The organism is Comamonas sp. 4034 (assembly GCF_050434545.1).
Taxonomy (GTDB): Bacteria; Pseudomonadota; Gammaproteobacteria; order Burkholderiales; family Burkholderiaceae_C; genus Comamonas; species Comamonas odontotermitis.
In genome coordinates, this window is sequence record NZ_JBNDIT010000021.1 from 1 (window position 1) to 55642 (window position 55642).

Sequence of the window (55642 nt, forward strand, 5' to 3'; positions counted from 1 at the left end):
ACCGAGCTGGGCACGCCCCAAACGGTGGCCGTGGCATAACTACGTCTGGGGTTTGGGGAGACTCAGTCCCAAACCGATTTATGCAACAAGGCCGTGCATTTGAGGTTAGGATGGCGGCATATGGCCAGAAGCTGTCGGTCGCAAATGTCGGCTTTTCGCACGCCATCGGTAGGGCAGAATCGCTCCATGTTAGGAAAATTCTTCAAACGCGAGTCATCGCCGATCAAAAATAGACCTGCATAAATAACTTTAAGGGAGCATTGCTCATGGCTCGTCGCCTTACTACAAGTGAACAAATTGACCACTACGTTGCGTCTGTCATCGCTGACGCCAATCACCACGCGCTTCAAGTCAAAAGCGTGATTCAGCCGCTTGCGGACGCCGTGCGAGCGAGGCTTGGTACTGGGGATACGATCGAGGTGTACGAGCGCAATGGTGTTGTTGCTCGGACGTGTTGGGTAAGGATCGCAGGCAAGCGCTACTGCTTCTCCTACGACTACACCAATCACTCCATTAATCTTCGAGACCGCAGCCTGCAGGGAAATCTGCGTTTCGCTTTCGACAACGTCACCACGACGGCGCAAATCCGCGCGCAAGTTGCTGCGCTTTAAGGTTTCCATTCCTGCGTTCCTTTGGTATTGAAGACCGCATTGACTGCCAGCATGAAGCGTAGCGGCGAATATAGCGGGAAGGCCGAATGACGGTTTCGGGGTGTTACGTTTTGCTGGACGGCCTTCCGCTTCGGGTCGGTAGCGCCTATTCATGCACTGCGATAGCGGACATCTAGCAGTCGCTTGGAATGCCCTGACGGCCCGCGTCGGCTGCTAACCTGAAATCCGTCACTGGGCCGACTCGAACCTCGGTGCTCGGATGACTGCAATGAGGTTATGACCGAATGCATACGAAGAGGCCGTGGGCGGCAGCAACCGCTGCAAAGCCGAACTAGCCACCAAAGGCTCGCTCCCAGCTGACCTGAGCCGGTTCGCAGACCAATGTTTGAGCAACAGCAATCGCTAAGACCATTCGTTGAACGTGAATCAACCCGGTTTTATATAGTCAACGAGCGACTGCTGGCTCCATGCCAGTACTACGAACGATTGGGGCTGCTGCAGGAGCTGCGAGAAAGCGTATAAGGTGGGTAGCAGCATCGGGGTTTCTCGCCCCTGTCGCAACGCCGGCAGAGAAAAATACACGCTGCTGAACTTCATCGGGCAGAGGCCCTACAAACTCAAGCTCCTTAAAAGGAAGAAGTTCGCTTACCTGCTGAAATCCAATGTCGGCGTCTCCACGCAAGACAACCGCACCCACGCGCTCGCTCAAGATTCTGGTGGCCTTGCCCTTAATCTGCTCGGCAACTCCAAGGCGAGGAAATAACTCATTGGAGAGATAGGTGCCGCTGGCGCTTGCAGAGTAAGCGATGCTTTTGGCGTCCAACAGGGTTTGTTTCAGGGCTTCAACCGTACTGATATCTGGCTTGGGTGTCCCCTTGCGCACGCTCATTCCGATCATGGAACGGGCGAGATCCACGCGAGAGCCTTTCTGGACCTTTCCCTGCGTGATCAACTGCTCCAAGCCAGAGTCCGCCAGGATGACCACATCGAATTGCTCTCCACGCGCAAACCTGCTAGGAATTGAGTCAGGCGCATTGCCAAGAGAGGCGCCACGCGAGGTGATGACCTTGTAGCCGGTGGCTTGCTCGTACAGCGGCACAAGCTGGTCATACGCCGCAGAAAATCCGCCAGAGGTAATCACGCGAATCTCGGTCGGATGGGTGGCTGATGGGGTGGCACACCCCGCCATGAGCCCCAAACTCATCACTCCGCCCAGTACCGCTCCTAGCATGCGACGGCGTAACGTAGAAACGGAATGATTGCGACGATTGAATATAGGCAAGATTTGTCTCCTTGTGTTTATAACCAGTGACCATCAGGTCTGGCTCATCATTCGATGGTGATTTTGCGTTCCCGGATAATGCGCCCCCACTTGGCATATTCCTCGGCGATGAATTTCCCAAGCTCCTCGCGCTTGCCGGGTGCTGCTGTCTGGCCATGTTTGAGCAGGTTGTCACGAACTTCGGGGGTGTTGAGCACCTTGACCAGCTCGATGTTCCAACGATCCAGCAGAGGTTGAGGCGTTTTTGCTGAAGCCAAAAACGCGTACCAATTTGTGGCGTTGAAGCCGGGGTAGCTTTCCGCCACCGTTGGAACATTGGGCAGGTAAGCGGGACGCGTCAGGCCAGTCGTGGCAAGCGGTATCAGCTTGCCTGACTCAATATGCGGCAGAGCTGTCGGCGGAGCCGCATAGAACGAGACCACGCGCTCACCAAGCACGTCTTGCAAGGCAGGCGCTCCTCCCTTGTAGGGCACATGCACGGTATTTATATGTGCCACATCATTGAGTAGTTCGCCTGCCAGGTGGGAAGCTGACCCAGGACCCGTTGAAGCAAAGTCCAGCTTTCCGGGCTCCCGTTTGGCTCTGGCAACATAGTCGCCCAATGTCTTGATTCCGCTGCCAGCTGGAACTACGAGAACATTGGGGAAGACCACTCCCATGGTGATCGGGGCCAGATCCTTGAGAGGGTCGTACCGCAACTTCATCAAATGGGGAGAGATGGTAAGAGGCCCAATGGAGCCAAACAGCAACATCGAACCGTCTGTAGGACCATTCGCAACCTGGGCATGCGCAAGATTTCCTCCGGCTCCAGGTTTGTTATCTACCACCACATTCTGGCCTGTGTTTTCGCTCAGCTTCTTCGCAATGATGCGTGCGGCGATGTCGGCAGAGCCTCCAGCTGCGAAGCCCACAACCATGACGACAGGTTTCTTGGGCGGAAAGTCTTGCGCTTGGCTGACTGACGTAGCGAAGCAAAGGCCAGCGGCGAGGACGCCTGCGACCAGCAAGTTGGGCTGTTTCATGTTGTCTCCAATGTCTGCAGGGAGGAACCCCGGCTTTTTCAATAGACGCGATCCTAGGTACTGAGTGTTATTCTGTAAATTGCAATTTACAGAGGAACTATTGCATGGGGCGCATCAAATTCGATATGGGAGAGTTAGAGGCTTTTGTAATGACGGCTGAGAAAGCAAGCTTTCGCTTGGCTGCAGATGCGCTTTTTCTGTCCCCACCAGCCCTCAGCAGACGGGTGGAGCGCCTTGAGTCGGCACTGGGTGCAAGGCTGCTGGAGCGCACAACACGACATGTGGAGCTCACCCCCGTGGGGCAGGAGTTTTTGCAAGAGGCACGTAGAGCCCTGGCAAGCCTTGAGGAGGCCATTCAGCGGGTAGATGATCAGCAAAAGCTTCGCCGGGGGCGTGTGATAGTTGCGTGTATACCTTCTGTGGCCACAAATTTGCTTGCGCCGGTCTTGAAGGCATTTGCACAGGATCAACCGGAAGTCCAGGTACATGTCATGGACGAAGGTGCGAAGCAGGTTCTAGAAGCTATAAGGCAAGGGGAGGCAGATTTTGGCTTGAGCTTCACTGGCAGTCAGGAGCCGTCGCTCCAGTTTGATGCATTGACCAGCGAACGCTATGTACTGGCCATGCCACGAACCCATCCTTGGGCGAACCGGGAGCAAGTAGATTGGTCAGAATTAGCTGGCCAACGTTTGGTATCGGTCTCACATCAAAGCGAAAATCGCGTGCTCCTTGATCAGGTCATTGCCCAGCTTTCTCACCGGCCTGTTGCTTGGTATGAGTGCAACCACCTCGCAGGCGCATTGGCTTTGGTGGAGGCAGGTTTGGGAATTGCCGCGATACCTCAGCTAGCACTGAGACCAGATCATGCGCAGCTTTGTGGTGTACCGCTAACCGCGCCTCAAGTGTGGCGCACGATTGGCTTGTTGCGGCGGCGTGACCGTACGCTCAGTCCCTCTGCTCAGACGCTGCATATGTGCCTTTTGCAAGCATGCAGTAACGGATCGTGTATTTAATGGGCTCGCTAAAGAACTGCATCTACTCGGTAGCCGCCTCACGAAACCCCACCCTCCCGCACCCCGTAAGCCCCATAGATGGCTTCGATAGTGGCAATTTGCCCGGCGAGGCGCGCTGAGGCACAGGGTTCACTTGTTGGGGCGCTTAAAGGCTAGGGCAGGTTTGTGCAGATGCTATTGGCGTGAGCGTTCGCCAACTCCTTTTGTACCTACGCGTGTGCGCGCGCGAGGCCCTTGATCTTGATGTCGGCGGCGGCCTCTATAGGCTGGTTCGCCTCTGGCACAGACCGATGCGATGATGCGACTCGCTCGAGAAAACTTTCTTCTCCTGTCTGGAGGATATTTGCGACGCCTACCACCGTCGGTCCTTGGTGGAGACGAAAATGAACTGCTTGAAGCACCTAGGCGAGAAGGTGATGGCTAGGCACGGTCGGGTCGCCGCTCTTGCCGCAGGCATTCTCCTCCAGGGGCGGGAAGGTCGGCTCGGATGGCAGATCGTATTTCTGGTGATGCATGGCCTCACGCATGGGCGGGTGGAAGGTCAGTGCTTGTGCAACACTCGAAGGAAGGTCTGAGCTGCAAAACCATGTACCGATGGCTACACAGTGGCTACACGGGGCAGAAAAATAAAAACCTCGCTATCGTTTAAATAGCGAGGTTTTCTTTTCTGTTGTGGTGCCGGAGAGATGAATCGAACACCCGACCTTCTCATTACGAATGAGCTGCTCTACCGACTGAGCTACACCGGCGTTAGAGATAAATTATAGCGTGAATTTTTGGCTCTCGGACCAAATTGCGGAATTTATGCTTCCAGGTGGTAGCGGGTGACGCGATCCACCTCGTTCTTGGAACCCAGGACCACACTGACGCGTTCGTGCAGCTTGGTGGGTTGCAGATCGAGGATGCGTTCGCGGCCATTGGTGGCGGCGCCGCCTGCTTGCTCCACCAGCCAGGCCATGGGGTTGGCTTCGTACATCAGGCGCAGTTTGCCGGGCTTGTTGGGTTCACGCTTGTCCCAGGGGTACATGAAGATGCCGCCGCGCGTGAGGATGCGGTGCACATCCGCCACCATCGAGGCAATCCAGCGCATGTTGAAGTCCTTGTTGCGAGGGCCTTCAACGCCCGCCAGGCATTCGTCGACATAGCGCTTCACGGGGGTGTCCCAGTGGCGCATGTTGCTCATGTTGATGGCGAATTCCTTGGTGTCTTCAGGAATGCGCACGTTTTCCTGGGTCAGGACGAAGCTGCCCATTTCGCGGTCCAGCGTGAACATGGCCACGCCGTCGCCCACGGTCAGCACGAGCGTGGTTTGCGGGCCATAGACGCAGTAGCCAGCAGCGACCTGCTGGGCGCCGGGCTGCAGAAAGTCCTCTTCGGTCACGCCAGGGTGGCCTTCGGGCTTTTTGAGCACGCTGAAAATGGTGCCGATCGACACGTTGACGTCGATGTTGGACGAGCCGTCCAGCGGATCGAACATGAGCAGGTATTCGCCTTGGGGATAGCGGTTGGGCACCAGATAGATGCTGTCCATTTCTTCCGAGGCCATGGCAGCCAGGTGGCCACCCCATTCATTGGCTTCAATCAGCACTTCGTTGGCAATGATGTCGAGCTTTTTCTGCACTTCGCCCTGCACGTTTTCGCTGCCCGCCGTGCCCAGCACACCGCCCAGCGCGCCCTTGTTGACAGACTGGCTGATGCTCTTGCAGGCGCGGGCCACCACTTCAAGCAGCAGGCGCAACTGCGCGGGGATGAGGCCGTCGACGCGCTGCTGCTCAACGAGGTAGCGCGACAGGGAGATACGTTGGTTCATAACCGTTCCTATCAATACAAATCCGGTTTACGCAAATCGGGATCCGGCGAGATATCTCTCCAGCATGAATGCCGGCATTGCATCCCCATCCTTGTTTGTGTAAGTCCTAAAAATTCAAGACCAGCCGCACATGGGCACGGCTGGGGAGGCCTGGCACATCAGTGGTTCATCGCCTGGGTGATGATCTCGCGCACATCATTGCTGAGCTTGGGCTTGGCGGCGACCTTGGCAATGGCTTCACCAGCTGCAGTGCGGTAAGGCTCGGCCAGTTTCTTCCAGCGGTCAAGTGCGCGCGCCAGGCGGGCAGCCACCTGCGGGTTGAAGGCGTCCAGTGCGATCACCTGCTCGGCCCAGAAGGCATAACCTGCGCCATCTGCGCGGTGGAAGCCGCCAGGGTTGCCGCTGCAGTAGCTGAAAATCACGCTGCGGGCACGGTTGGGGTTCTTGATGTTGAAGTCGGGCAGCTTCATCAAGGCGCGCACAGCGGGCAGGGCGCTGCCGTCCACATCGGGCGCACCCGCTTGCAGGGCAAACCATTTGTCCATCACCAGTTCGTCGTTCTTGAACATGGCATGGAAGGACTGGAGTGCATTGGCGGCCAGCTCGCTGCCGCTGACAACCAGTGCGCTCAGCGCGTTGTAGCGGTCCGTCATATTGCCCGCGTCCTTGAAGCGCTGCAGCGTCTTGCCAGGCCAGACTTTGTCGCCAGAGGCGCGGGCTGCCACGCACAGCATCAGGAGGGCGTGACCGGCGAGGGCGCGCTTGCCGCTGCTTGCGGCGTCGGGTACATAGGCGCCCGTGTTGCTGCATTGCTCATAGACCCATGCCCAGTCGGCAGCGAGGTCGGAGGCCAGTTGCTGGCGCATGGCTTCGCGCACCTGGTGCACGATCTGCGGATCAACGCTGTCCAGTTGTTCGGTGATGTAGGCCTCGGATGGCAAGGTCAGTGCCAGGTCCTTGAAGGCGGCATCGAGCAGCGGGTCGCGCAGCACGGCTCGCATGGCTTCGACGAATGGCGCAGGCAAGATGTTTGCATCCAGCGCGCTGTCGGCGCTTGCAGTACCTACGCGTGCTGCTATGTTTTGCAGAGCAATTCGCAAGCCCAGGCGCTGGCTGGCTTCCCAGCGGTTGAAGGCGTCTTCGTCGTGTGCCAGCAGGTGGCGAAGCTGGTAATCGCTGTAATCCATCTCCAGCACCACAGGAGCACTGAAGTTGCGCAACAGCGATGGTGTGGGCTCCTGGGCCACGCCTTCGAATACGATGGTCTGTGTTGGCTGCGTCAGCACCACGGTGTGGCTGGTGGCGCTGTTGGAGAAAGCCGAAAGGTCCTCTGCCGCACGGATGGTCACAGGCAACTGGCTGCCGTCGGTGCCCACCAGGCCTAGCGTGACCGGGATCACAAAGGGTTCTTTGCTGGGTTGCCCGGCCGTAGCAGGGCAGTGTTGCGACAGGGTGAGCGTGTAGGTCTGGGCCGAGGCATCGTAGGTGCCGCTGGCAACGACACGTGGCGTGCCCGACTGGCTGTACCAGCGCTTGAATTGTGCAAGGTGCTGGGCGAGCGGAGAGCCGGGATTGGCATCTGCCATGGCCTGGGCGAAGTCGTCGCAGGTCACGGCCTGGCCGTCATGGCGCTCGAAATACAGCTTCATGCCCTTGGCAAAGCCTTCGCGGCCCACCAGCTCGGACTGCATGCGCACCACTTCGGCGCCTTTTTCATAGACGGTGACCGTGTAGAAGTTGTTGATTTCTACATAGCTGTCAGGGCGCACGGGGTGGGCCATGGGGCCAGCGTCTTCGGGGAACTGTACGGTGCGCAGCACGCGCACATCGTCAATGCGCTTGACGGCGCGGGCCGATGGCGAGCCCGCCATGTCCATGCTGAATTCCTGATCGCGGAAAACCGTGAGGCCTTCCTTGAGCGAAAGCTGGAACCAGTCGCGGCAGGTGACGCGGTCACCCGTCCAGTTGTGGAAGTACTCGTGGCCCACCACCGATTCGATGTTGGCGTAATCGGCATCGGTGGCCGTGGCCTGGCTCGCCAACACGTACTTGGTGTTGAAGATGTTCAGGCCCTTGTTCTCCATCGCGCCCATGTTGAAGTCGCTGGTGGCAACGATCATGAAGCGTTCCAGGTCCAGGCTGAGGCCAAAGCGGGCTTCGTCCCAGGCGATGGATGCCATCAGCGAGTTCATGGCGTGTTCGGTCTTTTCCAGATCGCCGGGGCGCACGTAGACCTGCAGCAGGTGTTCGTTGCCGGCGCGGCTCTTGATCTTCTGCTCACGCGCCACCAGGTTGCCCGCCACCAGGGCAAACAGGTAGCTGGGCTTTTTGTGCGGGTCCACCCATTTGGCAAAGTGGCGCCCCTCGGGCAATTCGCCTTGCTCTACCAGGTTGCCATTGGACAGCAGCACCGGGAAGAGGGCCTTGCTGGCGCGCAGGGTGACGGTGTACATGGCCATCACATCGGGGCGGTCCAGGAAGTAGGTGATGCGGCGGAACCCTTCTGCTTCGCATTGCGTGAAGAACGAGCCGTTGCTGGTGTACAGGCCCATCAGCTTGGTGTTCTTCTCGGGCACGCAGGTGGTGAAGATTTCCAGATCCACCGGATCGCTGCCTTCAGGCAGGTTTTCCAGCACCAGGTCGGAGCCTTCCATCTTGAACGAGGTGCCCGCACCATTGACCAGCACGCGGGCCAGGTTCAATTCGTCGCCATTGAGGTGCAGGGGCTGCGCGGGCACCTCGGGGTTGCGGCGCACGCGCATCTTGTTCAGGACGCGGGTTTTGGCCGGATCCAGGTCGAAAGTCAGATCGACCGTTTCAATCCACCATGCAGGGGCCTGGTAATCGGCACGGTACACGGTGTGTGCTTGTCCTTCACGCATCATGGAGTCTCTCCAGAAATTGCTTGTTCAGCAGGGTCGAGAAATCGGGCGCCCATGCCAGTACATGGGGGCCACCAAGGTCTTGTTCGTTGTGAGTGGTGCCGATGCCTACAGCGCGCATGCCAGCGCGGCGCGCGGCTTCAATACCGTGGGGCGCATCTTCAAACACCACGCAGGCAGCCGGATCAACGTTCAGTCGCTCGGCTGCCTTGAGGAAAATATCGGGGTGGGGCTTGCCGGGCAGGCCCTCGTCACCACGGGCAATGGCGTGCGCCGGAGGCTGCATCTGCAGGTTGCCCAGCACGAAATTCACATTGTCCTGGTCGCCCGCGGTGCCAATGGCCACCTTCAGTCCCATTTCATGGGCCTGGGCCGCAAAGCGCTCAAAGCCACCCACCGCGCTGAAGTTGGCTGCAAACAGTTCGCGGTAAATGCCTTCCTTTTCAGCCGTGATGCGTTCGGATTCTTCTGCGCTCACGGTGCGGCCCATCAGGGCGCAGGCGCACTCGAAGGCATTCTTGCCGGTGGTCTGCACCATGAAGGCGGGCACGTTCAGATCCATGCCATGGCGGCGCGCGTATTCAACCCAGGCCTGGGCATGCCAGGGCATGGAATCCACCATGGTTCCGTCCATGTCAAAAATCAGCGCTTGGATGGGAGGCATTGCTGGCAAAGGCTTTCCAGTGGCAGTGCATGGCTGGGGGGCGCGGCCATGCAGGATGAATCAAAAATCTAAAGCGGAGCAGCGTGTGACACGCTGCTCCGAGGGGTTACACACCCTGTTTCAGGGATGCCTCGATGAACACATCCAGATCTCCGTCCAGCACTTTCTGGGTGGCCGAGACTTCGACGTTGGTGCGCAGGTCCTTGATACGGCTGTTGTCCAGCACATAGCTGCGGATCTGGTGGCCCCAGCCCACATCGGTCTTGGTGTCTTCGAGCTTCTGCTGCTCTTCCATGCGCTTGCGCATTTCAAAGTCATAGAGCTTGGAGCGCAGGCGCTGCCAGGCAACATCGCGGTTGCTGTGCTGGCTGCGGCCATCCTGGCATTGCACCACGATCCCGGTGGGGATGTGCGTCAGGCGCACGGCTGAATCGGTCTTGTTGATGTGCTGGCCGCCCGCACCGCTGGCGCGGTAGGTGTCGGTACGCACATCGGCCGGATTGATCTGGATTTCGATCGAATCATCGATCTCCGGGTAGACAAACAGCGACGAGAAGCTGGTGTGGCGGCCGCCAGACGAGTCAAACGGGCTCTTGCGCACCAAGCGATGCACGCCGGTTTCGGTGCGCAGCAGGCCATAGGCGTACTCGCCCTCGACCTTGATGGTTGCGCTCTTGATTCCGGCCACGTCGCCAGGCGTCTCTTCTTCGACGGTGGCCTTGAAACCCTTGCGCTCGGCGTACTTCAGGTACTGGCGCAGCAGCATGCTGGCCCAGTCGCAGGCTTCGGTACCACCGGCGCCGGCCTGGATGTCGATGAAGCAGTTGAGCGGATCAGCCTCCTGGCTGAACATGCGGCGGAATTCCAGCTCTTCGATCAGCGGGCGCAGTTTGTCGGCTTCGGCCTCGATGGTTTCCAGCCCGGCGTCGTCGCCTTCTTCCTTGCTCATCTCGAAGAGTTCGGAATTGTCGGCCAATTCACCTGTCAGCTTCTGCAGGGTCAGCACGACGGAATCGAGCGCCTTCTTTTCCTTGCCCAGCTCCTGGGCCTTTTTCGGGTCGTTCCAGACGGCTGGGTCTTCGAGCGAAGCGTTTACCGTGCGCAGGCGTTCGTACTTTGCATCGTAGTCAAAGATACCTCCGAAGCTCTTCTGTCCGGGTGGACAGGTCTTCGAGGGCGTTGCCAATCTGGTTGATGCGTTCTGCTTCCATGTTCTGTGTGTCCTGTTCTTGCAATCAAGCCCATTATTGTCGCATGGCGGCGGTACCGGTCCAGCCATGGTGGCTTTACATACAAGATTGATCAAAATCACCTCTTGCGCTTGACAGACGTGCGCAGGTAGCTATGGTTTTGATACCAAAGCTGCTGGCGGCTACTAACGCCACGCGAACGGAGGCTGGTCAAAATGCGCGACCCGCGTGGTGCGCCTGCACAGGCAGACTTCGCGAAACTGGTACAGAAAAGCCGCCGTGGGTGCTGCAATCCAGCTGTTGCCAATCGGCATGCGCAGAACGGGGTGTGGCGAATGGGCGCTGGCATCGAGCATGGGCGAATCGCGGCGCAGCAATTCGGTCAGCGCAATGCGGTGGATGCTGGCCACCTCGTCCGGATTGGGCTGCAGCTGCGCCACTGTGCCCGCCCAGACCACGACCGGTGTGATGGCAAAGCCGGAGCGGGTGGCATAGTCGTCGAGGCGGCCCAGTATCTGGGTGGGGGCAAGGCGCAAGCCAATCTCTTCCTGCACCTCGCGCAGCGCAGCCTGCTCGGGCGATTCGCCGGCTTCGATCCGCCCGCCCGGCAGCGCCCATTGCCCGGCGTGGTTGCGCAGATGCAGGGCGCGGCGGGTCAGCAGCAGGGCGGCTTCATGGCTCCAGTGCCTGGGCTCGACCAGGTCTGGCGGGGTGACCTGGGTGGGAAGCTGGGCTCCCGCGCCTTCGTCGCTGATGACCAGCGCGACCGCCGCGCGCGCGTGGCCGCCGCCATCCTGGCTTTGCACGGCAAAGTGCTGCAGTGCGGAGTGGATGCGGGTGCGAAGGGCGGCGGATAGTTCCATGGATTGATGAAGATCAATTTCCCAGAAAGTCCTCGATCAGGGTCGCCAGTGCATGTGGCTGGTCGTGGTGCAGCATGTGGCCGGCTTCCGTAAGGCTGGCAACCCGCACATCGGGCACCAACGCGAGGCGTTGCAAAAACTCAGTCTGCGTGAACCTGCCCTGCCAGAAGGCGGCCATGGTGTCGGGCTCGGCTTTGACCATCAGTGTGGGGCAGGTGATGGCCGCGTAGCTGGCCAGCATTTCATCGGCGCGAAACAGCTGTGCGCTGACGACCTTGTGCGCGTCGTCGCCCGCAATGCGCCACTGGCCATCTGCCCCCTCGGTGGCCCAATGGTGGGCCAGCCACAGCGCCTTGTCGGCGGACAGGTGGGGATTGTTCTTCTGCAGGCGAGCGGAGACTTCGGCAGCGTCGGCGTAGGGCCGGGTTCCAATCTTGCCGTGGCGCAGGTCGCGGATTTCGTCCAGCCAGCGGGCGGTACGCTGCGGAGCCTGTGCGGGCTGCGAGGCAGGCAGGCCAAAGCCTTCCAGGTTGATGAGCCGACGCACCCGGGCTGGGCGCGCGGCGGCATACAGCATCGCCACATTGCCGCCCATGCTGTGGCCCAGCAGGTCGACCGGCATATGCGGGCTGATCTCGTCGATGAGTGCATCCAGATCACCCAGGTAGTCCACAAAAGGAAAGTGGTCGGGTGCGCTGGAGTTGCGGCTTTGGCCAAAGCCGCGCCAGTCGGGCGCGATGATCGTGCGGCTCTCCGTAAATGCATCGCTGAACTGGTCAACCACAAACTGGAAGGATGCGCCCACATCCATCCAACCGTGGCACAGCACCAGCGGAGGCCGGGTTTGGCTGCCACCCCATTGCAGCAGATGGTAGGGGTGGTTGCGGATGACCAATTGGCGACTGGCGGCATGGCGCTGGGGTTGGTACATGACAGGCGGGTGAGAGGGCGGGTGATCCGGCATTGTCTCGCGCGGCCGGCGCAGGTGGGTGCACCTGGGCGACTGGCCCGTTGGGACAAAAGGGCTGCATATCGTTTTATAGTGCATGCATTGCGCCGCAGCCGCGTTGCGGCGTGTTTTTAGACTTTTAGATTTTGCAAATCATCGACAACCATGCAAGACATCCAACTCGGCCGCAGTGATTTGAAGGTATCGCCCATCTGCCTGGGCACCATGACGTTTGGCGAGCAGGTGAACGAAGCCGACGCCCATGCCATGCTCAGCCGCGCGCTGGAGCGCGGCGTGTATTTCTGGGACACGGCCGAGATGTACTCGGTGCCAGCCCGTGCCGAGACCTTTGGCGCCACCGAAACCATCATCGGCAACTGGTTCAGGGCCAATCCTGGCAAGCGTGATCAGGTGGTGCTGGCCAGCAAGGTGGCAGGTCCCTCGCGCGGCATGCCCTGGGTGCGCGAAGGCAAGGGCATGACAGCCGCCGACATCGTGGCGTCGTGCGACGCCAGCCTGCGCCGTCTGCAGACGGATGTGATCGATCTCTACCAGATTCACTGGCCGGAGCGCCATGTGCCGGCCTTTGGCAATCTGTACTACGACCCGAAGAAGGAAACCAGCGAAACCACGATCCGCGAGCAGTTGGAAGCGCTGGCAGGCCTGGCGAAGGCGGGCAAGATTCGCCATGTCGGCCTGTCGAACGAGACGCCCTATGGGGTGCACGAGTTTGTGCGCCTTGCCGAGCAGCATGGCCTGCCGCGCGTGGCCAGCGTCCAGAATGCCTACTGCCTCATCAACCGCAGCTGGGAAAACGGCCTGGATGAAACCTGCGACCGCCTGGGCGTTTCGCTGCTGGCCTATTCCCCGCTGGCCTTCGGCCTGCTCACCGGCAAGTATGACGAAAGCGGCATCACCGGCCCGAATGCGCCCAAGGAGGCACGCATTGCAGGCTACGAATCGGTGCGCAAGCAGCGCTGGGGCAGGCCGGAATCCTTGGTGGGTGCCAAGCGCTACAACCAGCTGGCGCGTGACCATGGCATGACGCCCGCCGCCCTGGCATTGGCCTTTTGCTACACGAAATGGCAGGTGGCCAGCACCATCATCGGCGTGCGCACCATGGCGCAACTGGAAGAAGACTTGAACGTATGGGGCACGCATCTCTCCGAAGACCTGCTCCGCGAAATCGACGCAATCCGCTGGGAGCTGCGCGATCCGGCGCAGTAATGCGGCGCTTGAGGAAAACAGCTTCGAGAGAGCGGCTGCACACTGCCAGCCGCTCCTTGCCCCTGGGTCAACAGCAATGGCAAAAAAAGACAAGAACGCGCATGTGAGCGAAACCCCCGCCACCCAGATGCTCAAGGCGCACAAGGTGGCGTTCACCGAGCATCCCTATGAATACGTGGAGCATGGAGGCACCAGCGAATCCGCACGCCAGCTGGGGCTGGATGAACATGCAGTGGTCAAGACCCTGGTGATGCAGGACCAGGACGCCAAGCCGCTCATCGTGCTGATGCACGGTGACTGCAAGGTCTCCACCAAGAACCTGGCGCGCCAGATCGGTGCCAAGAGCGTGGAGCCATGCAAACCGGAGGTGGCCAACCGGCACAGTGGCTATCTGGTGGGCGGTACCTCGCCCTTCGGAACGCGCAAGGACATGCCGGTCTATATCGAAGAAAGCATTCTGGCGCTGCCGCGCATTGCCATCAATGGCGGGCGGCGTGGTTTTTTGGTGCAGATCGACCCGCAGGCCTGCGTTCAGGTGCTGGGAGCCAGGCCCGTGCAGTGCGCGCTGGCAGAATAGCGACTTGATTCTGTCATATACATACATCCGGGTGCGCAAACCATGGGCGCGCGGGCAAGGGGAAGCGTTTTGAGCATTGTCTATTCCATCCTGGTGGCCGTTGCGGCCTATTTTGTAGGCTCGCTGTCGTTTGCCGTCATCGTCAGCCGCGTGATGGGGCTGAACGACCCGCGCACCTATGGCAGCAAGAACCCCGGGGCCACCAATGTGCTGCGCTCAGGCAGCAAGGCGGCCGCCATCGTGACCCTGCTGCTCGACGCTGCCAAGGGTTGGTTGCCGGTGGCCCTGGTTGCATGCTTTGGCAAACCCTATGGGCTGGAAGAGGGCGCGATGGCGCTGGCGGGCCTGGGAGCCTTTCTGGGGCACCTCTGGCCGGTTTTCTTCAAGTTCGAAGGCGGCAAGGGCGTGGCCACGGCGTTGGGTGTGCTTGTAGGCTTCAGCGGGTGGCTGGGTCTGCTGGTTCTGGCCTGCTGGGTGGTAGTGGCTGCCGTCTGGCGCTATTCGTCGTTGTCCTCGCTGGTCGCGGCGGTGATGGCGCCGGTGCTGTACATCCTCTTGGGTGGTGATCTGTGGGAATTCAACAAATGGATTTTGCTGGCCATCCTGGCGATGTCGGCCCTGCTGGTGTACCGCCACAAGCTCAATATCCAGCGCCTGCTCGAAGGCAAGGAATCGAAACTGGGTCAGAAAAAAAGCAAGTAGTGCTCAGGCGCTGTAGCGGCGCAGACCATCGATGTCCTTGAGGCGCACGCTGCGGTAGCCTACTTCCAGAAATTGCTGTTTTTCCAGCGTCAGCAGGGCTTCGTTCAGGCGGGCGCGGGAAACCTGGCAGAAATCGGCCAGTTCGCTCTGCGTGATGTTGAGCAGGCCCGCATCCGGAAACGGAAAGTTCATCGGTGTGATGAGGGAGCCCAGGCACTGGGCCACGCGGCTGGTGACTCCGGTGCATTGCTGGGCTGTCAGAAGGCGCATGAGCTGGTGCGTGCGCTCGGCCGCCAGTTCCAGCAAAAACTGGCTGAACGCCGCAGATGTCTGGCGCAAGGCATGGAAGGCATCTGTGGGGAGGGTGATCATCGTCAGGTCATGCAGGGCGATGGCATCGCAATCCATGACTGCTCCCTGGCGCAGCAGGTAGGTCTCGCCAAACCAGCTGCCCGCATAGCCACACAGCGTGATCGAGCGGCCGCTCTCGGTGGACACGCATATCTTGGCTGCCCCGCGCGACACGCCGATCCAGCCCTGGGGCGCATCGCCGGTGTGCCACAAATGCTGGCCCGCACGCACATGGCGCACCCGCAGATGGGGGTGAACCAGCTCGGCAGCCTGTTCCGGGCTCAGTGTATGGGCCCACATGCAATGGCTCCAATGGGCCAGCACCTGCTCCTTTTTGAGAAAAGCCGTCTTTGAATGCATCTGTATTGAGAATTGTTCTCAAAAGAAAAGAGTTTGCATTCTCTTCGATATACGCTTCACCTTTGTAGTTGTGAGCGAATAAGAAGGTGACTTTCATGGGCGATCAGGGGCAGAAGAAAACAGGTCTGGATGCAGCAGTCTGGGCGGATAGGCATGCAGGGGGCATCAAGGCTTACCGTCTGACGCCTGTGGCGTTGGCCATGGCGCTGCTGGCGTGCCAGGCGCAAGCCCAGGTTCAAGGCAATCCGATGCCGCAGGACACCTCGGCATCGGTCTCCACCGGGCAGGACAATGCGCAGGCAGAGACCGAGCTGGCAGTCCAGCGCGTGGTGGCAAGCGCCGCACCCGGCATCCGCAGCGAACTGGCGCAAACCACGCAGATCATTGAAAGCGATGCGCTGCTGCAGCAGGTCAATGCCGGCAAAAGCCTGGGCGAGGCGCTGGGCCAACTGGTGCCTGGCGTTGACCTGGGCGGCCAATCGCGCAGCAACTTCGGGCAGAACCTGCGCGGCCGCACCATGCTGGTGATGCTCGATGGCGTGTCGCTCAACAGCTCGCGCGGCACGGCGCGGCAACTCGATTCGATCGACCCGTTCAACATCGAGCGCATCGAGGTGCTCTCGGGGGCCAGCGCGCTGTATGGTGGCGGTGCCACAGGCGGCATCGTGAACATCATCACCAAGAAGGGCAGCGCAGCCGGCATGCAACTGGGCAGCGAGGTCGGGGTGACCTCGGGCTTTCAGGGCTCGCGCGACCATCAGTACCGTCTGGCGCAATCGATTGCCGGAGGCAACGACCGGGTGCAGGCGCGGCTGGGCATTGCCCTGCAGAACAACGGCAGCTTTTACGACGGCAAGGGAGCGCCGGTACGCACCGATATCGCCCAGACGGACACGCAGAACACCAAGGGGGTGGATGTGCTGGGCAATATGCAGATCAAGATCAGCCCGCAGCAGACGCTGGGGCTGACGGGCCAGTACTACCGCAACCGGTTTGATGGATCGTCGTACCTGTACGGCGGCCCCAATCTGGCAGGCATCATGGGCGGAAAACCGGAGCTGCTCGAGCAGCGCGGCGGTTTCGTGAGCGATGTGATGCCCAAGACCGAGCGCGCCCTATTCAATGCCGACTACCACGCGGCACAGGTATTTGGCGGGCAGGATCTGTATGTGCAGGGCTTCTGGCGGCAGGAAAAGCTGGATTTCGCGCCATTTCCAAGCTCGGTGGTGACGGCATCGCGCCAGAATACCGACACCTGGGGGCTGAAGGCGGCCCTCTCCAAGACCTGGGGCGACATCAATCTGCGCTACGGCGTCGATTGGGACCGCGAGAGCTTTGATGGAGAAGGCGCCGTTTTCGACACGGCGCAGTCCCTTGCATCCGGGGGCATGGTCAACCGCCAGATCGGCACCGTGGGGCGCTATGCCGGCTACCGGGTGAACACGGCTGCTGCCTTTGCACAGGCGGAATGGAAGCTCGACCCGCAGTGGACGCTCAACGGTGGCCTGCGCTACCAGAAGACCGACCTCACGGTCGATGACTTCGTGGGTTACACCCAGCAGCTGTCCATGCTGCTGGGCCGGGGCACCAGTGCAGATGCCATCCCGGGCGGCAAGAACAGCTACAACGTCAGCCTGTTCAACCTGGGCGCGCGCTACAAGATCGATGCTGCGCGCAGCACCTGGCTGAACTATGCGGAAGGCTTCGAGCTGCCCGACCCTGCCAAGTACTACGGCCAGGGCAGCTATGTGGCCAAGGGTGCGCACTGGCAGCTGGTGTCTGCCATCGACCCGGAAAGCTCTCCGCTCAAGGGTATCAAGACGCGCCAGCTGGAGTGGGGCTTCAAACAGGCCAGCGGTGCGCTGCGGGCACAGACGGCGCTGTTCTATGCATGGTCGGACCAGACGCTGCAGCTCAACAACAGCAACAACAACGTGACCATCAATGTGGCCGATGAAAAACGCCGCAACTACGGATGGGAAGGCACCATCGATTACACCGTCGCCCGTGGCTGGGATGTGGGTGGCAATGCATTGTGGATCCGTTCGGAGACGCGGCAAAACGGCAACTGGGCCAAGCAGAGCATCATGACGGCAAGCCCGTCCAAGCTGTCTGCCTATGTGCAGTGGAGCCCCAACCCCGTGACGCTGCGCCTGCAGGCAACGCATATGTTTGCGCTCAAGGACGCAAGCGCGCTCAAGATCGACGGCTTCACCACGGTTGATCTGATGGGCGGCGTCAAGCTGCCGGTAGGGCGCCTGAACTTCGGCATTCAGAACCTGCTGGACAAGCAATACCTGACCACCTGGTCGCAGCGCGCCATGGCCCTGTACGGCACGGGCGCGGTCTCGCCGCAGGCTTTTGCCTTCTATGGGCGCGGCCGCACCTTTGCCCTCAACTATGCCGTGGAGTACTGATGCATGGCTGCGGTGACGCAAGGGGCTGACGTGGGCGCAACGCACACGGCGCCCACAGTGCCCGCGAAGCGGCCATGGCACTTCTGGGCAGTGCTGGTGGCGCTGTATGTGGCGCAGGGCGTGCCCTCGTACCTGATGATCATGACCGTGCCTGCAGCCCTGCGTGCGGCGGGCATGCCCTTGCAGCAGGTCGGCATGCTGTCGATTCTGATGCTGCCGCTGGTGCTCAAGTTCATCTGGGCGCCCTGGGTGGACCGGTTGCGCCCCCTGCGCTGGGGGCACCGCCGGGGCTGGATCGTCTGCACCCAGCTGGCCACCGTGGCCAGCGTTGCGGCACTGGCCTGGGCGGGGCCGCAGGCGCCCATCGGGCTGATAGTCGGCATCGGCATGTGCATGGCGCTCAGCATTGCCACGCAAGACATCGCCACCGATGGCTATGCCACGCAGCAGTTGCGCAGCGATGAGCTGGGGCGTGGCAACGCGATCCAGGCAGCATCGGTGGCGGGTGGCGTGCTGGTGGGTGGGAGCCTTGCCATGTTTCTGGTGGAGCATTGGGGCTGGTATCCCACCATGGGCCTGATGGCACTGCTGTGCCTGCTTCCGCTGCTGGCCCTGCCGTGGATGAAGGAGACCGGGCAAGATGCCGATGGGCTCGCCAGCGGCGAGGGTGAGCAGCCACACCGGGCCAGCATTCGCCGGTTCTTTGCCCGGCCGGGGGTATGGACCGTGCTCGGGCTGGCCGTGGTATACCGGCTGAGCGAGGGCATGCTGCGCTCGATGGAGAGCAGCTACCTGCTGCACAGCGGGTTGAGCCTGAGCCAGGTAGGGCTGATTGCCGGCAGCGGCGCAGCCATTGCCGGGCTGGCAGGCAGCTATCTGGCCGCGCGCTGGCTGCAGCGCAGCAGTCGTACGCAGGTGCTGCTGGGCCTGAGTACCTTGCGTGTGCTGGCATTTGTGTTGTTTTTGCTGCATTCGCTGCAGTGGTTGGGCGGGGCGGTACCACTCGCGGTGCTGGCGGTCGGCCTGAGCGTGCAGCGCTATATGGAAATGGTGGCGCTGTATGCACTGTTCATGTCCACCGCAAGCCGCAGGCAGCCGGGTACCGACTTTTCAATCCTGGTCTGCGCAGAACTGACCAGCTACATGCTCAGTTCCATGGCGGGCGGCTTTATCGCCAAACAGTTTCAATTTACCGGCCTCTTTGCCACTGCCAGCGTGATTGCCGTGGGTTGCTGGTTGGCTACCTACTGGCTGCTGCAGCGTCAGACGGCACAAACCGAAGATGTGCAGGCAGAAGCACCGATGGCGGTGGGGAGAGCGGACACATGAGTGCAACAGAGATAGATACCGAGATTGAGTCGCAGGCGCTTGCGGCGCGCATCACCCTGCCGCGCGCTGCAGCCTATGTGCAATGGCTGGTGCGCCACTGGCGCGACGAGGGGGTGGATGTGGAGGAGCCTGTGCCGGGCCAGGTGCGGTTGTCGCTCACCGATGTCGGTGTGGTGGAGCTGAACGTGGTGGCCACGCGGCAGCTCGACTGCAGGCTGGCGCCTGCCACCGCACGCATGGGCGAGCTGATGCAGCTGTCACTGACCGAACATCTGGCCGAGTTTGCCGACGAAATGGCGTGGCCCGATGGCAGCTGGGATGTGGCGTGGAGTGGGCAGGCCCCGCGCAGCCCCGGGCAGCTGCAGGTGTTGCAGGTAGGCAGCAACCGGGCGTTGACCCCGCTGATGCGCCGCCTGCGCCTGCAAGGCGATGGCGTGCGCGCTTTTGCCGACGGCCTGCATGTGCGCATGCTGCTGCCCACACCCGGCCAGACGCCTGCCTGGCCCGAGGTGCAGCAGGATGGCCGCCTGCAGTGGCCCATGGGAAAACCGCGCATGCCGCGCCGTACCTATACGATCCGTGCTATCCATTTGGAAGAGCAGTGGATGGATGTGGATGTGCTGCTGCACCCGGATGCGAAACCAGGCGTACAAGTTGATGGGCCAACAGTGGCGGGCGCATCGCCCGGCGCAGGCTGGGCTTTGCAGGCCGCACCGGGCAGCACTGTCGGCGTGCTGAGCCCTGCAGGCGGCCTGGCGCCGCGCGCTGCGCGGCGTGTGCTGGTGGCCGATGCCTGTGCGCTGCCGGCTGCGGCGCGGTTGGTGCAGGCCGCACCCGATACGCCGCCTTCAGGCCTGCTGCTGTGGGTGGCGAATCCGCAGGAGTGCGCTGCCTGGGATGTGGAGACTGCATCAGGCGTCGATCCCACCTGGATATGCAGTGGCGCGCCTGGCGCCTCACCGGCAGAGATTGACCAGGTGCTGCGCTGGCTGGCGTTGCAGGATTGGAGCGGCGCAGATACAGTCCTGTGGGTAGCTGGCGGCCTGCCGTTGACGCAGGCGGTGCGCAGTTGGGTGGCGGGCCAGTCGCATCTGGCGCGCGTGCGGTGCATGATCCATACCTATTGGCGTTGATGAATACAGAGATTTCTGCGGCAACCACGGGGCCGCGAGCCATTCCCAAAAGCGTATGGGCCCTGGGCTTCGTGTCGATGTTCATGGACATTTCCTCCGAAATCGTCCATGCGCTGCTGCCGGTGTACATGGCCACCGTGCTGGGCGCCACGGCGCTGCAGGTCGGGCTGATCGAGGGCATTGCCGAGGCGACAGCATCCATTACCAAGGTGTTCTCAGGCGCCATCAGCGACCGTTTTGGCAAGCGCAAGCTGCTGGCGGGCATCGGCTATGGCCTGGGGGCGCTTACCAAACCGGTGTTTCCGCTGGCAACCGGGCTGGAATGGCTGGTGGGCGCGCGTTTTATCGACCGCATCGGCAAGGGCATACGGGGCGCGCCACGCGATGCGCTGGTGGCCGATGTCACGCCCGCCGAGCTGCGGGGCGCCGCCTACGGCCTGCGCCAGACGCTCGATACGATTGGTGCCTTTACCGGCCCGTTGCTGGCCATGCTGCTGATGTGGTGGACGGCCAACAACTACCAGTTGGTCTTCTGGCTGGCGGTGCTGCCAGCATTCATTGCAGTCGCCATTTTGGTGATCTTTGTCAAGGAGCCCGCGCATGCGTCGCCCGTCCAGGCGCGGCGCATGCCGCTCAGCCGGGCCCAGATGCAGCGCCTGGGCCGCAGCTACTGGTGGGTGGTTGCCATTGGGGTGGTGATGACGCTGGCGCGGTTCAGCGAGGCTTTTCTGGTGTTGCGTGCGGTCGATGCGGGCTTGCCAGCCATGCTGGCGCCGCTGGTACTGGTGGTCATGGGTGTGGCCTATTCGCTCTCGGCCTATCCGGCAGGCGTGCTGTCTGACCGCCTGCCGCGCCACCAGGTGCTGGCAGCGGGCATGGTGCTGCTCGTGCTGGCCGATCTGGCGCTCGCGCTGCTGCCCGGGCTGTGGGGGCTGGCGCTGGGTGCGGCGCTTTGGGGGCTGCACATGGGGTGCACGCAGGGCTTGCTCAATGCCATGGTGGCCGACACCGTGCCCGCAGACCTGCGCGGCACCGCCTTTGGGGTGTTTCACCTGCTGGCAGGCGTGGCGCTTCTGCTCGCCAGCGTGATTGCCGGGGCCCTGTGGGACCGCCTGGGCCATGAAGGCACCTTTATCGCCGGGGCGGTGTTTGCGACGGTGGCGATGCTGGGGTTTGTCGCCAGGCGGCAAAGGGCCTGAGAAACCTGCCCTAGGAGCCTGTTCAAAGTACACGGCCATCGCCTGCGCGCGCTGCAGAAGCGCCAAATGCGCAGTTTTATTTCGCCCGGTCCAGCGTCAGCTGCGGGCCGATGCGCGTCATGTGAAAACTGTTGAGAAAGCTGTTGCCCAGCAGCACATAAGGCATCTCACCCGCGCCAATCACGGCGTCCACGTTGCGCAGCTCCACATCGGAGATGCGCACGCTGGCCAGTTGAACGTACCAGCCTTGCGCCACGCCATTGGCCGTGCCCATGCGTACCGCGCGGCCCTTGGTGTAGTCGATGCCCAGCTTGCGCGCCTCGCTCATGCCCATGCTCACGGTCGTCGCTCCGGTATCCACGAGAAAGCGCGTGCTTTTGCCATTGATCATGCCGGGCGTCAGAAAGTGGCCCTGCGGGTTGGCCATCAGCACAATGCGGCCTGTGTTGCTGGAGGGCAGCGTGCTACCCGTCACGCTGACGGGTGATTCGCCCAGGCGCAGGGTGAGGGGCTGGCCGCCAATGCGCACCTGGGCTTCGCCATCCTTCACGCTGACGACCTGCACCTTTTGGTAGCTGCTGCCAGCTTCCACCGCCTTGGGGGCGCCGCCATCCACCACGAGCAGGGCCTTGTTGCCCAGAATGCCGGTCAGTGCAACGGATTTGGGGGCTTCATCCGCCTCCTGCGCACTGGCGGCACCGCCCGCGCAGGCCAGCGCCAACAGTGCCTGGCAAAAGGCGGCACGGGTGGCTCGGGCAAAGCGGTGCGGAGGGCTCATGATGAAATAGCTGCTGGCGCTTATCTATAGAGCGCTTGTTGCTATGAAATATATAGTGAAAATATCAAGAAAAAGGCAGGCACCTATGCCAGCTGCCTGCCTTTGCCTTGGCCAAAGGCTGTGGCTCAGTCACGGAAGTTGTTGAAGGACAGCGGCACGTCGGTCACTTCCTTCTTCAACAATGCCATGGCCGCCTGCAGATCGTCACGTTTGGCGCCGGTCACACGCACGGCGTCGCCCTGGATGGCAGCCTGCACCTTCATCTTGCTTTCCTTGATGGCTTTCTGGATTTTCTTGGCCAGTTCCTGCTCGATGCCGTTGCGCACCTTGATGACCTGCTTGACCTTGTCGCCGCCCACCTTCTGGACATTACCCTTGTCGAGGAAGCGCACGTCCACATTGCGCTTGGTCAATTTGTTGCGCAGGATGTCTTCAACCTGCACGAGCTGGAAGTCGGCGTCGCCGAACAGGGTGATTTCCTTGTCCTTGAGCTCGATGGCAGCCGATGTGCCCTTGAAGTCAAAACGGGTGCCGATTTCCTTGGCCGAATTCTCGACAGCGTTCTTCACCTCGACGAAGTCGGCTTCGCAAACCGTGTCAAACGATGGCATACATACTCTCCTTGCAGATCAGGCAAGCTTGCCTGCGTGGGTCGCTACAAGTGCGACAATCTACCGATGTTAGTCGAGAAAAATGCCCCGCTGCAGCAATACAACACCTTTGGCATCATGGCCCGCGCCATGAATCTGGTGCGCGTGCAGTCCGAACAGGATATCCGTGAGTTTCTGGCTGGCCCACCCCTGGGCGCGAGCCGCCAGGTGGTGGTGCTGGGGGGGGGGAGCAACATCGTCATCACCGGCGATGTGGAGCCGACCGTATTCAAGATGGAGATCATGGGCAAGCGCCTGGTTGCCGAGACGGACAGGCACTACATCATCGAGGTCGGGGCGGGCGAGGTCTGGCACGACGTGGTGGCCTGGAGCCTGGAGCAGGGCTACCCCGGGCTGGAGAATCTAGCGCTGATCCCGGGCACCGCAGGTGCGGCGCCCGTGCAGAACATTGGTGCCTACGGCATCGAGCTGCAGGACCGCTTCGATTCGCTGGACGCCGTGGACCTTACCAATGGCGAGAGCTTCAGCCTGAACGCCGCCCAATGTGCTTTCGGCTACCGTGACTCGGTTTTCAAGCACGCACCAGCTGAAACGATGCCCCTGACCATGATTGCTCGTGCCACCGGCTCCACGGCACCGCGCGGCATGGGCCTTGCGGGCAGGGCGGTGATCACCCGCGTGCGCCTGCGCCTCGCCAAGGACTGGAAGCCTGAGTTGAGCTACCTGGACCTGACACGCAAACAGGCGGAAAAAGGTGTTGAGAACCCCACGGCGCAGGATATTTTCAGCTGGGTGGTCGAGATCCGCCGCGCCAAGCTGCCCGATCCGGCAACCATCGGCAATGCAGGCAGCTTTTTCAAGAATCCGCAGGTGAGCAGCGAGGTGTGCGAAGACATCATTGCGCGCGAACCCAAAATCGTGCATTACCCGATGCTGGATGGCAGCGTCAAGCTCGCCGCTGGCTGGATGATCGATGCCTGTGGCTGGCGCGGCAAGAGCATCGGCAAGGCGGGCGTGTACGACCGGCAGGCGCTGGTGCTGGTCAACCTGGGGCAGGGCGACAACAGCGTGACGGGAGGCGAGGTGGTCACCCTGGCGCAGGCCATCCAGGCCAGCGTGTATGAGCGCTTTGGCATCCGGCTGGAGCCGGAACCCATCGTCTGGTAAGGCCTGCCCGGGAGCACGACATGACCCGCAATGAATTCCTCATGGTATTTGCGTGGTTGTATGTGCTGCCGTTTGTCGTTGCTTGTCTGGCCTTGTTGGCATATGGCAGGTATGCCTGCAGGCAATTGACCTGGAAGCGTTATGCGCAGGCTGCAGGGCTCATGGCCTTGCTGGCCGTCCCCGTAGGCACGGGCATGGTACTGGCTGTGCCGTATTGGCTGCTGGTGAGAGACTGGCCTGTCATGTGGGCGCCGTGGATGTTCATGACGCTGGGTTGCGTGCTGCCGTTCGCCTGCAGGTGGCTGATGCGGTGACGGCAGGTATTCCGAGGCAATCAGATGAAACAGACCCCTGGCGCTTAAGGGTAGGGCGCTGGTAGCTACTGTATTCATAGCAATCCATGGCATCCGCGTGACTGCCGTGATCCGTATCCTCCGCAACAATGGAGGCACAGCGATCACAGAGACGGAGCGGCTTTTCCATGAACGGCGCAAAAAGTTTGGTCAAGACCTTGTTGGCCGCAGGTATCGACACCTGTTTTGCCAACCCGGGGACGAGCGAGATGCATTTTGTGGCGGCGCTGGACCAGGTGCCCGGCATGCAATGCGTGTTGGGCCTGCAGGAGAACATCGTCACCGGCATGGCGGATGGCTACTACCGCATGGCGCGCAAACCCGCCTGCACTCTGCTGCATTGCGGGCCCGGTCTTGCCAACGGGCTGGCCAACCTCCACAACGCGCGTCGCGCGCGCAGCGGAATCGTCAATATCGTGGGCGACCAGGCCACCTACCACCGACCGCTCGATGCACCATTGACTGCCGACACCGAGGCGTTGGCGCGTACGGTGTCGGCCTGGGTGCATACGGCTGGCACGCCCGCAGATGTGGGACGCGATGCCGCGCTGGCCGTGCGCGCGGCCCGCACGTTTCCTGGCCAGATTGCCAGCCTCATCCTTCCGGCCGATACCAGTTGGGGCGAGGGCGGCGAAGTTGCTGGCGCACTGCCCGAGCCGCAGCCCGCACCGCTCGATCCCCATGCCGTGGAAGGTGTTGCCCGGGCCTTGCGCAGCGGTCAACATGCATTGCTGCTGCTGGCCGGAGATGCCGCCTTTGAAGAAGGTCAGCAGCAGGCCTGGCGCGTGGCCAGTGCCACGCGCGCGGCCCTCATGCTCGACTACGTCTGCGCCCACGTACAGCGTGGAAGAGGGCGTTTGCAGATCGAACGCGTGCCTTACGGCATGGAAGCGGCCATCCAGGCGCTGGCGCGGTTCGAGCACATCATTCTGGTGGGCGCCAAGCCGCCGGTGGGCTTTTTTGCCTACCCGGGCCTGCCATCCACCCAGTACCCGGCCACGGCGCAATTGCACACCCTGGCCCGGCCGGAGCAAAGCGCCACCGAGGCATTGCGCGCTCTGGCCGATGCGCTGGGCGCGCCTGCGGTGGCGATTCCCGATCCCGGCCCGCGCCCCGAGGCAGCCCGTGGCGCCCCCACGCCCGAAGGCCTGGCCCAGACTGTGGCGGCGCTGATGCCCGAGGGCACCATTGTGTCGGACGAATCCATCTCGTATGGCCGGGGCTTTTATCCGCATACCTTTGCTGCACCTGCGCACGACTGGCTGCACCTGGGCGGCGGTGCCATTGGTGACGGCATGCCGGTGGCCACTGGCGCTGCGCTGGGGGCACGCAAAGAGCGGCGAGTCATCAACCTGCAGGCAGACGGCTCGGCCATGTACAGCCTGCAGGCGCTGTGGACGCAGGCGCGCGAAGGCCTGCCGGTCACCACCATCCTCCTCAACAACAGCAAGTACAACATCCTGATTGGTGAGTACAGGAACGTGGGCGCCACCCCAGGGCCCACGGCCATGGGCATGCTGGATCTGGGTAACCCGGGCATCAATTGGGTGGCGCTTGCCAATGGCATGGGTGTGGAGGCCGCCCGCGCCACCACCATGGAGGCCTGCAGCGACCTGCTGCGTGCCAGCTTTGGCAAGTCTGGTCCCTTCCTGATCGAACTGATGGTGTAGATGGTGTAGGCCTGGTTCGATCCGGTCCGATAGCCATTGCGCGGCTGCGAACGCCGCTTTGGCGCCAAGGGCGCGAGCGCGGAAAGGCAGGAGGCCGCAGGATGCTGCCGCTCTGTGGCATTGCCGCGCTCGCCTTTTTGGGGGGCGTGCAGTCCGATGGCGCGGCTGCCCCGAGCGCATCTTGTGCAAGGCCTCCAGGAAAGCCCTTTTCCCCCCGGCATTGCGGCCACACCCTCTAGCTGCCGTAGCAGCATGCCCATGGGTAAGGCGGGCGATGCCTGCCTTCATTTTTGCGCATGTTTTTCGCTATGGCTGCGAGATCAAGCCATTCAACAGGCAATCGTCTATGGCGAAGAGACTCCGTGACAGCGGAGGGAGACACACCGTGCCCTGTCAATCAATAAGCAAAAATTGTATGTTTTGTGAGTAAATGCTTATCTTCTATACCTTGTTGAGCAATGAATAATTATTCATTCATGCAGATTCATCAATGAAGAAGATTCAATTTTTTTCAAAATTAACAAAATCTATTTTATTGAAATATTCATAAACTAAGGTCAATTAGCCGACATACGTAATTACTTTTATAAAAACTATCAGTACCATTGAGTGATTCAATTTTTCCTTATTGGAGATCGCCCGATGGTTCGCTCTTCCCGTGCTTGCACGCAGGCCTTTTTTGCCGCATTGGCGGCCCTCATGCTGTGTATTGGCACGGGTGCTGCACAGGCGCAAAGCGTGCAGGCGCGTGTGCAGCCTGCGGATATGGCCAAGCAGGCCACTGTGCAAAGGCACCAAGCCTTGGCCCCGGTGCCTGCAGTGGTCGATCTGGGTGCCTGGGCGGCTCCCAAGACAGCAGCGGCGCGCAGCGATGTGGTACAGATCGGTGCCCGCCGAGCAGTCACTCTGACTGGGACGACCCAGGCCACTGGCGCCTTGCTCCAGTGGCAGGCGTCGGGAGAAGGGGGCCTCGTGGCGGCTGTGAGCTTTGTCTCCGATGATGCGTTCGGTCTGCGCGCAGGCCTGCAGATCGGCTCTTTGCCAGGCAATGCCACTGTCCGTGTCTATGCCCCTGATGACCGTGACGGGGCATTCGAAATATCCGGCCGAGGCATTGCACAGATACTGCAGAACAACAACCAGGCGGGAGAGGTGCCAGCGGCGGCAAACACCTGGTGGACGCCTGCGGTGGATGGCAACGAGCTGACGGTGGAAATCCAGCTGCCTGCTGGCGCAGCGGCCAGCGACGTGAAAGTGTCCATCCCAAGCCTCGTGCACATCTATGAAAACATCTTCGCCCTGATCAACGACGGCACGCAATTCCAGGCCAAGCTCAACAACGCCGCCAGTTGCACGCTGGACTCCACCTGCTACGACGCCTATGCCCGCCAGCGCGATGCCGTGGCCCGCATGCTCTATGTGAATGCCGACGGCGCTTTCCTGTGCACCGGCACGTTGCTCAATGACCGCACAGGCAGCGGCACGCCATACTTCATGACGGCCAACCATTGCATCAGCTCACAGGCCGCCGCGTCGAGCTTGCAGACCTTCTGGTTCTACCGCACGCCCAGTTGCAACAGCCGCCTGTTGTCTTCGGCCAGCAAAACCCTCAAGGGCGGGGCCAAGCTGCTGTATACATCGGCTACCCCCGATGCCACCTTGCTGGTATTGAACGACACCCCACCTGCCGGTGCCGTGTTCGCAGGATGGGATGCCAATGCCGTGGCCAAGGGCGCTGCCGTGGTGGGCGTGCACCACCCACGTGGCGACCTGCAGAAAATCAGTTTCGGCAATGTGGTGGGCAGCACCGATTGCAAGCCGGGCAAGGGCGTCTTCACCTGTTACGCCAGCGATGCCATGGGCGAGAACTACTACCGCGTGCAGTGGAGCCAGGGCATGACTGAAGGCGGCAGCAGCGGCTCGGCCCTGTTTGTCAACGGCGTGCTCACCGGCATGCTCTCCAATGGCTCGGCTTCGTGCACCAATGTCGGCGGCTTCAACAACTATGCGCGCTTTGACCGGGTGTTCCCCGCCATCCAGCAATGGCTCTTTGCCGAAGTGGCCGCGTTTGCCGCCGACAGCCATGGCCGCAGCGCCGTCTTCCGCTTCTACAACGCCGAGACCGGCGCTCACTTCTATACAGCCAGTGTGGAGCAGCGCGACGCAGTGATCGCCGTATTCCCGGCCTTCCAGTATGAAGGTGTGGCCTTTTATGCGTATAGCCAACAGGCGGGCGCAGGCCTCGTACCGGTCTACCGCTTCTACAACCAGCAGAACGCATCACACGTCTACACCGTGAGCACCTCCGAGCGCGACGCCATGCGGGCCAACCCCGCCGTGTTCAGCGACGAGGGCGTGGCCTGGTGGGCGCAAGCGGGCGAAAGCTCCGCAACCCAGGCGGTGTTTCGCTTCCTGAACCAGCAGACGGGTCGTTATTTCTACACTGCCAGTGCCCAGGAGCGCGATCAGGTCATCGCAACCTACCCCCAGTTCCAGTACCAGGGTGTGGCTTACAGCGTGTGGGTTGGGCAGTAAACAAGCCCAGTGTTGCGGCCTCTTGTCGAGAGACATTGACAGCTTCGGGCCTGGCACAAACAGGCTATCGCCGCCCGGCAATCCACCCATACCCGCTCACCAGCATCACCCCGGCAAGCGCAATCAATGCTCCGATCACAAAGCCGGGTTCGATGGGTTCGTGCAGGAGCCAGGCGCCGAGGATGACGCCAAAGATCGGGGTTAGAAAGGTGAGCACGCCCAGTTGTGATGCCAGGTAGGTGCGCAGCAGCCAGAACCAGGTCAGCAGGCTGGCAAAGGCCATGGGCAAGGCGTTGAAGGCCATGCTGGCCCAGAAGGCGGGTGTGGGGTTGATGCGGCCCTGCCCACTGCCGATTGCAACGGCAACCAGCACCACGCAGCCCACCACCAACTGGTAGAGCAAGGTCTGCGCCGCAGGCAAGGCAGACAGCCGCGTGGTGCGGATGGCGACCGTGGTGGCGCCCCATGCCATGCCCGCCAGCAGAGCGAGCAGATCGCCCCAGAGCATGGTGCCCACGCTGCCGCCCTGGCTTGCGCCAGTTGCACCGTTGCGCCACAGAAAGGCGACCGCAATGCCGGCAAAGGCGAGCGCGATGCCGAGCCACTGCAGCGGTGCCAGCCTTTCCTGGGGCAGCTTGATGTGCAGGCCCAGCGCGGCCCAGATAGGGGCGGTGTAGAGCAGTACCACCATGTGGGCCGCCGATGTGTGGCGCAGGCCTTCGCCCACCAGCACAAATTCCAGCGCAAACAGCGCGCCGACCCACAGGCCCGGGCGCCAGCTTCCATCGCCCCATTGGATGTGCTCGCCACGCCAGCGCATCCACAGCCACACCAGAATGGCGGCAATGCCCGAGCGCAGGCCGATCTGCATCATCGGGGCCGCATCGTGCGCGGTGGCCTTGAGTACGATCTGCTGGCCGCTCCAGATGAGGCACAGCACGAGCATCAGGCCGATGGCGCGGGTATCGAGGGCTTGGCGGGTGTCCATGGGGCGGGGGCTTGTTTGGGCGGAGCAGGCATTGTCGGCGCAGGTCGGCGCCGGAGCTGTCGCTACCGTTTTCTACAACTGGCCAAATTCGGCCAGTACGGCCCGAACGGCGTCCACAGCCGGGTTGGGTGTGCTCAACTGCCGGTGCGCCACGGCCATCGGACGGATCAGCGGCGGGTACAGGTGGCGGATCTGCACTTCCGGGGCATGCCGCTGGTCTTCCACCTCTTCCAGCGGCAAGAGGGCTGCACTCTGGCAGGCTGCGGCGAGGCTCTTGAGGGCGCCGGGATAGCTGAGCGCCAGAAAAGGGCGAGGCCGGTAGCCCGCCTGCCCAAACCATGAGGCAATCAGGCCATGCATCTGCGTAGGGGCCGAAAACGATGCCCAGCGCCGCTCTGACAGCCATTGCGCCGTGACCTGCTCGGGGGCATCCCACGCGGCGGGCAGCAGGGCCACCATGGGGTCGGCGCGCCAGGGCGTGAGCACGATTTCGGCCATTGCAGGCTGCGGGCTGGCGACGATGGCAATGTCAAGCGAGCCCAATTGCAGGCGCTGCATCGATTGTGCAGAGCCGACGGCTTCCAGCCGTACCTCGACGCCCGGGTTCCGTTCGCTCAGGGCCTGCAGCACCAGCGGCAGCAGCCGGGTGCTCACCCCGGCAGACACGCCCACCCGCACCAGGCCTTCCCGCCCGCTGGCACGGCGCTGTACCAGTTCGACCAAGTCTTCGCTCGCGGCCAGCAGCTTGCGGGCTCCATCGACCAGGGCGTGGCCTGCCGGGGTCAGCGCTGCCTGCCGTCGCCCGCGCACAACCAGCGTGGCTTCCAGCCGGGCCTCCAACTCCTTGATGTGCAGGCTGACGGTGGGCGGCGCCAGATGCAAGGCCTGCGAGGCCGCCGCGAACGTGCCCAGATCGGCGATGGCCACGAGGGTTTGCAGTTGGTCAAGGTTGAGGTTGCGCATGGGAGTGACATCAGAATTTATGAATTGACTGGTCAGTTAATTCAACTTTACATATGTTAGTCCAGGCCCGAGCATCGGGCAACCATGAACCATTCTTCTCTTCTTTCAGACAAGGACGCCGGGCCGGGCCGGTGCGATGGCAATGCGCCTGACGAGGCCGACCCGCAAAGTGATTTGCGGACTGATCCGCGGGGCGATTCGGTGGGTGACGTGCAGGACGAGGTGCGTTGTGGCTTGCCGCCGCGCGTTGGCACCGGATGGCTGCATAGGCTGGCCCGGGCATTGGAGCGCGCCGAGCAGCGCATCACTGAGAACTTTCGTGTGCCGCCCGGGGGCGGCTGAGCCAGGGTGAGTGAAATTTCATGCCAAAAATGGCAGCAGGCGCTTTGCTGTCAAGCGCCAGATGCTATGGAAAGTATAGAAAATTCAGCCTCGCTCAACCACCTGCCGCGCGGGTCAGGGGCTTTTGCCGCCAGGCCAGCACGGCGCCGAGCAGCAAGAATGCGGCCGATACCAGCAAGCCGCGCTGCAGGCCGCCCGCTCCATCGGCCACCCAGCCAACCACGGATGGCCCCACGATCTGGCCCAGCGCAAAAATGGTGGTGAAGGCACTGATGCCAGCGGGCCACGCCGCTTGCGGCAGGTTGTGGCGCACCAGTGCGGTGGTCGATGCCACGACTGAGAGGAACACCGCGCCAAACACCATGCCGGACAAAAAGACCACGGGCGTCGCACTGGTGAGTGCCGGCAGCACCGTCACCACGGCGAGCACCAGGCACAGAATGGCCAGTGATTCGCCGCCCTTGAAGCGGTCCAGCATGCGTGCCCAGATGCGTGAACTGGCCAGCACCGCCAGGCCCAGCGCGGTGTAGAAACCTGTGATCTGAGGCCCGGACATGCCTTGCTGGCGTAGCAGCGCGACGATGAATGTCATGTAGCCGATGTAGCCAGCGCCAAACATGAAGTAGCCAGAGAGTCCAAAGCCGAAATCCCGCAGCGCAAAGCCCTGGCCGGTTCCTGGAGCCGCGGTTGGCAGGCCATCGGCAACGCGGCGCGCGGGCACGGCCATCACGGTTGCGGCCAGCATGCATGCGAGGCCCAGGCTGATCCAGGGCCACTGCCAGCTGTGCGGTGCAGCGTGGTTGGCGGCGGCTTGCAGCGCTGCCGGTACCAGCAGCGCCGACAGCGAGATGCCGATTCCGGTGCCGCCGTAGTACAGGCCAATCAGAAAGCCCGCGCGCTTTGGAAACAGCGAACCCAGCCGCGCCGCAAGCACCCCGCCCGCAATGAACACCCAGGCGCTGGCCGCACCTGCCAGCACGCGCTGCAGCATCAATGCTGTTGTGCCCGTGGCCCAGCCAGACACCAGCATGAATATGGCCGCCAGCAGCGACCCGGCCATCAGCACCCGCCATGCGCCAATGCGCCGCATCAGGAGCGGCGTCATCAGCGCCCCCGCAAAATAGCCCACGGCGTTGCCGGTGTTCATGGCGCCCGCCAGAAAGTACGACCAGCCCAGGTCTTCACGCATGGGTGGCAGCAGCAGGCCGTACGAGAACCGCGATATGCCCAGCGCAATCGCGGCGCCCAGCGACAGGGCGAGTGCGATGGCAATGGGATGACGCAGGGAGCCGCCCGGGGTGGAAGTGGCAATGGAGGTCATGGTTGGTGATGCCGCAGACGTTTTCATTTCCGGGATGCTACTGATTTGTCTAAAATGATCAATAAGAATCTAAATTAGACGAGTAATGGCCCATTTCATCATCCTAGTGGCAGATGGCACCTTGGCCGGTAGCGTAGGTGCCAGTTTGGACATTCTGGCCTTTGCCCGGCGCTGCGGTGCGCCGGCGGAGCGCGTGGCATGGCAGGTTGCCAGCGCCCGGCCGCAGGTCGCGCTTTCAGGCGGCATGGCCCTGGCGGCGACTCCTGTGGAGCATTTGAAGATGGCTCCCGATGCGGTGTTGGTGATTCCTGGCATCGGGCTCGATGCATCAGCACCGCACGGCACCGACGGTGGTTTGACCGGGGGCGCCACGATCAATGAGCGCTATGCCGAATCGCATTTGCTCTGGCGTATGCAGGCGTCGGATGCGCAGGCGTATGCCGGATTGGCTGCCGCCCATCACGCGGCAGGCGGTGTGGTTGCCGCGTCATGCTCGGGGGTGTTGCTGCTGGGTATGGCCGGGTTACTGGATGGAAGGCGCGCTACCACGCATTGGCGCTTGGGAGATTTTGTACGTCGCCACTTTGGCAAGGCCTTGTTCGATGAAAACCGGATGCTTGTCGAGGACCATCGTGTCATCAGCGCCGGTGCCGCCATGGCGCAGGTGGATCTGATGCTGCATCTGGTGCAGCAGGCGGTGGGCGGCGCCGCTGGCGAGGCCGTGGTGCAGCATGTCATGCGTTACCTGCTGGTGGACAGCCGCAGCTCGCAGGCGCGCTATCGCGTATGGGAGCATCTGCATGCCAGCGAAGACGACACTGCGATGCGCTTTGAGGCTCTGATCGAAGCGCGGCTGCCCCATGTCCCGACGATTGCCGATGCCGCCGAAACCTTGGGCATGACCAGCCGCACGCTCTCGCGCCGCATCGCAGCCAGCACGGGGGCTGCTCCGCTTCAACTGGTCAATACGGTGCGCATGCGCCATGCGCAGCGCTTGCTGGCGCAAGGCGATCTGTCCGTGGACGCCGTCGCCCGGCGCGTGGGGTATGCCAACGGCACGGCTTTGCGCAAGCTCACCCTGAAGATGGCGCAACAGCCGCCCGGTGTTCTGCGGCACGGAATGGAGAGCCCGCAATAGCGGTGCGTGACAGTTGTATCCCCGGCGGTGGCGAGCGCGGGAGAACGTGGCACCTATACTGTTCCCTGATTAAAACAACAGAGGAGACACAGTCACCATGGCAGCCCTTACTTCTACTTTGCGTTCCATCTTGCTGGTGTCTTGTGTGGCATTGCCGTGCGCGCCCACATGGGCGGCGCGCAACTTCACGCCGCAATCGGGAACCTGGGTTGTGAGCAGCGAAGTCGATGGCAAACCCGGACGGGGTCTGGCGATCGATGTGCAAGGCAATACCTTTTTCATGCAGGTGTTCGGGTACGAGAAAAACGGTGATGCCACGTTCCACATGGCAACCGGGCAGCTGGATGGCGACACCATTACCGCTCCGCTGATACGCTACACAGGTGGACGCAGCTTTGGCAGCGCGGCCCGGGATGCGGCGGCAGAGCAATCGGTGGGTGATGTGACCGTGAGCTTTCGCAATGGCCTCAAAGGGACCGTACAGTTTCCTGGCGAGCCTGCAGTGGCAATCGAGCGGTTTCTGATCGACAGCAACGAGGTCAGCTTGGTCAATCCGCTCGCGCAACTGGGTTATAGAACGTCGCGGGTGCTGGCCATGGATGAGGGCGGTGCGGTGGCGTATGACTGGGCCATCACGATGACGCGCCGAGAAGATGGTGTGGCAATGGCAAGGCTGTCGCAGGCTTACCCCATGAGCACCTACCTGAGCTACAAGCCTTTTCAGGATTTTGAATGCTATCGCATCCGATCATCGGCGCAGCTCGATTGCAAGGCCATCCCCACGAAGGTGGATGAGTGGCCCGACGTGAAAACACCGCAGGTCGATGCCCTGCGCCTTTGGTTTGCTGCAGAGGAGGTGCTGGGGTCTGCGCGTGTGGGGGGCGATCAGCCCGCCAACGTATCGCTGATGGGGCGGACGCGCGGCGCCTACTACTGGACCTCCGCCGGTTTGGGGGGGCCTAATGGACGCTATCGCCTGAGGGATTCGTTCGAGCAGAGCTTTCACGGAGCAAGCGCTCCGTTTGAGTCGTGCATGATCTCCTGCGAGATAACGATGGTCTACAGCACGCTCATGCCCTACAACGGCACCTGGATGGTGGAAGATGAGATCACCGGCAAGCCCGGGCGTGGTCTGGCACTGGATATTCAGGGCGAGACCGCCATTCTGCAGGTGTTCAACTACCGGGCAGATGGGCAGCCTACCTTCCATATGGGCAGTGCCGGATACGGCACCAGGGGAGCGGACTCTCGCGCTTCGCTGGCCGTCATTCCGTTACGTGAATACGCGGGCGGAAAAAGCTTGGGAGGCCCCACCCAGCCCGCACGGGTCAAGGCCGAAGCAGGAGATGCGCAGATTGAATTCAGCGCTGCGCCTCCTGCAACCGAAACCAGTTGGTGGGATGACGGCAAGATCAAGCTGCCAGGGGAGGCCCCGGTGCGCATCCGTCGCCTGCAAATGGATGCGCCAGCCAGCTTTGCCGAGCGAATGCTGGGTGAATGGTATCTGCCGTTCATTGGCAAGACGCTGAAACTGGTCAGGGTCGATGGTGATGCGGTGACGACCGCCAATGGCAAGGAGCGCTGCACACTGAGCCAGGGAAGCCAGGGAACGGATTTGAGCTGTGGACAGCCGCAAGGCAACGCCTGGGTGTGGTTTCAGCGTTTGAAAATACCCACCTCGTTCAGAGACGACGATTCCATGATCCGCTTGCGTGATCGTTTTGGAAATGCTGCGGGTCTGGGAAAGATGGAGTGATATCCGGAGGAACATCCACAAGAGCCGGTAGCCCCTATGGCCTTGGTATCCGGCGCCCGGGCACCCTGCAGCCAGGTATTTTCAGGGCCTGGTCGGCGAGCCTGCAACAGCTGCACACCGAGTGGCGTGCATGACAGGCGCACCACCACCGAGGCGCAGGGCTGTTATTTGAGGTTGCCCGACAGAAAGCGAGCCAGGCGCTCGCTCTTGGGGTTGGCCAGCACTTCGCGCGGGTTGCCTTGCTCTTCGATCACGCCCTTGTGCAGGAAGACGACGTGGTTCGACACCTCGCGGGCAAACCCCATTTCGTGCGTCACGACGAGCATGGTGCGGCCTTCCTGGGCCAGCACCTGCATCACGCGCAGTACTTCGCCGACCAGTTCGGGATCAAGCGCGGAGGTGGGCTCGTCAAACAGCATCACCTCAGGCTCCACCGCCAGGGCGCGGGCAATGGCCACGCGCTGCTGCTGGCCACCGCTCATGTGGCCGGGGTAGGTGTCTTCGCGGCCTTCGAGGCCGACGAGCTGCAGGTACTTGCGCGCGCGCGCCACGGCTTCGTCCTTGCTGAGCCCCAGCACATGGACGGGCACTTCAATGATGTTCTGCAGCACCGTCATGTGCGCCCACAGGTTGAAGTGCTGGAACACCATGGCCAGCTTGGTGCGCAGGCGCTGCAGCTGCTTGGCGTCCGCCGCGTCCAGGTCGCCGTTGCGGGCGGGCTGCAGTTTCAGCTCTTCACCCGCCACGATGATGCGGCCCTGCTGCGGGTGCTCGAGCAGGTTGATACAGCGCAGGAACGTGGATTTGCCGGAGCCGGAGCTGCCGATGATGCTGATCACGTCGCCGGGGCAGGCGTTGATCGAGACGCCCTTGAGCACGGCGTTGCTGCCATAGCTCTTGTGAATGTCCAGCGCCTGCAGTTTGTAGTTGGATGCGTTCATAACAATGCTCGAATTCTATTTTCTTCTGCAAGCCCGCCTCAGGCCTTGCGCGGGGCCAGATAGCCAAGGAAATGGCGCTCCGCAAGGCGGAAGAGACCAATCAGGATGAAGGTGATGCACAGGTACACCACGGCTGCGGCGATATAGGCCTCAAACGGCAGGTAATAGTCGGAGTACACGCGGCTGGCGGCGCCGGTCAGGTCGACCAGCGAAGGCACGGTCGATGCGAGGCTGGTTGAGTGCAGCATCATCACCACCTCGTTGCTGTAGGCGGGCAGGGTGCGGCGAATGGCGCTGGGCATGACGACTCGGCGCATCAACTGCCAGCGGCTCATGCCCATGGCGCGGGCGGCTTCCACTTCGCCCTTGCTGGTCTCGCGGATGGAGCCGGCCAGCATTTCCGCCGTGTAGGCGGCAGTGTTCAGTGTGAAGGCGAGGAACGCGCAGAAGAACGGCTCCTTGAAGTAGGTCCAGGGCCAGACTGCATCCCAGCGCGCCTGCACCCATTCAAGCTGCGAAAAACCGTAGTAGATGAGGTACACCTGAATGAGCAGTGGCGTGCCGCGCATGAAGTAGGTGAAGGCACCCACGGTCTTGCGCAGTATCCAGGAGCGGCTCACCAGGGCCAGTGCGCCCAGCAGCGCAAGGACAGCGCCGATCGCCAGGCTGGCAATCAGCAGCTTGAGTGTGGTGATGAGGCCCTCGCCGTACAGGGCCAGGGTGTCCGGCTGAAAGATGACTTCCCAATTCATAACTGCACCTTTTCCGTTCCGAGGCTGTAGCGCGCATTGAGGCGGCGCAGCGCCCACAAAGAGGCCGAGGTGTAGATCAGGTACAAAGCGGCGGTAAACAGGAAGAAGATGAACGGCTGGCGCGCGGCAGCGCTGGCCTGCTTGGCGAGATAGGTCATGTCCTGCAGGCCGATCAGGCTGACCAGTGCGGTCGCCTTGATGAGCACCAGCCAGTTGTTGGTGAAGCCGGGCAGGGCGTAGCGCACCATCTGCGGCAGGGTGATGCGGATGAAGGTCTTGAGCGGGCTCATGCCAAAAGCCCAGGCTGCTTCCATCTGGCCCTTGGGAATGGCCAGGATCGCACCCCGGAAGGTTTCAGTCATGTAGGCGCCGTAGATGAAGCCGATGGTCAGCGAACCGGCGATGAAGGGGTTCAGGTCGACGCTCTGGTCGCTGCCCATCTTCTCCAGCAAGGTGTTGAGGCCGATGGCGCCGCCGTAGAAGATCAGCAGCATCATCACCAGCTCGGGGATGCCGCGCACGATGGAGGTATAGAGCGTGGCCAGCCATACGAGGGGCCGCTTGCCCGAGAGCTTGGCACTAGCGCCCAGCAGCCCCAGGATGGTGGCGGTAAACACCGATGCCAGCGATACGGCCACTGTGAGCAGCGAGCCCATCAGGATCGATTGGAAATATTCACTCATAGTTTCTAGCCTTCAGCACGGGCGCAGCGCAAACGCGCTGGTGGGCCATGTGCCGGGTCGTCAAAGGGAAAGCGGCGCGTCCCAGTTTCGACCCGCTAACACCACCCTTGATACATCGTTGCTTCGCCTTGTCGTACGTTTGTACTGCCTGCGGCTCCGCGCCTCGTCTCAATCGCAAATCTGTGATTTGCTGGATGGCGTTAGCGGCTCTTAGTGGTCTGGGAAATCCGCGCCGCATGGTGTTACCCCTGACAGGAGCCGCCGCAGCGCGCTAAGTGCTGCAGGGCCTGGCGGTGATCAGTTGCCGTAGGGATCGAAGTCGAAGTACTTCTTGGCAATGGTGTTGTAGGTGCCATTGCTGCGGATGGTCTTGATCGCTTCGTTGATCTGCTTTTTCAGGTCGCCCTGGCCCTTGCGCAGTGCAATGCCGATGCCGTCGCCGTAGTACTTGGTCTCGTACTGGTCAGGGCCCTTGTAGCCATAGTCGGCACCTTCGGGCTTGCGCAGGAAGCCGCCATTGACCTCGACCTTGTCGGCCACGGTGCCATCGAGGCGGCCGGACTTGATGTCCAGATAGACCTGGTCCTGGGCTTCGTAAGGAATGATCGAGGCACCTGCGGGCTTGAGCTCGCCCATGGCCCACTTTTCTTGCGTGGAACCCTTGAGCACGCCAATCTTCAGGCCCTTGGTGGATGCGGGGCCGGTGTATTCAGCCGATTTCTTCAGCACCACGGCGCTGGGGGTCTTGTAGTAACGGTCGCTGAAATCAACGACACGGCGGCGCTCGTCGGTCATCGACATCGACGAAACGATCACGTCGTACTTCTTGGCCTGCAGGCCGGGGATCATGCTGTCCCACACCTGCTCCACAAACACGCACTTGCGCTTGATCTGTTCGCACACCGCCTTGGCGATGTCCACATCAAAGCCGGTCACTTCACCCTTGGGGGTCTTGTAGGTGAACGGTTCATAGGTTGGGTCTACCGCGACTTTCAGGTCGGCAGCAAAGGCGGGGGCTGCAACGGCGGCCACAGCCAGGGCGATCAAGGTCTTGCGCATGTGAATCCTCGGATCCTAAAGGTTGATAAGGTGGCTAGCATGCTAGCGGCACCAGCAGGCGCTTTGCAATCAGGAGCATGGGTTTAACGGCCGCTTGTGGCAGCGCGATGACAGCCCTTGCCTTTTTGCCTGCAAAGCGGCGAGAGTGTACGCATTATTGGCAGCCAAAATGGCCAAGTGGTACGAAAATCAACGCGAAAGCGTCGATTTTTACGCACCACAGGGGAAATTACCGATAGGTATTTGGTTATACCGTCAGATTGCCTGCGCGATATGACCAAATGATGCTGCAAACGTCTTGATACGCTCCTCGCAGTGCCCTTTGCGAGCACTGCGGTGCAGGCAAGGGCCTGCACCTTGAACGCATCCCGATGCGGATGCCTTACTTTTTCCAGTAGCCAGGGCGGATCAGCAGGCTGTGGATACGGTAGGGAGCCTTGTCTTCCACGGCGATCTCCATCGGCACAAAGGCCTTGTCGCACTGCAGCAGGTAGCTGCCGGCGTAGGAGATGGGGCTGCGCACCTGGCCAGCAATGCGGCAGGCACCCACACTCTGGTGCAACTGCTGCAATACCTGCTTGACCTGGTCGGTGTTCACTTCCTTGTTGAAGTCTTCGGTGAAGTTCTTCGCATCGGGGACGGCTGCCTTGCCTTCGAATGCGGCATACATGGATTGGAAGCGTTGGGCCAGTGCCTTTTCTGCCGTCGGATTCGGGGGAGGCAGTGCAGGCGCGGCAGGCTGCTTTGCATCGGCAGGTGCCGAGGTGCTGGCAGCGGGCGCTGCCGCTTCTGGCGCGGGGGACGGCGTGGCGGCAGGCGTATCGTCTGCCGCGTAGGCTGCCGTCCAGGTGGCAGCGGTCAGCAGAGTGCACAGCAGCATCTGGCGGCTGGTGGACGAGGGCTGGCGGATCATGTTTTTTTCCTTGGTGTCTTTGTAAAGGCACCACTCTAGTGGCTGTGCCACAGGGGAGGGGTAACACTTCGTTTTTTGTAGCTACTTGCGTATGCTGTGTATACCAAGGAGCGGTTTTATCCTACAAATTCCAACAAGATAAATGCCGGGCTGAGCATCTCTCATCGGTGGGTGATTGGTGCGCTGCGTCAAAGACATGCATTCGCCTTGCCTTACCTTGCCAATGCCAGCAACTGCCAGGAAGCGCCAAGCCTCTCAGGAGTTGCCATGAGCACCTATGGCTTGGTCTCGATTGCTGGATCTGAAATAAAGAAAGCCGCTGCGGCTGCAGCGGCTTTGAGGGGCGGAAGGCGGCGGCTGCCGATTACCGATTACTTCTTGTCGCCACCCAGCTGGGGCAGGGCATGGCCGCTGCCTGCGGTCAGCAAGCCGGTCTGGGTGTAGATGGCCAGCTTGTCGCGGGTATCCATCAGGTCCAGGTTGCGCATGGTCAACTGGCCGATGCGGTCTGCCGGGCTGAACGGCGCATCTTCCACCTTTTCCATCGACAGGCGCTCGGGCGCGTAGGTCAGGTTGGGCGATTCGGTGTTCAGCAGCGAGTAGTCATTGCCGCGGCGCAGCTCCAGCGTCACGGTGCCGGTGATGGCACGGGCCACCCAGCGCTGGGCGGTTTCGCGCAGCATGATGGCCTGCGGGTCGAACCAGCGGCCCTGGTACAGCAGGCGGCCGAGCTTGAGGCCGTTCACGCGGTACTGCTCGATGGTGTCTTCGTTGTGGATGCCGGTGACCAGGCGCTCGTAGGCAATGTGCAGCAGTGCCATGCCGGGGGCTTCGTAGATGCCGCGGCTCTTGGCTTCGATGATGCGGTTTTCGATCTGGTCGCTCATGCCCAGGCCGTGGCGGCCGCCAATGCGGTTGGCTTCCAGGAACAATTCCACCAGGTCTTCAATGCGCTTGCCGTTCAGGGCAACGGGGCGACCTTCTTCAAAGGTGACCGACACTTCTTCGGCCTTGACTTCGACTTCGGGCTTCCAGAATGCGACGCCCATGATGGGGTTGACGATGCGGATGCCGCTGGCGAGCTGCTCCAGATCCTTGGCTTCGTGCGTGGCGCCCAGCATGTTGCTGTCGGTGGAGTAGGCCTTTTCGACCGACATCTTGTAGCCAAAGCCTTCCTTGATCAGGAATTCCGACATCTCGGTGCGGCCACCGAGTTCGTCAATGAACTGCTGGTCCAGCCAGGGCTTGTAGATCTTGAGCTGCGGGTTGGTGAGCAGGCCATAGCGGTAGAAGCGCTCGATGTCGTTGCCCTTGAAGGTGGAGCCATCGCCCCAGATGTTGACGTCGTCTTCCTTCATGGCGGCCACCAGCATGGTGCCGGTCACGGCGCGGCCCAACGGCGTGGTGTTGAAATAGGTGATGCCGCCGGTGCTGATGTGGAAGGCGCCAGCCTGGATGGCGGCGATGCCTTCGCCCGCCAACTGCGCGCGGCAGTCGATCAGGCGGGCCTTTTCTGCGCCGTACTCCATGGCCTTGCGGGGGATGGCGTCGTAGTCCTCTTCGTCAGGCTGGCCCAGGTTGGCGGTATAGGCATAGGGCAGGGCGCCCTTGTTCTTCATCCAGCGCAGTGCGGCCGAAGTGTCGAGGCCGCCGGAGAATGCGATGCCGACCTTCTGGCCGACGGGGACGTGTTGCAGGATGGTTTCCATGGTGCTGTTCTCTATAAAAACGATAGCTGTCAGCGCTTTCTAGCTATGCGCTGGCGGCCAAAAAACCTGTTGCTGGCGCTGCGGCTCAGGCGTAATGGCAGATGTAGTGGTACGACTCGGTCACGCGGATGTCGAACTTGCTGTTGGCAGGCACGCTGAATTTTTCGCCCGGGCTGGATTTCTTCCACTCGTCGCTGCCGTCGAGCCTGTACTCACACGAACCTGCCACGCACTCCATGATCTCGGCGGCAGCCGTGCCAAACGTCAAGGTGGCGGGCAGCACCACGCCCACCGATTGCTTGGTTCCGTCGGCCAGTTGGTAGCTGTGGCTGACGCACTTGCCGTCAAAATAAACATTGGCCTTGGTCGTCAACGTGACGCCAGCGATGCTTGCAGTGGTCATGGAGATTGCGCAAAAAGGAGGAAAACCCCCATTGTAGGGCAGTGCGGCGGGCCCGTGCCTGCTCTCCCCATGCGGGTGGGTCGGTACAGCTGCGCGGGAGACATGGGCAGGCAAGGCTTTCCTGCCCATACAAGGCCAAAGGAAACTGCGCTGACACACTGGGGGCGTGTAGCGCAGTGGCTGGCCGGGGCCGTGCCCCGTTTGATAACAGATTTAGGCGTTCAGCGCCAATGGCGGTGTCCGCCGCCCCAGTAACCTCCGATGCCCAGCTGGATCACCGGTTGCACGGCGATCGGTGCCGCGTAGTAGGCAGGGGCCGGGGCCATGTAGACAGGAGCGGGCGCAGGCATCATGCCGGAGCCGACCACCACGCCAGGCTCGGGCATCGCGCGGTTGGGCCCGGTATTGGCGTAAGGCTGGGGGGCATAGTTGTCGTAGGTGGCGGCTGGTTGAATCGACAGGGGAATCCATTCGCCCGGCTGCGTATCGGTGCGCGTGCTGTAGCGGCGGCCTGCGTATTCGTAGTCAACGGTGTAGCCGTCGGGCTGGTCCTGCGTCACATACTGCGTGCCGCACTGGCGCACCGTCTGGTAACTGGGGTAGCCGCCTTCGAGCTGGTTGCCGATGGCCGAGCCTGCAACCACGCCTACGCCGGTCGCCGCAGCCCGGCCAAAACCGTGGCCCACGCCATTGCCCAGCACGCCGCCAATCACCGCGCCGGCAATGGCGCCCACGCCCGAATTGCGCTGACCGGCATAAACCTGCTGGTCATTGCAAACCTGTTGTGGCACGTTGACCTGGCGGTAATTGGGTCGCACGGAGACGACCTTGCCATAGGGCTGCTCGCCAGCAGGCAGCGGAGGCTGGGCGTTGGACACGGGCTGATCGAGAAACGGATCGGGCTGAGCGGAGGGTTGCGGCTGGTAGCCGTCGTACCTGTCATACACGCCAGAGTTCTGGCTTTGCGCCCAGGCACCTGCACATGCCGTGGCAAACACCAGGGCAGAGAGTGGAGGAATCAATCGGTTGGACAGGAATCGTGGCATACACGCCTCCAAAATGGTTACGAACTTGTGCGGGCTTGGGCGATTAACGCCCCACCAGGATGCCGCGACGACAAGCTTTACAAGCCTTTTCCAGGCCTTGGTACGCAGTGTTGCAAGCCCTATGGATTGGTATGCTACGGCGGCAGCGTTTCCCGCGGTTCGCGCGCAGGTAAAACACAGGTAAAAGAGCCATCAACCATTGCGATGAAAGCCAAACCGGCTGCCTGCGCTGGATTGAAGTGCGCTGGCACTTTAATTTTGATAGCAAGCACCTGCTGCCTTGCCCTTTGCAAAAGGCCCAATCCATCAGGTGCCAGGCGTTCAGGAGGTCTTTTTGCTCCAGGCGGCCTCGTCAAACCCAACGGTGACCGAGCCATCTGCCCATTCGACGACCGGGCGCTTGATGACGCTGGGGTTGTCCAGCATCAGTTGCGTGGCGCTGGCGGCATCGGTGACGCTCTGCTGAACAGCCGCATCAAGCTTGCGCCAGGTCGTGCCCTGGCGGTTGACGAGCTTTTCCCAGGTGGCCTGGGCAATCCAGGTGGGCACATGGCTCTGTGGCACGCCGGCCTTTTTGAAGTCGTGAAACTGGTAGGCAACGCCTTGCTCGTCCAGCCAGGTACGGGCCTTTTTGACGGTGCTGCAATTGGGGATGCCGTAGACGGTGATGGTGTGGTTACTCATAGGTGCAAATGATGACACAGCCCTAATTACGCGACAATCTGGCCCCATGCAAACCCGATTCGACACCCTGGATCAGTGGCTGGCCCACTGCGAGCAGATTCATCCTTCCACCATCGATATGGGCTTGACGCGTGTCAAGGCTGTGGCGGAGCGGCTGGCGCTGCGTTTTGACTGCCCGGTGATCACCGTGGCGGGCACCAATGGCAAGGGCTCGACCTGTGCCATGGCAGAGGCGATAGCCCTGGAGTCGGGCTATCGCCCGGGAGTGTTCACCTCGCCGCATCTCGTGCATTTTGAGGAGCGCTGCCGCGTGCGTGGCGAGATCGTGTCTGCTGCAGATCTGATTGCGCATTTTGAGGCAGTGGAGGCGGCACGGCTGCAGCCGCCCGAAATCTCGTTGACCTATTTCGAGTTCACGACGCTGGCGATACTGCGCCTCTTGAGCCTGGCCAAGCTGGATGTCGCGATTCTGGAAGTCGGTCTCGGTGGGCGGCTCGATGCCACCAACATCATCGACACCGACTGCGCCATCATCACCAGTGTCGATCTCGACCACATGGATCTGCTCGGGCCGGATCGTGAGTCGATTGGTCGCGAGAAAGCCGGCATCATGCGCCCTGGCAAGCCTGCCGTGGTGAGCGACCCCATGCCACCGCAAAGCGTGATCGACCATGCCGAGGCGATTGGTGCCGATCTGTGGCGCTTTGGTCGCGATTTCAACTATGAAGGCGACAAGCAGCAGTGGAGCTGGGCCGGGCGCGGTCGCCGTTATTCGGGCATGGCCTACCCAGCGCTTCGCGGCGCCAACCAGCTGGTCAATGCGTCGGGCGTGCTGGCCGCTTATGAAGCATTGCGTAACAAATTACCGGTCACAGCCCAGGCGGTGCGCAATGGCCTGGCGATGGTCGAGTTGCCAGGGCGCTTCCAGATCGTGCCGGGCCAGCCCACGCTGGTGCTGGACGTGGGGCACAACCCGCACGCCATTGCAGCGCTCACCGCCAATCTGGACGCCATGGGTTATTTCCCGGTCACGCATGCCATCTTCGGGGCCATGCACGACAAGGACCTGACCCCCATGCTGCGCAAGATCGGGCCGCTGATTGATCGCTGGTACTTCACCGATCTGCCCACGCCGCGCGCCGAGAAAGCTGCCGATCTGCAGTCCAAATGGAATGCGGTGCAGCTGCTGTCGGACAAACGCCACGATGTAACAACCAGCTGCCATCCAGACCCCATGGCGGCTTTGCGTGCTGCTATCGAAGCTGCAGAGCCCGCTGATAGAATTGTGGTTTTCGGCTCGTTCTATACGGTGGGTGGGGTGTTGAAGGATGGTGTTCCCCGGCTGGATGCCAAGCACCTGAACTAAGTGCCGCCTGACGGTGGTACGGCCCGACGCTCAACTCCAAATCGTCCATGGCAATTTTCAATCTTCGATGGCCCGGCAAAAAACAGCAGGACGCTGAAAACCAGCGCGTGATCCGTGCGCCCCGCAGCAACCCTGCCGAAAGCGCAGACGCCATGCGGCGCCGCGCGCGCCACCGCCTGATCGGCGCGACTGTACTGGTGCTGCTGGCCATCATCGGCTTTCCGATGCTGTTCGACACCCAGCCGCGTCCGCTGCCGGTGAATGCTTCCATCGAGATTCCGGACCGCGAAAGGGTGGCTGCGCTGAGCGTGCCCCCTGCCGCCTCGGTGGGGCCGGCCCGTACCGACAACGGTCTGGTGGCTGGAGAAGAAATTGTCTCGGGCAGCGGCGCAGGTGGCCACGCATCAGGCACCGCCCAGAATGCAGCAACCGCTGCGGCGGCTGCAAGCGCGGCTGCAGCGGCCGCCGCTTCGGCAAAGCCTGCAGACAAGCCTGCTGTCAGCAAGCCAGAGACCAAGCCCGAAGCCAAACCGGAGCACAAGTCTGAAGCCAAGCCCAAGGAAGAGCCCAAGCCAGCGCCCAAGCCTGAAACCAAACCGGAGTCCAAGCCAGAGGCCAAGCCGCAGTCCAAGCCAGAAACAAAGCCTGAGGCCAAGCCCAAGGAAGAGCCCAAGAAGGAAGAAAAGCCCAAGGAGCAGCCCAAGCCCAAGCGAGATGACGAGGCAGACCGCGTCCGCGCCATGATGGAGGGCCGCAGCAATGCCGCTGCTGCGCCTGCTGCCAAGCCCGAAGCTGCTGCAGCGTCGTCGCGCTACATCATTCAGGTAGGCGCGTTTGCCGAGGCGGAGAAGGCTTCCGAGGTGCGCGCCAAACTGCAGATGGCAGGGGTTTCAGCCTTCACGCAGAATGTGAAGACCTCGGCGGGCAACCGTATCCGTGTGCGTGTGGGCCCCTTCAACAGCAAGGAAGAGGCTGAACGTGCTGCAGCGAAGGTCAAGGCCCAGGGCCTGCCCGCTGCGCTGGTGCCCATGTAGGCACGGGCAGTGGTGCTTGTGATGCAGTGTCATGCCCCCATCTGCTGGCCATACGCCTGGTGCGCTGGCCCGCTTGCCTGAGGCATTCTGTGGCCGCGCTTGACTGGGTGTTGCTGGTGGTGTTGCTGGGCTCGGTGCTGATTGGCGCCTGGCGTGGCCTGGTGTTCGAAGTGCTGTCCCTGGCCAGCTGGGTGCTGGCTTTCATTGCCGCGCGGCTGTGGGGCGAGACGGTTGGTACCTGGCTACCCATGCAGGATGTGGACGAAGGCCTGCGCACAGGGGCGGGCTTCGTGATTGCCTTCATCGCCGCCTTGTTTGCATTGGGCGTCGTGATCTGGCTGATTGGCAAACTGGTCACCATGGTGGGCCTGCGGCCCTTTGACCGTGCCCTGGGTGCCTTGTTCGGGGCTGTGCGTGGCCTGTTACTACTTGTATTGATCGCTCTGGTTTTTCTGCTGACACCGATGCGGGAATCGCAAATCTGGAACACTTCCGTATTGGCACCGTACCTGGTGTCAGCAGTGTCGGTATTGCGGCCATGGATGCCGCAGGAAATGGGAAGACATTGGTCTTCGCTGGTGGACCAGCTCACCGAGGCTGGTTCGCGCATCGCGGCAGAGCCGCGTTAACGTTTTTGGAACGCTCAATATGTGTGGAATCGTCGGAGTCGTCAGTAGCACGCCGGTCAATCAATTGATCTATGACGCGCTGTTGCTGTTGCAACACCGTGGACAGGATGCAGCCGGCATCGCAACGCAACAGGGACGCAAGTTCTTCATGCACAAGGCCAAGGGCATGGTCAAGGATGTGTTCCGCACACGTAACATGCGCGCCTTGCCGGGGAATGTGGGCCTGGGCCAGGTGCGTTACCCCACGGCCGGCAACGCGTACAGCGAAGAAGAGGCGCAGCCTTTCTACGTGAATGCGCCTTTTGGCATCGTGCTGGTGCACAACGGCAACCTGACCAACGCGGTCGAGTTGCGCAAGGAGCTGTTTTCGACGGACCATCGTCACACCAATACCGATAGCGATTCGGAAGTGCTGCTCAATGTGTTTGCGCATGAGCTGGAGCGCGCCACGCGTGGTGTTCCGCTGCAGAAGGCCGACGTGTTCAACGCCGTGCGCGCGGTGCACAAGCGTATCAAGGGATCGTATGCGGTAATCGCGCTGATTGCCGGCCACGGCGTTGTGGCTTTTCGTGACCCCAATGGCATCCGCCCGCTGTGCATTGGCAAGGGGGCGGACGGCACGGTCATGGTGGCGAGCGAATCCGTGGCGCTGGAAGGCACGATGCAGCAGCTCGACCGCGACATCGCGCCTGGTGAAGCCGTGTTCATCGACGATGACGGCACCACCACCTTCGAGCAGTGTGCCGACAACTCCACCCTGCATCCCTGCATCTTTGAATTTGTGTACCTGGCGCGCCCCGATTCGGTGCTCGATGGCATGTCGGTCTACCAGGCCCGCCTGAACCTGGGCGAGACCCTGGCCAAGCGTGTGGTCTCCATGGTGCCGCCCAATGAGATCGATGCCGTGATCCCCATCCCCGAGTCGAGCCGCCCCAGCGCCATGCAATTGGCGCAGTTGCTGGGCAAGCCGTACCGCGAAGGCTTCGTCAAGAACCGCTATGTGGGCCGTACCTTCATCATGCCGGGCCAGGGCACGCGCAAGAAATCGGTGCGCCAGAAGCTCAATGCCATCAGCAGCGAATTCAAGGGCCGCAATGTGCTGCTGGTGGATGACTCCATCGTCCGTGGCACCACATCGAAGGAGATCGTGCAGATGGCGCGTGATGCAGGCGCCAACAAGGTGTACCTGGCCAGTGCTGCGCCGCCGGTGCGTTTCCCCAATGTCTACGGCATCGACATGCCCACCGCCAAGGAGTTGGTGGCGCATGACCGCAGCCTGGAAGAAATTCGCCAGTACATTGGCTGCGATGCATTGATCTACCAGGATGTGGACGGTATGAAGATGGCCGTGGGCAAGCTCAATACCGATGTGCATGGCTTCGAGGCCTCCTGCTTTGACGGCGTCTACGTCACAGGCATCACCGCAGAGGGCATCTCACGCGTCAATGAGGGCCGCGTTGCCACCGAAGAAGACGATGTAGATACCTCGCGCCTGTCGCTGCGCAATGCCGCCGATGTGGCCTGAACACGGCACTCTGGCCGTACTGGAATCTGAATGACAAATAAAGCATTGCCGCAGGGTCTGCATCCAGACACCTTGGCGGTTCGTGAGGCGGTGGACCGCAGCCAGTGGGGCGAGCACAGCGAGGCGCTGTACCTGGCCAGCAGCTTTGTGCAGCCCAGCGCCGAGACGGCAGCACGCCGGTTTGCCGCGCAGGAAGAGGGCTATACCTACACGCGCACCAGCAACCCCACAGTGACGAGCTTCGAGCGCAGGCTGGCCGCGATGGAGGGCACCGAATGTGCGGTGGCTACATCCACGGGCATGTCTGCGATTCTGCTGGTGGCGCTTACTGCACTGAAGACGGGCGATCACGTCATCTGCTCGCAGTCCATGTTTGGCTCCACCATCAAGCTACTGGGCACCGAGATGGCGCGTTTCGGGGTGGAGACCACCTTCGTGTCGCAAACCGATACTGCCGCCTGGAAGGCCGCCATCAGGCCGAACACGCGCATGCTGTTTGCCGAAACGCCGACCAACCCGCTCACCGACCTGTGCGATATCGCCGCGCTGGCCGACATTGCCCATGCACACGGCGCCTTGCTGGCCGTGGACAACAGCTTTGCCACGCCCGTGCTGCAGCAGCCGGTCAAGCTTGGGGCTGATCTCGTGGTGCACTCGGGCACCAAGTTCCTCGACGGCCAGGGCCGCGTCATGGCGGGAGCCGTCTGCGGTACGGTGGCACTGGTGGACAAGGTGATGGGCACCTTCCTGCGCAGCGGTGGCCTGAACCTCTCGCCTTTCAACGCCTGGGTGGTGATGAAGGGGCTGGAGACCCTGTCGCTGCGCGTCAAGGCAGAAAGCGCTGCTGCGCTGGAGCTGGCCGCCTGGCTGGAAGCGCACCCCAAGGTGGCGCGGGTCTACTACCCGGGCCTCAAGAGCCATCCGCAGCACGAGCTGGCCATGCGCCAGCAAAACGGCCTGGGCGGCGCTGTGCTGTCGTTCGATGTGCGTGGCCACAATGCCGAACAATTGCGTGCCAATGCCTTCCATGTGATCGACAGCACCTTGCTGTGCAGCATCACCGCCAACCTGGGCGATGTGAAAACCACCATCACCCACCCGGCCAGCACCTCGCACGGCCGCCTGACGGAAGAGCAGCGCCAGGCCGCTGGCGTGGGTCAGGGCCTGATTCGCATTTCCGTGGGGCTGGAGCATCTGGATGACCTGAAAGCCGATCTCTCCCGCGGACTGGATACCCTCAAATGACACAAAAAGTACGTACCCGATTCGCACCTTCGCCGACCGGCTTCATCCACCTGGGCAACATCCGCTCGGCCCTGTATCCCTGGGCCTTTGCGCGCGCCAACGAGGGTGATTTCATCCTGCGTATCGAAGACACCGACCTGGAGCGCTCGACGCAGGCATCGGTCGATGTCATTCTGGAAGGCATGGCCTGGTTGCAACTGACCCCTGATGAAGGCCCGTTCTACCAGATGCAGCGCATGGACCGCTACAAGGAAGTGCTGGCCACCTTGCAGGAAAAGGGGGCAGTCTACCCCTGCTACATGAGCATGGAAGAGCTGGACGCGCTGCGCGAAAAGCAGATGGCCAACAAGGAAAAGCCGCGCTATGACGGTACCTGGCGGCCAGAGCCAGGCAAAGTGCTGCCTCCGGTGCCGGAAGGCGTCAAGCCCGTGCTGCGCTTCAAGACGCCGTTGACCGGCGTGGTCGGCTGGGACGACAAGTGCAAGGGCCATATCGAGTTCCAGAACTCGGAGCTGGATGACCTCGTGATCGCGCGCCCCGATGGCACACCCACCTACAACTTCTGCGTCTGTGTGGACGACATGGACATGAACATCACCCACGTGATCCGCGGGGATGACCATGTCAACAACACGCCGCGCCAGATTCACATCTTTGAGGCGCTGGGTGCGACCGTGCCCGTGTTTGCCCATCTGCCCACCGTGCTCAACGAGCTGGGCGAGAAGATGAGCAAGCGCAATGGCGCCAAGGCTGTCACCCAGTACCGTGATGAGGGCTACCTGCCTGATGCCATGGTGAACTACCTGGCGCGCCTGGGCTGGAGCCACGGCGATGATGAAATCTTCTCCCGCCAGCAGTTCCTGGAGTGGTTCAATCTGGATCACCTGGGCCGCAGCGCGGGTCAGTTTGACGAGGCCAAGCTGCGCTGGGTGAATGCACAGCACATGAAGATGACGCCTGACGATGAGCTGGCTGCCATGGTGATGCCCTTCCTGCAGAAGCTGGGGCTCGACTCCAGAGAGTTGTCTGATGGTCGTCTGCCACGCATCTGCGGCCTCTTCAAGGATCGCTGCGACACCCTGGTTGACCTGGCCAACTGGGCCCAGGTGTTCTACCGCGATCCGCAGCCGAGTGCGGAAGACCTGGCTCAGCATGTCACGGCAGAGATCACGCCGGTGATCGATGAACTGCTGCAGGTGCTGGAGCAGGGCGACTGGAGCAAGGAATCGATCAGCGCCGGTTTCAAGCAGGTGCTCAAGACCCATGGCATCAAGATGCCCCAACTGGCAATGCCAGTGCGGGTTTTGGCTGTGGGCACGGCCCACACCCCATCGGTGGATGCGGTGCTTGCATTGCTGGGACGTGAAAAAATTACCGAAAGACTCCAAAAGCGATAAAATTCACCCTATAATTCAAGTCTTTGGTGAGCAGCACTTAATAACTGAGGGTTGTTTGCCAGGATTTTGGGGGTATAGCTCAGCTGGGAGAGCGCTTGCATGGCATGCAAGAGGTCATCGGTTCGATCCCGTTTACCTCCACCAAGATTTGTCGGAAACGATGCGTTTTTAATGAATCGGTTCTTAGGTTTTGACCCTATCGTCTAGAGGCCTAGGACATCACCCTTTCACGGTGAGTACCGGGGTTCGAATCCCCGTAGGGTCGCCAAGTTTGAAGCACTTTATGCTATATAATAGCTAGCAACGCTTCACTGCCAGGAGTGGTAGTTCAGTTGGTTAGAATACCGGCCTGTCACGCCGGGGGTCGCGGGTTCGAGTCCCGTCCACTCCGCCATTTGGTCAGTCGCTTGATGCAAAAAGCGCCTTTGTATGAAGAGGGCGCTTTTTTAATCGGTTACTGAAAAGTAGTTCCAGGTTTTGACCCTATCGTCTAGAGGCCTAGGACATCACCCTTTCACGGTGAGTACCGGGGTTCGAATCCCCGTAGGGTCGCCAAGTTTGAAGCGCTTGATGCTATATAATAGCTAGCAAAGCTTCCTGCCAGGAGTGGTAGTTCAGTTGGTTAGAATACCGGCCTGTCACGCCGGGGGTCGCGGGTTCGAGTCCCGTCCACTCCGCCACAGTTTTTGAATGTTTTTAGATCGATCCAAGACGCGAAGGGATCGCGAAGCTTTACTGAAGTACAGCGAGTGATCCCGACAAAGTATTGGGTTGATATAAAAATATTGGGGGTATAGCTCAGCTGGGAGAGCGCTTGCATGGCATGCAAGAGGTCATCGGTTCGATCCCGTTTACCTCCACCAAATAAAACACGCTGGCTGGAAACAGCCAGAAGTTCTAGGATTGACCCTATCGTCTAGAGGCCTAGGACATCACCCTTTCACGGTGAGTACCGGGGTTCGAATCCCCGTAGGGTCGCCAAGTTTGAAGCGCTTGATGCTATACAATAGCTAGCAAAGCTTCCTGCCAGGAGTGGTAGTTCAGTTGGTTAGAATACCGGCCTGTCACGCCGGGGGTCGCGGGTTCGAGTCCCGTCCACTCCGCCACAGTTTTTGAATGTTTTTAGATCGATCCAAGACGCGAAGGGATCGCGAAGCTGTACTGAAGTACAGCGAGTGATCCCGACAAAGTATTGGGTTGATATAAAAATATTGGGGGGTATAGCTCAGCTGGGAGAGCGCTTGCATGGCATGCAAGAGGTCATCGGTTCGATCCCGTTTACCTCCACCAAACAAAACATGCTGGTTGGAAACAGCCAGAAGTTCTAGGATTGACCCTATCGTCTAGAGGCCTAGGACATCACCCTTTCACGGTGAGTACCGGGGTTCGAATCCCCGTAGGGTCGCCAAGTTTGAAGCGCTTGATGCTATACAATAGCTAGCAAAGCTTCCTGCCAGGAGTGGTAGTTCAGTTGGTTAGAATACCGGCCTGTCACGCCGGGGGTCGCGGGTTCGAGTCCCGTCCACTCCGCCAGATTCCAAGCCCTCTTGCTTTGCGCAAGAGGGCTTTTTGTTTGCGCTCTTATTTCTCTTCTGAACCATTGGCGAAACGCGCATGCACATAGAAAAATGCCTTCCCATACCGGGAAGGCATTTTGTTGTGGGTATGGCGATTTACTTGGGGGCCAGGCGAATCGCGCCGTCCAGGCGGATCACTTCGCCATTGAGCATGTCGTTTTCGATGATCTGCTTGACGAGTTTGGCATAGTCTTCCGGCTTGCCCAGGCGGCTGGGGAAGGGCACGCCAGCTGCCAGCGCGTCCTGCACTTCCTGGGGCATCCCAAACAGCATGGGCGTGCCGAAGATGCCGGGTGCAATTGTCATGTTGCGGATGCCGTTGCGGGCCAGGTCGCGGGCAATCGGCAGTGTCATGCCCACCACGCCGCCTTTGGACGCAGCATACGCTGCCTGGCCAATCTGGCCGTCATAGGCGGCCACGCTGGCCGTGGAGATCAGTACGCCGCGCTCACCGGTGGCTTCAGGCTCGTTTTTGCTCATGGCGGTGGCAGCCAGGCGGATCATGTTGAAGCTGCCGATGAGGTTGACGGTGATCGTCTTGCTGAAGACGTCGAGCGAATGCGCACCGTTCTTGCCCACCGTCTTTTCAGCCGGAGCAATGCCTGCGCAATTGACGAGGCCGAACAGCTTGCCCAGCAAAACGGCCTTGTCGACCACAGCCTGCGCCTGCTCGGCATTGGAGACATCGCATTTGACGAAAGCGCCGCCCAGCTCCTTGGCGATGGCTTCACCTTTGTCTGCATTCATGTCGGCGATGACGACGGTCGCGCCTTCCTTGGCCAGCATGCGTGCCGTGCCTTCGCCCAGGCCCGATGCGCCGCCGGTGACGATGAATACCTTGTTTGAAATCTGCATTGCCGTGTCTCCTTGTTGAGCAGATGGTGTCGATGGATCTTGGAACAGGATCTCAGGCGCTTCACAGTGCGAGGCCATGGATATTCCAAGTTGACGTTAACGTCAATTAATCAGCATCTTACCCGAGGACGGGTGCTTTTCCAGTCCCAAAAAAAGCCCGCGAACGGGCTTTTTGTGTCATGGCTGCGGCGCGCTGCCGCAGAAGGTCACTGGAAGCCAGCGCGGTCCAGCATCTGTTGCACCTTGCCCATGTTGGCGCCCACGGCGCTGATGGGGATGGTTTCGCTCTTGAATGGCTTGCCCTGGGTCATGGATTTGAGGGCAGGGTTGTCCACTTGCACGTTCTTGGCAGCCGGCCACTCGTTGTTGCCATTGGCAAAGTAGGTCTGTGCTTCGGGGCTGGCCAGGTACTCCAGGAACTTGACGGCATTGTCCTTGTTCTTGGTGTACTTGGCGATGGCGCCACCAGCAATGTTCAGGTGGGTGCCGTAGCTGTTCTGGTTGGGGAACACCACGCCCACCTTGTTGGCGACTGCTACATCCTCCGGATTGTTGGAGCGCAGCATGCGCGCAAAGTAATAGCTGTTGGTGACAGCGATATCGCATTCACCGGCCGCTACAGCCTTGATCTGGTCGGTGTCGCCGCCCTTGGGAGGGCGCGCAAGATTGTCCTTGACGCCCTGCAGCCATTGCTGGGCCTTCTGCTCGCCCATGTGCTCGGTCACGGCGCCGAACATGCTCAGGTTGTAAGGGTGGGAGCCCGAGCGGATGCAGATCTTGCCCTTGTTCTTGGGGTCGGCCAGGGCTTCGTAGGTGTCGACGTCTTCCTTTTTCACCTTGACCTTGTTATAGGCGATGATGCGGGCGCGGGTGGACAGGCCAAACCATGCAATACCGCCATCCGCTTCAGGTTGGGCGCGCAGGTTGGCAGGGATGACTTCTTCGAGCTTTTGCGAGCGGATGGGCAGGAACAGGCCATCTTTTTCGCCGCGGTACAGGCGTGCGGCGTCCACCATCAGGATCACATCGGCAGGCGATGCCGCACCTTCGGCCTTGAGGCGGGCGATGATGCCTGCGTCGTCTGAATCCACGCGGTTGATCTTGATGCCCGTGGCCTTGGTGAAGTTGGTGTACAAGGCTTCGTCGGTCGAGTAATGGCGGGCCGAGTACAGGTTGACGACTTCTTCAGCCTGGGCGGCAGCACCGGCGGAGACGAGGGCACATGCGAGTGCCAGGGCTTTGAGAGATTGCATACGGCAGATAGGGGCCAGGAACAAAGATGCCCGATCTTAATTCAAACAAGAATTATTCCCAATTGTTTTTTGAATCTCAGTGGATGTGGCGCAAGTTGATCGGGGGTGACAAGCTTTGTACGAATCTGGGGAGGATCTGGCAAAGCGCTCCGGGTCTGCCTTGTTCAGGCTGCGGCCAAAAAAAAGCCCGGTGTGAACCGGGCTTTAAAAGGATCCATGAAACTAGGTTTCGAAAAGATCCAAGGAGACAACTGGGTGTGTTGAATTTCTCAACACAATGGTGCAATTCTAGGGTTAACCCTTTGCTCTGTCCAGCGCTCTTTCTGCGTTTTTACCAAACTGTAGGAGTTTGGCAACAAGAGGCGGAAAAAGCGTGTGAATCCATTGCTATGGGTTCACCAAGCGAGAATGGCGCCGAATTAACGCTTCTTGGCAGCGGTACCAACGTTGCCAGCAGCCTTCACCACATTGTTGGTGATGGTGTTGAAGTTGGTTTCAGCCACTTCGCCAGCTTGCTTGACGGCCTTTTGCACGCTGTCATAGGCGTTGTTGGCGGCAGCAACGGCGGTCTTCATCACAGCCACGGCGCTTTCGGAACCAGCAGGTGCGTTCTTGGCAGCGGTGTCCACGAATTCGTTGAACTTGGCTTGGGCTTCGCCGGCTTGCGATTCGAAAGCCTTGCTGAATTCCAGGCTGGTGGCAGCAGCGATTTCGTACAGGTGACGGCTGTAGGCAGCAGACTTTTCAGCCATAGGCTGCAGCAGGCCAGCTTGCACGCTGATCAGGTCTTGGGCGTTCTTTGCGTCCAGCACCGACTTGGCGTTGGTGGCTGCATCGTTCAGGGCAGCGCGGGTGGCGGCAACATTCAGTTCCACCAGCTTTTCCACACCTTCGAAGGCCTTGTTGGTCAGGCCAACGAGGGTTTCCAGGTTAGCTTTGTGTGCAGCCAGGATTTGATCAGGGGTCAATGCCATTTTCTTGCTCCGTTTAGTCAGTCAAACATTCAAGGTCAAGATCCGGATGCCGGTCTGCATCCGTGATCCTTGTGCATTGCGATCATTTTGCTGCACTGCACAATAATCGTTATTGTATGGATCTGAAATGCTTTTGCAAGTGTTTTTTGTGCACTGCAGCAACAAAGTGTTTTTTATTTGAATTCAAGCGGCTACCGGGCGGTAGATTGGTTGAAAAGGCAACCAGTTTGCCTGCGGCGTCCCTCGCCGGAAAAACCTCTTTCAGCCTCTTTCTGTATTTGTAGCGCTGCTTTGTTTCAGTGGTGTGGCAAAGCGTGCCTCGTCCAGCGATTCATACCTTGCATGGTGACAGGCCAGCGCCTCTTGTCGCTTTTACAATGCCAGCCGCCTTGAA

General features: G+C 61.1%; 48 protein-coding genes, 12 tRNA genes and 1 pseudogene. 33 read left to right on the plus strand and 28 right to left on the minus strand.

Going from position 1 to position 55642, the window contains the following annotated elements:
• Positions 1 to 62: 62 nt before the first annotated feature.
• The 3 genes from ABIE32_RS18435 to ABIE32_RS18445 all read right to left on the minus strand — a co-directional run bounded on the left by ABIE32_RS18435 (position 63) and on the right by ABIE32_RS18445 (position 2915).
• Complete coding sequence (locus ABIE32_RS18435) at positions 63 to 620, minus strand: hypothetical protein (RefSeq protein WP_429018225.1); 558 nt, start codon at positions 618 to 620, stop codon at positions 63 to 65.
• A gap of 436 nt (positions 621 to 1056) precedes the next feature.
• On the minus strand, positions 1057 to 1815 hold the full coding sequence (locus ABIE32_RS18440) for a substrate-binding domain-containing protein (protein WP_429018325.1): 759 nt from the start codon (positions 1813 to 1815) through the stop codon (positions 1057 to 1059).
• Between the two features lie 125 nt (positions 1816 to 1940).
• The gene (locus ABIE32_RS18445) at positions 1941 to 2915 is read right to left on the minus strand and encodes a Bug family tripartite tricarboxylate transporter substrate binding protein (RefSeq protein ID WP_429018226.1); all 975 of its coding nucleotides are present in this window, start codon (positions 2913 to 2915) and stop codon (positions 1941 to 1943) included.
• Positions 2916 to 3019: 104 nt separating this feature from the next.
• On the opposite strand from ABIE32_RS18445, the gene ABIE32_RS18450 reads away from it, so the two are divergent.
• Together ABIE32_RS18450 and ABIE32_RS18455 are read left to right on the plus strand one after the other, a co-directional pair.
• Entirely contained in the window at positions 3020 to 3928 is a 909-nt protein-coding gene (locus ABIE32_RS18450; RefSeq protein WP_429018228.1) for a LysR family transcriptional regulator, read from the plus strand.
• 353 nt (positions 3929 to 4281) lie between these two features.
• A pseudogene (locus ABIE32_RS18455) lies at positions 4282 to 4503 on the plus strand (hypothetical protein); the annotation flags it as partial.
• 98 nt (positions 4504 to 4601) lie between these two features.
• Here ABIE32_RS18455 and ABIE32_RS18460 read toward each other — a convergent pair.
• The 7 genes from ABIE32_RS18460 to ABIE32_RS18490 form a co-directional block, all read right to left on the minus strand.
• A tRNA-Thr gene (locus ABIE32_RS18460) sits at positions 4602 to 4677 on the minus strand.
• Between the two features lie 53 nt (positions 4678 to 4730).
• Positions 4731 to 5738, minus strand: coding sequence for a class 1 fructose-bisphosphatase (locus tag ABIE32_RS18465; RefSeq protein WP_224152207.1), 1008 nt, complete (start codon positions 5736 to 5738; stop codon positions 4731 to 4733).
• Positions 5739 to 5896: 158 nt separating this feature from the next.
• Positions 5897 to 8623, minus strand: coding sequence for an aminopeptidase N (pepN, locus tag ABIE32_RS18470; RefSeq protein ID WP_429018229.1), 2727 nt, complete (start codon positions 8621 to 8623; stop codon positions 5897 to 5899).
• Entirely contained in the window at positions 8613 to 9284 is a 672-nt protein-coding gene (locus ABIE32_RS18475; RefSeq protein WP_429018230.1) for an HAD family hydrolase, read from the minus strand. Before ABIE32_RS18475 ends, pepN begins: the two co-directional genes overlap by 11 nt.
• Before the next feature lie 106 nt (positions 9285 to 9390).
• Positions 9391 to 10495 (minus strand): peptide chain release factor 2 gene (gene prfB, locus ABIE32_RS18480; RefSeq protein WP_224152210.1). Its coding sequence is split into 2 segments (ribosomal slippage): positions 9391 to 10413 and positions 10415 to 10495, totalling 1104 coding nucleotides; the frame shifts between segments, so codons are not numbered across the junction.
• A gap of 164 nt (positions 10496 to 10659) precedes the next feature.
• Positions 10660 to 11337, minus strand: coding sequence for an NUDIX hydrolase (locus tag ABIE32_RS18485; RefSeq protein ID WP_429018232.1), 678 nt, complete (start codon positions 11335 to 11337; stop codon positions 10660 to 10662).
• 13 nt (positions 11338 to 11350) lie between these two features.
• Complete coding sequence (locus tag ABIE32_RS18490) at positions 11351 to 12268, minus strand: alpha/beta fold hydrolase (protein WP_429018234.1); 918 nt, start codon at positions 12266 to 12268, stop codon at positions 11351 to 11353.
• 183 nt (positions 12269 to 12451) lie between these two features.
• On the opposite strand from ABIE32_RS18490, the gene ABIE32_RS18495 reads away from it, so the two are divergent.
• The 3 genes from ABIE32_RS18495 to plsY all read left to right on the plus strand — a co-directional run bounded on the left by ABIE32_RS18495 (position 12452) and on the right by plsY (position 14792).
• Entirely contained in the window at positions 12452 to 13513 is a 1062-nt protein-coding gene (locus tag ABIE32_RS18495; protein WP_429018235.1) for an aldo/keto reductase, read from the plus strand.
• Positions 13514 to 13589: 76 nt separating this feature from the next.
• On the plus strand, positions 13590 to 14090 hold the full coding sequence (gene ybaK / locus ABIE32_RS18500) for a Cys-tRNA(Pro) deacylase (protein WP_429018237.1): 501 nt from the start codon (positions 13590 to 13592) through the stop codon (positions 14088 to 14090).
• A gap of 69 nt (positions 14091 to 14159) precedes the next feature.
• Positions 14160 to 14792, plus strand: a complete 633-nt coding sequence (gene plsY / locus ABIE32_RS18505) for a glycerol-3-phosphate 1-O-acyltransferase PlsY (protein WP_224152215.1) — start codon at positions 14160 to 14162, stop codon at positions 14790 to 14792.
• A gap of 3 nt (positions 14793 to 14795) precedes the next feature.
• Here plsY and ABIE32_RS18510 read toward each other — a convergent pair whose 3' ends face one another.
• Positions 14796 to 15443, minus strand: a complete 648-nt coding sequence (locus ABIE32_RS18510; RefSeq protein ID WP_224152216.1) for a Crp/Fnr family transcriptional regulator — start codon at positions 15441 to 15443, stop codon at positions 14796 to 14798.
• A 155-nt stretch (positions 15444 to 15598) separates the two neighbouring features.
• On the opposite strand from ABIE32_RS18510, the gene ABIE32_RS18515 reads away from it, so the two are divergent.
• From ABIE32_RS18515 to ABIE32_RS18530, 4 genes are read left to right on the plus strand one after another with little or no spacing between them, the layout of a single operon-like run.
• Positions 15599 to 17920 carry a TonB-dependent receptor gene (locus ABIE32_RS18515; RefSeq protein WP_429018240.1) on the plus strand — a complete coding sequence of 774 codons (2322 nt, stop codon included), beginning with the start codon at positions 15599 to 15601 and terminating at the stop codon, positions 17918 to 17920.
• 3 nt (positions 17921 to 17923) lie between these two features.
• Positions 17924 to 19249: an MFS transporter gene (locus tag ABIE32_RS18520; protein ID WP_429018241.1), complete on the plus strand. Its 1326-nt coding sequence runs from the start codon at positions 17924 to 17926 to the stop codon at positions 19247 to 19249.
• On the plus strand, positions 19246 to 20382 hold the full coding sequence (locus tag ABIE32_RS18525; RefSeq protein WP_429018242.1) for a siderophore-interacting protein: 1137 nt from the start codon (positions 19246 to 19248) through the stop codon (positions 20380 to 20382). Before ABIE32_RS18520 ends, ABIE32_RS18525 begins: the two co-directional genes overlap by 4 nt.
• Entirely contained in the window at positions 20382 to 21581 is a 1200-nt protein-coding gene (locus ABIE32_RS18530) for an MFS transporter (protein WP_429018244.1), read from the plus strand. The genes ABIE32_RS18525 and ABIE32_RS18530 overlap by 1 nt, the downstream gene beginning before the upstream one ends.
• Before the next feature lie 76 nt (positions 21582 to 21657).
• On the opposite strand, the gene ABIE32_RS18535 is transcribed toward ABIE32_RS18530, so the two are convergent.
• Positions 21658 to 22359, minus strand: coding sequence for a retropepsin-like aspartic protease family protein (locus ABIE32_RS18535; protein ID WP_429018246.1), 702 nt, complete (start codon positions 22357 to 22359; stop codon positions 21658 to 21660).
• A 125-nt stretch (positions 22360 to 22484) separates the two neighbouring features.
• On the minus strand, positions 22485 to 22970 hold the full coding sequence (locus ABIE32_RS18540; RefSeq protein ID WP_224152222.1) for a YajQ family cyclic di-GMP-binding protein: 486 nt from the start codon (positions 22968 to 22970) through the stop codon (positions 22485 to 22487).
• Positions 22971 to 23036: 66 nt separating this feature from the next.
• On the opposite strand from ABIE32_RS18540, the gene murB reads away from it, so the two are divergent.
• From murB to ABIE32_RS18560, 4 genes are all read left to right on the plus strand, one after another.
• Entirely contained in the window at positions 23037 to 24137 is a 1101-nt protein-coding gene (gene murB / locus ABIE32_RS18545; protein WP_429018248.1) for a UDP-N-acetylmuramate dehydrogenase, read from the plus strand.
• A 20-nt stretch (positions 24138 to 24157) separates the two neighbouring features.
• Entirely contained in the window at positions 24158 to 24451 is a 294-nt protein-coding gene (locus tag ABIE32_RS18550) for a hypothetical protein (protein WP_429018250.1), read from the plus strand.
• A gap of 167 nt (positions 24452 to 24618) precedes the next feature.
• Positions 24619 to 26160 (plus strand): acetolactate synthase large subunit, encoded by a 1542-nt coding sequence (locus tag ABIE32_RS18555; RefSeq protein ID WP_429018251.1) that lies wholly within the window; start codon positions 24619 to 24621, stop codon positions 26158 to 26160.
• Positions 26161 to 26802: 642 nt separating this feature from the next.
• The gene (locus ABIE32_RS18560; protein WP_429018253.1) at positions 26803 to 28695 is read left to right on the plus strand and encodes a trypsin-like peptidase domain-containing protein; all 1893 of its coding nucleotides are present in this window, start codon (positions 26803 to 26805) and stop codon (positions 28693 to 28695) included.
• A 64-nt stretch (positions 28696 to 28759) separates the two neighbouring features.
• Here the strand turns inward: ABIE32_RS18560 and ABIE32_RS18565 are convergent, their stop codons facing one another.
• Positions 28760 to 29683, minus strand: a complete 924-nt coding sequence (locus ABIE32_RS18565) for a DMT family transporter (RefSeq protein WP_224152227.1) — start codon at positions 29681 to 29683, stop codon at positions 28760 to 28762.
• 72 nt (positions 29684 to 29755) lie between these two features.
• Positions 29756 to 30646, minus strand: a complete 891-nt coding sequence (locus ABIE32_RS18570; RefSeq protein ID WP_429018254.1) for a LysR family transcriptional regulator — start codon at positions 30644 to 30646, stop codon at positions 29756 to 29758.
• An 84-nt stretch (positions 30647 to 30730) separates the two neighbouring features.
• On the opposite strand from ABIE32_RS18570, the gene ABIE32_RS18575 reads away from it, so the two are divergent.
• Complete coding sequence (locus ABIE32_RS18575; protein WP_429018256.1) at positions 30731 to 30988, plus strand: hypothetical protein; 258 nt, start codon at positions 30731 to 30733, stop codon at positions 30986 to 30988.
• Between the two features lie 94 nt (positions 30989 to 31082).
• On the opposite strand, the gene ABIE32_RS18580 is transcribed toward ABIE32_RS18575, so the two are convergent.
• On the minus strand, positions 31083 to 32309 hold the full coding sequence (locus ABIE32_RS18580; RefSeq protein WP_429018258.1) for a YbfB/YjiJ family MFS transporter: 1227 nt from the start codon (positions 32307 to 32309) through the stop codon (positions 31083 to 31085).
• A gap of 85 nt (positions 32310 to 32394) precedes the next feature.
• Between ABIE32_RS18580 and ABIE32_RS18585 the strand changes: the two genes are divergently transcribed.
• Both ABIE32_RS18585 and ABIE32_RS18590 read left to right on the plus strand, forming a co-directional pair.
• The gene (locus ABIE32_RS18585) at positions 32395 to 33447 is read left to right on the plus strand and encodes a GlxA family transcriptional regulator (protein ID WP_429018259.1); all 1053 of its coding nucleotides are present in this window, start codon (positions 32395 to 32397) and stop codon (positions 33445 to 33447) included.
• A 97-nt stretch (positions 33448 to 33544) separates the two neighbouring features.
• A complete protein-coding gene (locus ABIE32_RS18590; RefSeq protein ID WP_429018261.1) occupies positions 33545 to 35203 on the plus strand; it encodes a hypothetical protein in 1659 nt (552 codons plus the stop codon).
• Between the two features lie 164 nt (positions 35204 to 35367).
• On the opposite strand, the gene ABIE32_RS18595 is transcribed toward ABIE32_RS18590, so the two are convergent.
• The 9 genes from ABIE32_RS18595 to ABIE32_RS18635 form a co-directional block, all read right to left on the minus strand.
• Positions 35368 to 36144 (minus strand): ABC transporter ATP-binding protein, encoded by a 777-nt coding sequence (locus tag ABIE32_RS18595; RefSeq protein WP_224152233.1) that lies wholly within the window; start codon positions 36142 to 36144, stop codon positions 35368 to 35370.
• A gap of 38 nt (positions 36145 to 36182) precedes the next feature.
• The gene (locus tag ABIE32_RS18600) at positions 36183 to 36896 is read right to left on the minus strand and encodes an ABC transporter permease (RefSeq protein ID WP_224152234.1); all 714 of its coding nucleotides are present in this window, start codon (positions 36894 to 36896) and stop codon (positions 36183 to 36185) included.
• The gene (locus ABIE32_RS18605; protein ID WP_224152235.1) at positions 36893 to 37579 is read right to left on the minus strand and encodes an ABC transporter permease; all 687 of its coding nucleotides are present in this window, start codon (positions 37577 to 37579) and stop codon (positions 36893 to 36895) included. Before ABIE32_RS18605 ends, ABIE32_RS18600 begins: the two co-directional genes overlap by 4 nt.
• Positions 37580 to 37876: 297 nt before the next feature.
• The gene (locus tag ABIE32_RS18610) at positions 37877 to 38638 is read right to left on the minus strand and encodes a transporter substrate-binding domain-containing protein (protein ID WP_224152236.1); all 762 of its coding nucleotides are present in this window, start codon (positions 38636 to 38638) and stop codon (positions 37877 to 37879) included.
• A 382-nt stretch (positions 38639 to 39020) separates the two neighbouring features.
• Positions 39021 to 39551: a hypothetical protein gene (locus tag ABIE32_RS18615; protein ID WP_429018265.1), complete on the minus strand. Its 531-nt coding sequence runs from the start codon at positions 39549 to 39551 to the stop codon at positions 39021 to 39023.
• A 371-nt stretch (positions 39552 to 39922) separates the two neighbouring features.
• Positions 39923 to 41260 (minus strand): argininosuccinate synthase, encoded by a 1338-nt coding sequence (argG, locus tag ABIE32_RS18620; protein ID WP_429018268.1) that lies wholly within the window; start codon positions 41258 to 41260, stop codon positions 39923 to 39925.
• Between the two features lie 85 nt (positions 41261 to 41345).
• Entirely contained in the window at positions 41346 to 41663 is a 318-nt protein-coding gene (locus tag ABIE32_RS18625) for a pyrimidine/purine nucleoside phosphorylase (protein ID WP_429018269.1), read from the minus strand.
• Between the two features lie 221 nt (positions 41664 to 41884).
• Positions 41885 to 42709, minus strand: coding sequence for a glycine zipper 2TM domain-containing protein (locus ABIE32_RS18630; RefSeq protein WP_429018272.1), 825 nt, complete (start codon positions 42707 to 42709; stop codon positions 41885 to 41887).
• A gap of 321 nt (positions 42710 to 43030) precedes the next feature.
• Entirely contained in the window at positions 43031 to 43393 is a 363-nt protein-coding gene (locus tag ABIE32_RS18635; protein WP_429018275.1) for an ArsC family reductase, read from the minus strand.
• 46 nt (positions 43394 to 43439) lie between these two features.
• Here ABIE32_RS18635 and folC point away from each other — a divergent pair, with 46 nt between their 5' ends.
• The 17 genes from folC (at position 43440) to ABIE32_RS18720 (ending at position 52122) form a co-directional block, all read left to right on the plus strand.
• Positions 43440 to 44759, plus strand: coding sequence for a bifunctional tetrahydrofolate synthase/dihydrofolate synthase (gene folC / locus ABIE32_RS18640; RefSeq protein WP_224152242.1), 1320 nt, complete (start codon positions 43440 to 43442; stop codon positions 44757 to 44759).
• Positions 44760 to 44806: 47 nt separating this feature from the next.
• Positions 44807 to 45793: an SPOR domain-containing protein gene (locus tag ABIE32_RS18645; RefSeq protein WP_429018279.1), complete on the plus strand. Its 987-nt coding sequence runs from the start codon at positions 44807 to 44809 to the stop codon at positions 45791 to 45793.
• Positions 45794 to 45882: 89 nt separating this feature from the next.
• Positions 45883 to 46422: a CvpA family protein gene (locus ABIE32_RS18650; protein WP_224152244.1), complete on the plus strand. Its 540-nt coding sequence runs from the start codon at positions 45883 to 45885 to the stop codon at positions 46420 to 46422.
• A gap of 19 nt (positions 46423 to 46441) precedes the next feature.
• On the plus strand, positions 46442 to 47947 hold the full coding sequence (purF, locus tag ABIE32_RS18655) for an amidophosphoribosyltransferase (protein WP_429018282.1): 1506 nt from the start codon (positions 46442 to 46444) through the stop codon (positions 47945 to 47947).
• Between the two features lie 30 nt (positions 47948 to 47977).
• Positions 47978 to 49192 carry an O-succinylhomoserine sulfhydrylase gene (locus ABIE32_RS18660; protein WP_429018285.1) on the plus strand — a complete coding sequence of 405 codons (1215 nt, stop codon included), beginning with the start codon at positions 47978 to 47980 and terminating at the stop codon, positions 49190 to 49192.
• Positions 49189 to 50589 (plus strand): glutamate--tRNA ligase, encoded by a 1401-nt coding sequence (gltX, locus tag ABIE32_RS18665; RefSeq protein WP_429018288.1) that lies wholly within the window; start codon positions 49189 to 49191, stop codon positions 50587 to 50589. The genes ABIE32_RS18660 and gltX overlap by 4 nt, the downstream gene beginning before the upstream one ends.
• A gap of 68 nt (positions 50590 to 50657) precedes the next feature.
• Positions 50658 to 50733, plus strand: a tRNA-Ala gene (locus ABIE32_RS18670).
• A gap of 48 nt (positions 50734 to 50781) precedes the next feature.
• Positions 50782 to 50857, plus strand: a tRNA-Glu gene (locus ABIE32_RS18675).
• Between the two features lie 49 nt (positions 50858 to 50906).
• Positions 50907 to 50983 (plus strand) — tRNA-Asp (locus ABIE32_RS18680).
• Positions 50984 to 51068: 85 nt separating this feature from the next.
• Positions 51069 to 51144 (plus strand) — tRNA-Glu (locus ABIE32_RS18685).
• Between the two features lie 48 nt (positions 51145 to 51192).
• A tRNA-Asp gene (locus ABIE32_RS18690) sits at positions 51193 to 51269 on the plus strand.
• 107 nt (positions 51270 to 51376) lie between these two features.
• A tRNA-Ala gene (locus ABIE32_RS18695) sits at positions 51377 to 51452 on the plus strand.
• A gap of 42 nt (positions 51453 to 51494) precedes the next feature.
• Positions 51495 to 51570: transfer RNA gene (locus tag ABIE32_RS18700), tRNA-Glu, on the plus strand.
• Positions 51571 to 51618: 48 nt separating this feature from the next.
• Positions 51619 to 51695, plus strand: a tRNA-Asp gene (locus tag ABIE32_RS18705).
• 108 nt (positions 51696 to 51803) lie between these two features.
• Positions 51804 to 51879 (plus strand) — tRNA-Ala (locus tag ABIE32_RS18710).
• A 42-nt stretch (positions 51880 to 51921) separates the two neighbouring features.
• Positions 51922 to 51997, plus strand: a tRNA-Glu gene (locus ABIE32_RS18715).
• 48 nt (positions 51998 to 52045) lie between these two features.
• Positions 52046 to 52122, plus strand: a tRNA-Asp gene (locus ABIE32_RS18720).
• 140 nt (positions 52123 to 52262) lie between these two features.
• On the opposite strand, the gene ABIE32_RS18725 is transcribed toward ABIE32_RS18720, so the two are convergent.
• The 3 genes from ABIE32_RS18725 to ABIE32_RS18735 form a co-directional block, all read right to left on the minus strand.
• Complete coding sequence (locus ABIE32_RS18725) at positions 52263 to 53021, minus strand: 3-hydroxyacyl-CoA dehydrogenase (RefSeq protein ID WP_429018291.1); 759 nt, start codon at positions 53019 to 53021, stop codon at positions 52263 to 52265.
• Between the two features lie 206 nt (positions 53022 to 53227).
• Positions 53228 to 54274 carry an extracellular solute-binding protein gene (locus ABIE32_RS18730; RefSeq protein ID WP_224152249.1) on the minus strand — a complete coding sequence of 349 codons (1047 nt, stop codon included), beginning with the start codon at positions 54272 to 54274 and terminating at the stop codon, positions 53228 to 53230.
• Between the two features lie 419 nt (positions 54275 to 54693).
• Entirely contained in the window at positions 54694 to 55248 is a 555-nt protein-coding gene (locus tag ABIE32_RS18735; RefSeq protein ID WP_224152250.1) for a phasin family protein, read from the minus strand.
• Positions 55249 to 55642: the final 394 nt, after the last annotated feature.

What these genes read in the sequence shown, in the direction of transcription:
- murB (WP_429018248.1), top strand. Translation starts at nt 23,037, where the DNA reads ATGTTAGTCGAGAAAAATGCCCCGCTGCAGCAATACAACACCTTTGGC.
- ABIE32_RS18450 (WP_429018228.1), top strand. Translation starts at nt 3,020, where the DNA reads ATGGGGCGCATCAAATTCGATATGGGAGAGTTAGAGGCTTTTGTAATG.
- ABIE32_RS18610 (WP_224152236.1), bottom strand. Translation starts at nt 38,638, where the DNA reads ATGCGCAAGACCTTGATCGCCCTGGCTGTGGCCGCCGTTGCAGCCCCC.
- ABIE32_RS18440 (WP_429018325.1), bottom strand. Translation starts at nt 1,815, where the DNA reads ATGAGTTTGGGGCTCATGGCGGGGTGTGCCACCCCATCAGCCACCCAT.
- ABIE32_RS18550 (WP_429018250.1), top strand. Translation starts at nt 24,158, where the DNA reads ATGACCCGCAATGAATTCCTCATGGTATTTGCGTGGTTGTATGTGCTG.
- ABIE32_RS18585 (WP_429018259.1), top strand. Translation starts at nt 32,395, where the DNA reads ATGGCCCATTTCATCATCCTAGTGGCAGATGGCACCTTGGCCGGTAGC.
- ABIE32_RS18570 (WP_429018254.1), bottom strand. Translation starts at nt 30,646, where the DNA reads ATGCGCAACCTCAACCTTGACCAACTGCAAACCCTCGTGGCCATCGCC.
- pepN (WP_429018229.1), bottom strand. Translation starts at nt 8,623, where the DNA reads ATGATGCGTGAAGGACAAGCACACACCGTGTACCGTGCCGATTACCAG.
- ABIE32_RS18445 (WP_429018226.1), bottom strand. Translation starts at nt 2,915, where the DNA reads ATGAAACAGCCCAACTTGCTGGTCGCAGGCGTCCTCGCCGCTGGCCTT.
- ABIE32_RS18600 (WP_224152234.1), bottom strand. Translation starts at nt 36,896, where the DNA reads ATGAATTGGGAAGTCATCTTTCAGCCGGACACCCTGGCCCTGTACGGC.
- ybaK (WP_429018237.1), top strand. Translation starts at nt 13,590, where the DNA reads ATGGCAAAAAAAGACAAGAACGCGCATGTGAGCGAAACCCCCGCCACC.
- ABIE32_RS18580 (WP_429018258.1), bottom strand. Translation starts at nt 32,309, where the DNA reads ATGACCTCCATTGCCACTTCCACCCCGGGCGGCTCCCTGCGTCATCCC.
- purF (WP_429018282.1), top strand. Translation starts at nt 46,442, where the DNA reads ATGTGTGGAATCGTCGGAGTCGTCAGTAGCACGCCGGTCAATCAATTG.
- gltX (WP_429018288.1), top strand. Translation starts at nt 49,189, where the DNA reads ATGACACAAAAAGTACGTACCCGATTCGCACCTTCGCCGACCGGCTTC.
- ABIE32_RS18565 (WP_224152227.1), bottom strand. Translation starts at nt 29,683, where the DNA reads ATGGACACCCGCCAAGCCCTCGATACCCGCGCCATCGGCCTGATGCTC.
- ABIE32_RS18730 (WP_224152249.1), bottom strand. Translation starts at nt 54,274, where the DNA reads ATGCAATCTCTCAAAGCCCTGGCACTCGCATGTGCCCTCGTCTCCGCC.
- ABIE32_RS18645 (WP_429018279.1), top strand. Translation starts at nt 44,807, where the DNA reads ATGGCAATTTTCAATCTTCGATGGCCCGGCAAAAAACAGCAGGACGCT.
- ABIE32_RS18530 (WP_429018244.1), top strand. Translation starts at nt 20,382, where the DNA reads ATGAATACAGAGATTTCTGCGGCAACCACGGGGCCGCGAGCCATTCCC.
- ABIE32_RS18575 (WP_429018256.1), top strand. Translation starts at nt 30,731, where the DNA reads ATGAACCATTCTTCTCTTCTTTCAGACAAGGACGCCGGGCCGGGCCGG.
- ABIE32_RS18555 (WP_429018251.1), top strand. Translation starts at nt 24,619, where the DNA reads ATGAACGGCGCAAAAAGTTTGGTCAAGACCTTGTTGGCCGCAGGTATC.
- ABIE32_RS18625 (WP_429018269.1), bottom strand. Translation starts at nt 41,663, where the DNA reads ATGACCACTGCAAGCATCGCTGGCGTCACGTTGACGACCAAGGCCAAT.
- ABIE32_RS18735 (WP_224152250.1), bottom strand. Translation starts at nt 55,248, where the DNA reads ATGGCATTGACCCCTGATCAAATCCTGGCTGCACACAAAGCTAACCTG.
- ABIE32_RS18490 (WP_429018234.1), bottom strand. Translation starts at nt 12,268, where the DNA reads ATGTACCAACCCCAGCGCCATGCCGCCAGTCGCCAATTGGTCATCCGC.
- ABIE32_RS18560 (WP_429018253.1), top strand. Translation starts at nt 26,803, where the DNA reads ATGGTTCGCTCTTCCCGTGCTTGCACGCAGGCCTTTTTTGCCGCATTG.
- ABIE32_RS18605 (WP_224152235.1), bottom strand. Translation starts at nt 37,579, where the DNA reads ATGAGTGAATATTTCCAATCGATCCTGATGGGCTCGCTGCTCACAGTG.
- ABIE32_RS18475 (WP_429018230.1), bottom strand. Translation starts at nt 9,284, where the DNA reads ATGCCTCCCATCCAAGCGCTGATTTTTGACATGGACGGAACCATGGTG.
- ABIE32_RS18595 (WP_224152233.1), bottom strand. Translation starts at nt 36,144, where the DNA reads ATGAACGCATCCAACTACAAACTGCAGGCGCTGGACATTCACAAGAGC.
- ABIE32_RS18495 (WP_429018235.1), top strand. Translation starts at nt 12,452, where the DNA reads ATGCAAGACATCCAACTCGGCCGCAGTGATTTGAAGGTATCGCCCATC.
- ABIE32_RS18485 (WP_429018232.1), bottom strand. Translation starts at nt 11,337, where the DNA reads ATGGAACTATCCGCCGCCCTTCGCACCCGCATCCACTCCGCACTGCAG.
- ABIE32_RS18635 (WP_429018275.1), bottom strand. Translation starts at nt 43,393, where the DNA reads ATGAGTAACCACACCATCACCGTCTACGGCATCCCCAATTGCAGCACC.
- argG (WP_429018268.1), bottom strand. Translation starts at nt 41,260, where the DNA reads ATGGAAACCATCCTGCAACACGTCCCCGTCGGCCAGAAGGTCGGCATC.
- ABIE32_RS18510 (WP_224152216.1), bottom strand. Translation starts at nt 15,443, where the DNA reads ATGTGGGCCCATACACTGAGCCCGGAACAGGCTGCCGAGCTGGTTCAC.
- ABIE32_RS18725 (WP_429018291.1), bottom strand. Translation starts at nt 53,021, where the DNA reads ATGCAGATTTCAAACAAGGTATTCATCGTCACCGGCGGCGCATCGGGC.
- ABIE32_RS18535 (WP_429018246.1), bottom strand. Translation starts at nt 22,359, where the DNA reads ATGAGCCCTCCGCACCGCTTTGCCCGAGCCACCCGTGCCGCCTTTTGC.
- ABIE32_RS18615 (WP_429018265.1), bottom strand. Translation starts at nt 39,551, where the DNA reads ATGATCCGCCAGCCCTCGTCCACCAGCCGCCAGATGCTGCTGTGCACT.
- ABIE32_RS18590 (WP_429018261.1), top strand. Translation starts at nt 33,545, where the DNA reads ATGGCAGCCCTTACTTCTACTTTGCGTTCCATCTTGCTGGTGTCTTGT.
- ABIE32_RS18660 (WP_429018285.1), top strand. Translation starts at nt 47,978, where the DNA reads ATGACAAATAAAGCATTGCCGCAGGGTCTGCATCCAGACACCTTGGCG.
- ABIE32_RS18630 (WP_429018272.1), bottom strand. Translation starts at nt 42,709, where the DNA reads ATGCCACGATTCCTGTCCAACCGATTGATTCCTCCACTCTCTGCCCTG.
- ABIE32_RS18540 (WP_224152222.1), bottom strand. Translation starts at nt 22,970, where the DNA reads ATGCCATCGTTTGACACGGTTTGCGAAGCCGACTTCGTCGAGGTGAAG.
- folC (WP_224152242.1), top strand. Translation starts at nt 43,440, where the DNA reads ATGCAAACCCGATTCGACACCCTGGATCAGTGGCTGGCCCACTGCGAG.
- ABIE32_RS18515 (WP_429018240.1), top strand. Translation starts at nt 15,599, where the DNA reads ATGGGCGATCAGGGGCAGAAGAAAACAGGTCTGGATGCAGCAGTCTGG.
- ABIE32_RS18525 (WP_429018242.1), top strand. Translation starts at nt 19,246, where the DNA reads ATGAGTGCAACAGAGATAGATACCGAGATTGAGTCGCAGGCGCTTGCG.
- ABIE32_RS18520 (WP_429018241.1), top strand. Translation starts at nt 17,924, where the DNA reads ATGGCTGCGGTGACGCAAGGGGCTGACGTGGGCGCAACGCACACGGCG.
- ABIE32_RS18435 (WP_429018225.1), bottom strand. Translation starts at nt 620, where the DNA reads ATGGAAACCTTAAAGCGCAGCAACTTGCGCGCGGATTTGCGCCGTCGT.
- ABIE32_RS18465 (WP_224152207.1), bottom strand. Translation starts at nt 5,738, where the DNA reads ATGAACCAACGTATCTCCCTGTCGCGCTACCTCGTTGAGCAGCAGCGC.